This window comes from Gordonia cholesterolivorans (genome assembly GCF_039531975.1).
Lineage (GTDB): Bacteria > Actinomycetota > Actinomycetes > Mycobacteriales > Mycobacteriaceae > Gordonia > Gordonia sihwensis.
In genome coordinates this window covers 57,672-115,342 of the sequence record NZ_BAAARB010000010.1, presented here as the reverse complement: position 1 = coordinate 115,342, position 57,671 = coordinate 57,672, and the positions used below count along the sequence as shown (strand labels likewise).

Annotated in this window: 52 protein-coding genes (2 of these 52 cut by a window edge); 46 read left to right on the top strand and 6 right to left on the bottom strand. The window is 69.0% G+C overall.

The annotated features are described in order from the left end of the window. On the bottom strand, window positions 1-476 hold the beginning of the coding sequence (locus tag ABFX36_RS11085) for an ABC transporter ATP-binding protein (protein WP_346076317.1). The gene continues 1,333 nt to the left of window position 1, outside the view; the window shows 476 of its 1,809 coding nt (coding positions 1-476); its start codon is at window positions 474-476; the stop codon falls past the left edge of the window. A 203-nt stretch (window positions 477-679) separates the two neighbouring features. On the opposite strand from ABFX36_RS11085, the gene ABFX36_RS11080 reads away from it, so the two are divergent. The 11 genes from ABFX36_RS11080 to ABFX36_RS11030 all read left to right on the top strand — a co-directional run bounded on the left by ABFX36_RS11080 (window position 680) and on the right by ABFX36_RS11030 (window position 11,337). Continuing rightward, a complete protein-coding gene (locus ABFX36_RS11080) occupies window positions 680-2,029 on the top strand; it encodes a glycosyltransferase 87 family protein (RefSeq protein ID WP_231650087.1) in 1,350 nt (449 codons plus the stop codon). A 94-nt stretch (window positions 2,030-2,123) separates the two neighbouring features. Next, window positions 2,124-4,142, top strand: coding sequence for a threonine--tRNA ligase (thrS, locus tag ABFX36_RS11075; protein ID WP_428832054.1), 2,019 nt, complete (start codon window positions 2,124-2,126; stop codon window positions 4,140-4,142). Window positions 4,143-4,155: 13 nt separating this feature from the next. Then, complete coding sequence (locus tag ABFX36_RS11070; RefSeq protein WP_006896379.1) at window positions 4,156-4,683, top strand: ATP adenylyltransferase; 528 nt, start codon at window positions 4,156-4,158, stop codon at window positions 4,681-4,683. A gap of 8 nt (window positions 4,684-4,691) precedes the next feature. After that, window positions 4,692-5,390: a phosphatidylinositol phosphate synthase gene (gene pgsA / locus ABFX36_RS11065; RefSeq protein WP_006896380.1), complete on the top strand. Its 699-nt coding sequence runs from the start codon at window positions 4,692-4,694 to the stop codon at window positions 5,388-5,390. Next, complete coding sequence (locus tag ABFX36_RS11060; protein ID WP_006896381.1) at window positions 5,387-6,313, top strand: phosphatidylinositol mannoside acyltransferase; 927 nt, start codon at window positions 5,387-5,389, stop codon at window positions 6,311-6,313. The genes pgsA and ABFX36_RS11060 overlap by 4 nt, the downstream gene beginning before the upstream one ends. Before the next feature lie 4 nt (window positions 6,314-6,317). Then, window positions 6,318-7,442, top strand: a complete 1,125-nt coding sequence (locus ABFX36_RS11055) for a glycosyltransferase family 4 protein (RefSeq protein WP_006896382.1) — start codon at window positions 6,318-6,320, stop codon at window positions 7,440-7,442. Between the two features lie 30 nt (window positions 7,443-7,472). Further along, the gene (locus ABFX36_RS11050; RefSeq protein WP_346076312.1) at window positions 7,473-7,988 is read left to right on the top strand and encodes a LemA family protein; all 516 of its coding nucleotides are present in this window, start codon (window positions 7,473-7,475) and stop codon (window positions 7,986-7,988) included. A gap of 95 nt (window positions 7,989-8,083) precedes the next feature. Continuing rightward, window positions 8,084-8,989: a pyridoxal 5'-phosphate synthase lyase subunit PdxS gene (gene pdxS, locus ABFX36_RS11045; RefSeq protein WP_006896384.1), complete on the top strand. Its 906-nt coding sequence runs from the start codon at window positions 8,084-8,086 to the stop codon at window positions 8,987-8,989. A 205-nt stretch (window positions 8,990-9,194) separates the two neighbouring features. Further along, window positions 9,195-10,022, top strand: a complete 828-nt coding sequence (locus ABFX36_RS11040; RefSeq protein WP_006896385.1) for a PP2C family protein-serine/threonine phosphatase — start codon at window positions 9,195-9,197, stop codon at window positions 10,020-10,022. Next, window positions 10,019-10,753 carry a hypothetical protein gene (locus ABFX36_RS11035; protein WP_197462953.1) on the top strand — a complete coding sequence of 245 codons (735 nt, stop codon included), beginning with the start codon at window positions 10,019-10,021 and terminating at the stop codon, window positions 10,751-10,753. The genes ABFX36_RS11040 and ABFX36_RS11035 overlap by 4 nt, the downstream gene beginning before the upstream one ends. A 104-nt stretch (window positions 10,754-10,857) precedes the next feature. Then, the gene (locus ABFX36_RS11030) at window positions 10,858-11,337 is read left to right on the top strand and encodes a helix-turn-helix transcriptional regulator (RefSeq protein ID WP_346076308.1); all 480 of its coding nucleotides are present in this window, start codon (window positions 10,858-10,860) and stop codon (window positions 11,335-11,337) included. A gap of 33 nt (window positions 11,338-11,370) precedes the next feature. Here ABFX36_RS11030 and ABFX36_RS11025 read toward each other — a convergent pair whose 3' ends face one another. Next, on the bottom strand, window positions 11,371-13,344 hold the full coding sequence (locus ABFX36_RS11025; RefSeq protein ID WP_006898335.1) for an acyl-CoA dehydrogenase family protein: 1,974 nt from the start codon (window positions 13,342-13,344) through the stop codon (window positions 11,371-11,373). A gap of 96 nt (window positions 13,345-13,440) precedes the next feature. On the opposite strand from ABFX36_RS11025, the gene tesB reads away from it, so the two are divergent. The 12 genes from tesB (at window position 13,441) to ABFX36_RS10965 (ending at window position 25,873) form a co-directional block, all read left to right on the top strand. Beyond that, window positions 13,441-14,292 carry an acyl-CoA thioesterase II gene (gene tesB, locus ABFX36_RS11020; protein ID WP_006898334.1) on the top strand — a complete coding sequence of 284 codons (852 nt, stop codon included), beginning with the start codon at window positions 13,441-13,443 and terminating at the stop codon, window positions 14,290-14,292. Beyond that, on the top strand, window positions 14,289-14,900 hold the full coding sequence (gene pdxT / locus ABFX36_RS11015) for a pyridoxal 5'-phosphate synthase glutaminase subunit PdxT (RefSeq protein ID WP_045539201.1): 612 nt from the start codon (window positions 14,289-14,291) through the stop codon (window positions 14,898-14,900). Before tesB ends, pdxT begins: the two co-directional genes overlap by 4 nt. A 54-nt stretch (window positions 14,901-14,954) precedes the next feature. Next, complete coding sequence (locus ABFX36_RS11010; RefSeq protein WP_006898332.1) at window positions 14,955-15,710, top strand: YebC/PmpR family DNA-binding transcriptional regulator; 756 nt, start codon at window positions 14,955-14,957, stop codon at window positions 15,708-15,710. Between the two features lie 102 nt (window positions 15,711-15,812). Beyond that, entirely contained in the window at window positions 15,813-16,406 is a 594-nt protein-coding gene (gene ruvC, locus ABFX36_RS11005; RefSeq protein ID WP_006898331.1) for a crossover junction endodeoxyribonuclease RuvC, read from the top strand. Then, a complete protein-coding gene (gene ruvA / locus ABFX36_RS11000; RefSeq protein WP_006898330.1) occupies window positions 16,403-16,996 on the top strand; it encodes a Holliday junction branch migration protein RuvA in 594 nt (197 codons plus the stop codon). Before ruvC ends, ruvA begins: the two co-directional genes overlap by 4 nt. Further along, the gene (gene ruvB, locus ABFX36_RS10995) at window positions 16,993-18,060 is read left to right on the top strand and encodes a Holliday junction branch migration DNA helicase RuvB (protein ID WP_006898329.1); all 1,068 of its coding nucleotides are present in this window, start codon (window positions 16,993-16,995) and stop codon (window positions 18,058-18,060) included. The genes ruvA and ruvB overlap by 4 nt, the downstream gene beginning before the upstream one ends. Window positions 18,061-18,192: 132 nt before the next feature. Then, window positions 18,193-18,603, top strand: a complete 411-nt coding sequence (gene yajC, locus ABFX36_RS10990) for a preprotein translocase subunit YajC (protein ID WP_045539198.1) — start codon at window positions 18,193-18,195, stop codon at window positions 18,601-18,603. Window positions 18,604-18,612: 9 nt separating this feature from the next. Continuing rightward, complete coding sequence (gene secD / locus ABFX36_RS10985; protein WP_346076300.1) at window positions 18,613-20,232, top strand: protein translocase subunit SecD; 1,620 nt, start codon at window positions 18,613-18,615, stop codon at window positions 20,230-20,232. After that, the gene (secF, locus tag ABFX36_RS10980; protein ID WP_346076298.1) at window positions 20,229-21,302 is read left to right on the top strand and encodes a protein translocase subunit SecF; all 1,074 of its coding nucleotides are present in this window, start codon (window positions 20,229-20,231) and stop codon (window positions 21,300-21,302) included. Before secD ends, secF begins: the two co-directional genes overlap by 4 nt. Beyond that, window positions 21,299-22,999: an ABC transporter substrate-binding protein gene (locus tag ABFX36_RS10975; RefSeq protein WP_006898325.1), complete on the top strand. Its 1,701-nt coding sequence runs from the start codon at window positions 21,299-21,301 to the stop codon at window positions 22,997-22,999. The genes secF and ABFX36_RS10975 overlap by 4 nt, the downstream gene beginning before the upstream one ends. Beyond that, window positions 22,996-23,565, top strand: coding sequence for an adenine phosphoribosyltransferase (locus ABFX36_RS10970; protein ID WP_006898324.1), 570 nt, complete (start codon window positions 22,996-22,998; stop codon window positions 23,563-23,565). Before ABFX36_RS10975 ends, ABFX36_RS10970 begins: the two co-directional genes overlap by 4 nt. Before the next feature lie 13 nt (window positions 23,566-23,578). Next, the gene (locus ABFX36_RS10965) at window positions 23,579-25,873 is read left to right on the top strand and encodes a RelA/SpoT family protein (RefSeq protein ID WP_006898323.1); all 2,295 of its coding nucleotides are present in this window, start codon (window positions 23,579-23,581) and stop codon (window positions 25,871-25,873) included. Window positions 25,874-26,907: 1,034 nt separating this feature from the next. On the opposite strand, the gene ABFX36_RS10960 is transcribed toward ABFX36_RS10965, so the two are convergent. Then, window positions 26,908-27,837, bottom strand: coding sequence for a peptidylprolyl isomerase (locus ABFX36_RS10960; RefSeq protein ID WP_006894782.1), 930 nt, complete (start codon window positions 27,835-27,837; stop codon window positions 26,908-26,910). 151 nt (window positions 27,838-27,988) lie between these two features. On the opposite strand from ABFX36_RS10960, the gene ABFX36_RS10955 reads away from it, so the two are divergent. Together ABFX36_RS10955 and hisS are read left to right on the top strand one after the other, a co-directional pair. Then, window positions 27,989-28,672, top strand: coding sequence for an MBL fold metallo-hydrolase (locus ABFX36_RS10955; protein WP_006894783.1), 684 nt, complete (start codon window positions 27,989-27,991; stop codon window positions 28,670-28,672). Next, entirely contained in the window at window positions 28,669-29,934 is a 1,266-nt protein-coding gene (gene hisS / locus ABFX36_RS10950) for a histidine--tRNA ligase (protein ID WP_006894784.1), read from the top strand. Before ABFX36_RS10955 ends, hisS begins: the two co-directional genes overlap by 4 nt. A gap of 10 nt (window positions 29,935-29,944) precedes the next feature. On the opposite strand, the gene ypfJ is transcribed toward hisS, so the two are convergent. Further along, window positions 29,945-30,817: a KPN_02809 family neutral zinc metallopeptidase gene (ypfJ, locus tag ABFX36_RS10945; RefSeq protein WP_045539259.1), complete on the bottom strand. Its 873-nt coding sequence runs from the start codon at window positions 30,815-30,817 to the stop codon at window positions 29,945-29,947. A 136-nt stretch (window positions 30,818-30,953) separates the two neighbouring features. On the opposite strand from ypfJ, the gene aspS reads away from it, so the two are divergent. The 11 genes from aspS to aroB all read left to right on the top strand — a co-directional run bounded on the left by aspS (window position 30,954) and on the right by aroB (window position 44,653). Next, window positions 30,954-32,789 (top strand): aspartate--tRNA ligase, encoded by a 1,836-nt coding sequence (aspS, locus tag ABFX36_RS10940; protein ID WP_006894786.1) that lies wholly within the window; start codon window positions 30,954-30,956, stop codon window positions 32,787-32,789. A 7-nt stretch (window positions 32,790-32,796) separates the two neighbouring features. After that, window positions 32,797-33,942: a phosphotransferase gene (locus tag ABFX36_RS10935; protein WP_006894787.1), complete on the top strand. Its 1,146-nt coding sequence runs from the start codon at window positions 32,797-32,799 to the stop codon at window positions 33,940-33,942. 9 nt (window positions 33,943-33,951) lie between these two features. After that, the gene (locus ABFX36_RS10930) at window positions 33,952-35,316 is read left to right on the top strand and encodes a replication-associated recombination protein A (protein ID WP_045539258.1); all 1,365 of its coding nucleotides are present in this window, start codon (window positions 33,952-33,954) and stop codon (window positions 35,314-35,316) included. A gap of 66 nt (window positions 35,317-35,382) precedes the next feature. Beyond that, complete coding sequence (alaS, locus tag ABFX36_RS10925) at window positions 35,383-38,064, top strand: alanine--tRNA ligase (RefSeq protein ID WP_045539257.1); 2,682 nt, start codon at window positions 35,383-35,385, stop codon at window positions 38,062-38,064. After that, on the top strand, window positions 38,061-38,489 hold the full coding sequence (ruvX, locus tag ABFX36_RS10920; RefSeq protein WP_006894791.1) for a Holliday junction resolvase RuvX: 429 nt from the start codon (window positions 38,061-38,063) through the stop codon (window positions 38,487-38,489). Before alaS ends, ruvX begins: the two co-directional genes overlap by 4 nt. A gap of 30 nt (window positions 38,490-38,519) precedes the next feature. Then, complete coding sequence (gene mltG / locus ABFX36_RS10915) at window positions 38,520-40,409, top strand: endolytic transglycosylase MltG (protein WP_346076291.1); 1,890 nt, start codon at window positions 38,520-38,522, stop codon at window positions 40,407-40,409. Beyond that, on the top strand, window positions 40,406-41,251 hold the full coding sequence (locus tag ABFX36_RS10910; protein ID WP_006894793.1) for a shikimate dehydrogenase: 846 nt from the start codon (window positions 40,406-40,408) through the stop codon (window positions 41,249-41,251). Before mltG ends, ABFX36_RS10910 begins: the two co-directional genes overlap by 4 nt. A 76-nt stretch (window positions 41,252-41,327) precedes the next feature. Next, window positions 41,328-41,711, top strand: a complete 384-nt coding sequence (locus ABFX36_RS10905) for a prepilin peptidase (protein WP_006894794.1) — start codon at window positions 41,328-41,330, stop codon at window positions 41,709-41,711. A 57-nt stretch (window positions 41,712-41,768) separates the two neighbouring features. Further along, window positions 41,769-42,983 (top strand): chorismate synthase, encoded by a 1,215-nt coding sequence (gene aroC / locus ABFX36_RS10900; RefSeq protein WP_045540472.1) that lies wholly within the window; start codon window positions 41,769-41,771, stop codon window positions 42,981-42,983. Next, window positions 42,980-43,513, top strand: a complete 534-nt coding sequence (locus ABFX36_RS10895; RefSeq protein ID WP_045540469.1) for a shikimate kinase — start codon at window positions 42,980-42,982, stop codon at window positions 43,511-43,513. Before aroC ends, ABFX36_RS10895 begins: the two co-directional genes overlap by 4 nt. Before the next feature lie 30 nt (window positions 43,514-43,543). Continuing rightward, window positions 43,544-44,653 (top strand): 3-dehydroquinate synthase, encoded by a 1,110-nt coding sequence (gene aroB, locus ABFX36_RS10890; protein ID WP_045540468.1) that lies wholly within the window; start codon window positions 43,544-43,546, stop codon window positions 44,651-44,653. Between the two features lie 275 nt (window positions 44,654-44,928). Here aroB and ABFX36_RS10885 read toward each other — a convergent pair whose 3' ends face one another. Next, entirely contained in the window at window positions 44,929-45,420 is a 492-nt protein-coding gene (locus ABFX36_RS10885) for a B-4DMT family transporter (RefSeq protein ID WP_006894800.1), read from the bottom strand. A 24-nt stretch (window positions 45,421-45,444) separates the two neighbouring features. Here ABFX36_RS10885 and ABFX36_RS10880 point away from each other — a divergent pair, with 24 nt between their 5' ends. The 10 genes from ABFX36_RS10880 to pyrF all read left to right on the top strand — a co-directional run bounded on the left by ABFX36_RS10880 (window position 45,445) and on the right by pyrF (window position 56,633). After that, window positions 45,445-46,599 carry an aminopeptidase P family protein gene (locus ABFX36_RS10880; protein ID WP_346076287.1) on the top strand — a complete coding sequence of 385 codons (1,155 nt, stop codon included), beginning with the start codon at window positions 45,445-45,447 and terminating at the stop codon, window positions 46,597-46,599. Between the two features lie 21 nt (window positions 46,600-46,620). Beyond that, complete coding sequence (gene efp, locus ABFX36_RS10875; RefSeq protein WP_006894802.1) at window positions 46,621-47,187, top strand: elongation factor P; 567 nt, start codon at window positions 46,621-46,623, stop codon at window positions 47,185-47,187. A 49-nt stretch (window positions 47,188-47,236) separates the two neighbouring features. Beyond that, window positions 47,237-47,686: a transcription antitermination factor NusB gene (gene nusB, locus ABFX36_RS10870; protein ID WP_006894803.1), complete on the top strand. Its 450-nt coding sequence runs from the start codon at window positions 47,237-47,239 to the stop codon at window positions 47,684-47,686. Between the two features lie 83 nt (window positions 47,687-47,769). Next, a complete protein-coding gene (gene pyrR / locus ABFX36_RS10865) occupies window positions 47,770-48,333 on the top strand; it encodes a bifunctional pyr operon transcriptional regulator/uracil phosphoribosyltransferase PyrR (RefSeq protein ID WP_006894804.1) in 564 nt (187 codons plus the stop codon). Further along, the gene (locus tag ABFX36_RS10860) at window positions 48,330-49,349 is read left to right on the top strand and encodes an aspartate carbamoyltransferase catalytic subunit (RefSeq protein WP_346076285.1); all 1,020 of its coding nucleotides are present in this window, start codon (window positions 48,330-48,332) and stop codon (window positions 49,347-49,349) included. Before pyrR ends, ABFX36_RS10860 begins: the two co-directional genes overlap by 4 nt. Beyond that, on the top strand, window positions 49,349-50,680 hold the full coding sequence (locus tag ABFX36_RS10855) for a dihydroorotase (protein WP_346076283.1): 1,332 nt from the start codon (window positions 49,349-49,351) through the stop codon (window positions 50,678-50,680). Before ABFX36_RS10860 ends, ABFX36_RS10855 begins: the two co-directional genes overlap by 1 nt. Beyond that, window positions 50,677-51,255, top strand: coding sequence for a PH-like domain-containing protein (locus ABFX36_RS10850; protein ID WP_062367534.1), 579 nt, complete (start codon window positions 50,677-50,679; stop codon window positions 51,253-51,255). Before ABFX36_RS10855 ends, ABFX36_RS10850 begins: the two co-directional genes overlap by 4 nt. Then, the gene (gene carA / locus ABFX36_RS10845) at window positions 51,255-52,448 is read left to right on the top strand and encodes a glutamine-hydrolyzing carbamoyl-phosphate synthase small subunit (protein WP_006894808.1); all 1,194 of its coding nucleotides are present in this window, start codon (window positions 51,255-51,257) and stop codon (window positions 52,446-52,448) included. Before ABFX36_RS10850 ends, carA begins: the two co-directional genes overlap by 1 nt. After that, entirely contained in the window at window positions 52,448-55,777 is a 3,330-nt protein-coding gene (carB, locus tag ABFX36_RS10840) for a carbamoyl-phosphate synthase large subunit (protein WP_006894809.1), read from the top strand. The genes carA and carB overlap by 1 nt, the downstream gene beginning before the upstream one ends. A 13-nt stretch (window positions 55,778-55,790) precedes the next feature. Continuing rightward, window positions 55,791-56,633 (top strand): orotidine-5'-phosphate decarboxylase, encoded by an 843-nt coding sequence (gene pyrF, locus ABFX36_RS10835; protein WP_062367512.1) that lies wholly within the window; start codon window positions 55,791-55,793, stop codon window positions 56,631-56,633. Between the two features lie 123 nt (window positions 56,634-56,756). Here the strand turns inward: pyrF and ABFX36_RS10830 are convergent, their stop codons facing one another. After that, window positions 56,757-57,671, bottom strand: partial view of an alpha/beta hydrolase gene (locus ABFX36_RS10830; protein WP_062367511.1) — the 3' portion only. The gene runs 153 nt beyond the window's last position; 915 of the gene's 1,068 nt are visible here — the last part of the coding sequence; its start codon lies beyond the right edge, outside the window; it ends in the stop codon at window positions 56,757-56,759.

Genomic DNA, 57,671 nt, shown 5'->3' with positions numbered 1-57,671 from the left:
GCGATCGCACCCACGGTCACCAGCGGTGCCGCCACCGCGACGCTGGTGGTCAGGAACACCGCCTGTCCGACCACCGAGGTGTCGAGGGAGGTCCGAGTCAGGAGCGTGGGCGTTCCGAGTTCGTGATAGGTGGCTGTGGAGAAGTCGGCGACGTGCCGGTACACCGATCGACGCAGGTCGGCTGACGTGCCCGCCGAGAGCGCCGCGCCGAGCGCGATGGCGGCGAGCGAGGCGACCAGTCCGCCGATCGCGACCGCCAGCATGATCGCGCCCATCCGTTCGATGTACGGAACGTCGCCCGCCACCACTCCGTTGTCGATGATGAGCGCGTTGAAGGTGGGCTGGGCCAGGCTCGCGGCCATCGCCAGGATCTGGGCGAGGATCACTCCGGCGACGATCGCGCGGCGGTTGCGCATCGACGATGCGGCGAGCCGGACGAGATCGGCGCCCGGCCGGGCCGCGTGTGCTCCACTCACCTGGAACGGCTCCCTTCCCGAGCGACGGCCCCGTGCGGGCGCGTGCTCGTGTCTCATGCGTGCCGGACGCCGGCACCGGATGCCAGTATGGCCAGCGTCGCCGGGCGGAGGGGGCGGACGGGTCGAACTCGACAAAGAACCCTGGTCCGACACCCCTGTGCGCCGTACCGCCCCGGCGGACGGACCGGACGTATTATCGCCGAGTGAAAATCAGCGGGGCGGATACACGTCCGGTGACATGGTCGATGGTGGCACTGGCCGCTGTCGGTGCGGCGTTGATCATCGCCTGGAACATCTGGGTGGCGCCGTTCGACCACCCGGTGTTCGGACTCTTCAACATGGGCATCGACACGCGCGTCTACCGCGGAGGGGCCGCGGCGGTGTGGGACGGACGCCCGCTCTACGACCTCCCCGTGTACAAGGTGTGGCAATTCACCTACACCCCGTTCGCCGCGATCATCCTGGTGCCGCTGGCCTGGATCCCCGAGCACTCCGCCCAGTTCCTGTGGAATGTCGGCAACGTCGTGTGCCTGCTGGGTCTGGTCGCGGTCTCGCTGCGTTCGCTGCGGTTCCGGATCGACGGGCGATTCGTCGCCTTCGTCGTTCTGTTCGCGGTGTCGGTGATCGGTCTCGAACCGGTCCACACCACGTTCTGGAACGGTCAGATCAACCTGGTGCTGGCGCTGATCGTGATCGCGGATCAGGTGCGGCGAAGCGAGCGGATGCGCGGAATCGGCGTCGGGCTCGCCGCCGGTATCAAACTGACCCCGATCTTCTTCACCGCGTACCTGCTGATCACCAGGCAATGGCGCGCCGCGGTGACGGCGGTCGTCACCTTCGGCGTCACCATCGCCATCGGTCTGGCGATCCTCGGTTCGGAGGCGTGGGGGTTCTGGACCGACAGCCTCTCGCAGACCGGGCGGATCGGGCCGATGGACCACCCGGCCAATCAGTCGCTCAACGGCTTCTTCGCCCGACTGGTGCCGATGGGACTCGGGCACACGCCGAGCTGGCTGTGGATTCCGGTGGGTGTGGTCGTCGGACTGCTCGGTCTGTGGGCGGCGTACGCGGCCCACCGCGCCGGCCAGGAACTGCTCGCGTTGAGCATCACCGGCATGACCTCGTGCGCGGTCTCGCCCTTCTCCTGGGGACATCACTGGGTGTGGGTGGTGCCCTTGCTGATGGTGGCGGTGGTGCACTGCTTCGACGCGGCCGACCGGCGCCGCCCGGTCACGTGGCTGTGGTGGCTGGCACCGGCCACGGTGGTGGCGCTGACGTTCACCTGGTGGCATCGGGTCACCGTCGTCGGCCCCCACGGGCACGAGGACATCAAACTCTCGTTCGGTGTGTTCCGGTTCCTCCGGGCCCCGATCGGCCCGGCGTGGGAACTGCCGTTCCGTTTGGCGGGCAGCGGGGCGTATGTCCTGTTGCTCCTGATCACGATCGCGGTCACTCTGTGGATGTGCGACGGGATGCGCGCGATACGATTCAACGCGACCGTGCCGCGTGTCCGTGACCGACATGCGGCAGCCGCCCCTCTCGACACCGAATAGAGGAATCACGACCGTGCCCGACAACGTCGCTGCCGAAAGAGCCCGCCTGCCCGAGACCGTCCGGGTTCCGGCGGGCACTACCGCCGGCGCCGCCATGCGGGACGCGGATCTGCCCGACGGTGTCGAACTGCCCAACAAGGGACCGCAGGCGGTGGTCGTCGTCCGCGAGGCCGACGGCACGCTGCGCGACCTGTCGTGGGCGCCGGAGACCGACACGCTGGTCGAGCCGGTCACCGCGGACTCGGAGGACGGACGCGCGGTGATCCGCCACTCCTGCGCGCACGTGCTGGCGCAGGCCGTCCAGGAGCTGAACCCGAAGGCGCATCTGGGCATCGGCCCGCCGATCACCGACGGCTTCTACTACGACTTCCAGGTGGACGATCCCTTCACCCCCGAGGACCTCAAGGCTCTCGAGAAGCAGATGAAGAAGATCATCAAGTCCGGTCAGCGGTTCTCCCGCCGCGTCTACGAGTCGAAGGAGCAGGCACGGGCCGAGCTCGCGGACGAGCCGTTCAAGCTCGAACTGATCGACGACAAGGGCGCGGCCGACGACGCCGAGGTGATGGAGGTCGGCGGCGGCGAGCTCACCGCCTACGACAACCTCAATCCGCGGACCGGGGAGAAGATCTGGGGCGACCTGTGCCGCGGCCCGCACGTGCCGACCACCAAGTACATCGCCGCCTTCAAGCTGACGCGCAGCTCGGCCGCCTACTGGCGCGGCGATCAGTCGCTCGCCGACCTCCAGCGCGTGTACGGCACCGCCTGGGAGTCCCCCGAGGCGATGGACGCCTACCTGGACCGTCTCGCCGAGGCCGAGAAGCGCGACCATCGCCGGCTCGGCGCCGAACTGGACCTGTTCAGCTTCCCCGACGAACTCGGTTCGGGTCTGCCCGTCTTCCACCCCAAGGGCGGCATCATCCGCAAGGAGATGGAGGACTACTCGCGCGAGCAGCACGCTGCCGCCGACTACGAGTTCGTCAACACGCCGCATCTGACCAAGGGACATCTGTTCGAGGTGTCGAAGCACCTCGACTGGTACGCCGACGGCATGTTCCCGCCGATGCACCTCGACGCCGAGTACAACGACGACGGCACCGTCCGCAAGCCCGGCCAGGACTATTACGTCAAGCCGATGAACTGCCCGATGCACAACCTGATCTACCGGTCGCGCGGGCGGTCGTACCGTGAACTCCCGCTGCGGCTGTTCGAGTTCGGTTCGGTGTACCGGTACGAGAAGTCCGGCGTGGTGCACGGCCTCACCCGGGCCCGCGGCTTCACGCAGGACGACGCGCACATCTACTGCACGCAGGAGCAGGTGGTCGAGGAGCTGACCACCACGCTGAACTTCGTGCTGCAACTGCTCAAGGACTACGGTCTCGACGACTTCTACCTGGAGCTCTCCACCAAGGATCCGGAGAAGTACGTCGGATCGGACGAGGTCTGGGACGAGGCGACACAGACGCTGCGTCAGGTCGGCGAGGCCTCCGGTCTGGAGCTGGTTCCCGATCCGGGCGGCGCCGCGTTCTACGGGCCCAAGATCTCCGTGCAGGTCAAGGACGCGCTGGGCCGCACATGGCAGATGTCCACCCTGCAGCTCGACTTCTTCGAGCCCGAGCTCTTCGAACTCGAGTACACCGCCTCCGACGGCACCAAGAAGCGACCGGTGATGATCCACCGCGCGCTGTTCGGCTCCATCGAGCGGTTCTTCGGCGTCCTCACCGAGCACTACGCGGGCGCGTTCCCGGTGTGGCTGTCGCCGGTGCAGGTGGTCGGCATCCCGGTCGCCGACGCCTTCGCCGACCACCTGCAGGGCGTCGTCCGGCGCCTCAAGGGCCGACGGGTGCGCGCCGAGGTGGACTTCTCCGACGACCGGATGCAGAAGAAGATCCGCAACCACACCACCGCCAAGGTGCCGTTCATGCTGCTCGCCGGCGAGCGGGACGTGGAGGCGAACGCCGTGAGCTTCCGGTTCCGCGACGGAACCCAGCTCAACGGGGTGCCCGTCGACGACGCGATCGTGGCGATCGACGAGTGGGAGGAGTCGCGCCGCAACGATTCGCCGACCGCCGCCACCATGCAGGACTTCCTCGATGCCGCACGCAAGCGTCGATGAGGGAGCAGCGGCGATGACCGATCCGGATCACCTGCAGCGGTTGTGGACGCCGCACCGCATGAGCTACATCACCGCGGCCGCGCCCAGGCGGGCGGTCGACGGCGGTGAACTCACCGGGCACCCGTTCCTCGACATCCCGCGGATGTCGGACGAGGACGGGCTGATCGTCGCGCGCGGGGAGTCGGTGTACGTGGTGCTGAACCTGTACCCGTACAACCCCGGCCACGCCATGGTGGTCCCGTACCGTCAGGTGGCCGACCTCGAGGATCTCACTCCCGAGGAGAGCCTCGAGTTGATGGCGTTCACGCAGCGGCTGATCCGAGTCATCAAGTCCGTCTCGAATCCGGATGCGTTCAACGTCGGACTCAACCTGGGGGCGCCGGCCGGCGGCTCGCTGTCGGAACACCTGCACCAGCACGTCGTCCCGCGATGGACGGGCGACTCGAACTTCATCACCGTCGTGGGGGACACGAAGGTGCTTCCGCAACTCCTCCAGCAGACGCGCGCGCTGCTGGCACAGGCGTGGAACGAACTTTCTTAAGGACGGAAATGCTCAGCATCCTCGGACGGGCCTCGGTCTCCAAGGTCACCTTGCCGATCGGCCGTGCGCTCATCCGCACCGGGCTGACCCCGGACGCGATGACTCTCGTCGGCACCGTCATCACGGTCGGGGCCTCGATCGCCCTCTTCTCGCAGGGTTACCTCTTCGCGGGCGCCCTCGTCACGTGGGCTTTCGTGATGTTCGACATGCTCGACGGCGCGATGGCCCGCGCCCGCGGCGGAGGCACCAGATTCGGCTCGGTGCTCGACGCCACCTGCGACCGGATCGCCGACGGTGCGATATTCGGAGCGCTCGCCTGGTGGGCGGCCTTCACCGCGCCGCACCGTCCGCTGTTGATCGCGACGCTGATCTGCCTGGTGACCTCGCAGGTCATCTCCTACGCCAAGGCGCGTGCCGAGGCCGCCGGGCTGTACGGCGACGGCGGCCTCATCGAGCGGCCCGACCGGCTCATCATCGTCCTGGTCGGCGCCGGCTTCACCGATTTCCCCGGCCTGCACTGGTGGTGGGCGATCCACGTCGCGATGTGGGCGCTCGCGGTGCTGTCGGTGATCACCGTGGGTCAGCGGATGTGGTCCATCTACTGCTCGCCGGGCGCCCGCGATCTGATCCCCATCGCCGTTCCGGACGAGGCCGGCACGGATGACGGCCCGGACGAGTCCGGCCGCACCGGCGACGGGGAGGCGTGATCGTGCTCGACAAGCTCGCCGAGTACGCTTCCGACTTCGGTTATCGCGCCGGGTGGGCGGCCGTCCGCTGGGCGCCGGAGTCCGTGGCCCGCAGTGTCTTCGACGCCGTCGGGACCGTCGCCGGCCGGCGCGGCGGGGGGCCGGAGCAGTTGCGCAAGAATCTCGCGCGGGTGGTCGGCACGACGCCGGAGCAGGTGCCCGACGCACTCGTCGAACAGGCGATGCGCTCGTATGCGCGGTACTGGCGAGAGGCCTTCCGCCTGCCGACCACCGATCCCGCCGACATCGTGGCCAGTGTGCGGATGTCCGACCACGACCGCCGCGTGGTCGACGAGGTCTGCACGTCCGGCAAGGGCGTGGTGATGGCGCTGCCGCACTCGGGCAACTGGGACATCTGCGGGGTGTGGCTGGTCGCGCACTACGGACAGTTCGCCACCGTCGCCGAACGGCTCAAGCCGGAGTCGCTGTTCGACCAGTTCGTCGCCTACCGGGAGTCGCTCGGCTTCGAGGTCTTCCCGCTCACCGGCGGCGAGCAGCCGCCCTTCCGGCTCCTCGCCGATCGGCTGCGTGCGGGCGGCATCGTCTGCCTGATGAGCGACCGCGACCTGTCGCACAGCGGGGTGCCCGTCGAACTCTTCGGGGAGCGGACGCGGATGCCCGCGGGGCCGGCGAAACTCGCCATCGAGACCGGCGCGACCCTTCTCGCCGTGCACCACAGCTACCCGGACGCCGACACGTCCCTGATCCGCTGCGGCACCGTCATCGACACCTCCGGTGGCGTGGCCGCCGCCACCCAGGCCCTGGCCGACGCATTCGCCGAAGGCATCGCGAGTGCGCCCGCCGACTGGCACATGCTGCAGCCGCTGTGGGAGAGCGACTGGTCGCAGGCGCGCCGCGACCGGCTCGGGGTGGACGGGGAGTAGCGCGGTGAAGATCGGCATGATCTGCCCCTACTCGTTCGACGTGCCCGGCGGCGTTCAGGCGCACGTGATCGAACTGGCGGAGGTCTTCATCGGGCGCGGGCACGACGTGCGGGTCCTCGCGCCGGCCGGGCCGGACGTCCAGGTGCCGGACTACTTCGACTCCGCCGGCCCGGCGCTCGGGATCCCCTACAACGGGTCGGTCTCGCGTGTGACCTTCTCGCCGAAGGCCTACCACCGACTGCGGCGGTGGATCGAGGTGAACGAGTTCGACGTCCTGCACGTCCACGAACCCAACGCGCCCAGCCTGTCGATGCTGTCGCTGATGGTCGCGACCGGACCGATCGTCACCACCTTCCACACGGCGACCACGAAGTCGCTGTGGCTCACGGCGTTCGACTCGATGCTTCGCCAGTACCGCGAGCGGATCTCGGGCAAGATCGCCGTGTCCGAACTCGCGCGCCGCTGGCAGATGGAGTCGCTGGGCAACGACGCGGTGGAGATCCCCAACGGCATCGACGTCGCGTCGTTCGCCGAGGCGACACCGCTCGAGGGCTTCCCGGCGCCGGGCCGGACCGTGATGTTCCTCGGCCGCTACGACGAGCCACGCAAGGGCATCGACATCCTCATGCGCGCCCTGCCGCACATCGTCGAACGCTTTCCGGACGTGACCGTGCTGGTGGTCGGGGGCGGAGACGAGAAGGCGCTGCGACGGCGCGCCCGGGACCTGTCCGGGCATCTGCAGTTCCTCGGCATGGTCGACGACGAGACGAAGGCGCGGGCCCTGGCGAGCGCCGACGTATACGTGGCGCCCAACCTCGGCGGCGAGAGCTTCGGCATCGTCCTGGTGGAGGCGATGGCGGCCGGGACGGCGGTGGTGGCCAGCGATCTGGTCGCATTCCAACGAGTGCTCGACGGCGGTGACGCCGGCCGGGTGGTGGAGACCGGCTCGCCGATCGCGCTCGCCGAGGCGGTCGTCGGCCTGCTCAGCGACGAGCAGGCACGGCAGGAACTCATCGCCCGCGGGCGGGCGCGGGCGCAGCGGTACGACTGGAGCCATGTGGCCGACGAGATCCAACGGGTGTACGACACCGTCACGCTGGGCGCCGGTCCCGTCGTGGTGTCGGACTAGGGCCGTGCCGGAAGCCGATCGGAGACGACTGTGACGAATGTGACGATCGTGTGGATCGTCGTCGGCGCGATCGCGGGAGCGGCGCTGCTCTGGCTCGCGATCCTGGCGGCCACGCGCGCGACCCGGCTCGACCGGCTCAACGTGCGCGTCGACCTCGCCTACGAGGCGCTCGTCGCGGCGTTGGAGCGCCGCGCCGTCGTCGCACGGGCCATCGCGTCCACGGCCCCGGACGGCGAGGGCGCCCGTGACCTCGCCGCCGCCGCGACCGACGCCGAAGCCGCACCGCGTCAGGAGCGGGAAGCCGCCGAGAACCGGCTGTCGGTGGCACTGGCCGGGGTGGCCGCTACCGACCGGCCACCGGTTCTGGTCGCCGAACTCGCGGATGCCCAGACGCGGGTGACGATGGCGCGGCGCTTCTACAACGACGCAGTCCGCGATGCGCGAGCCCTCGGCGGTCGGCGAATGGTCCGCTGGCTCCGGCTGGGCGGACATTCCCGGCTCCCGGAGTACTTCGAGATCACCGAACGCGTCAGCGGTTCCCGCTGAGGCTCCCTTCCCGCCGGACCCGGCGTTGGTCGGCACCGAGCCGATCGGGTTTACTTGGAGGGACATCCGACACCACTGAACAGGGAGATCAATCAGTGTCCACTGAGGCTCAGAACGCACCGGCGACCGGCACGGCTCGCGTCAAGCGCGGCATGGCCGAAATGCTCAAGGGCGGCGTCATCATGGACGTGGTCACCCCCGAGCAGGCCAAGATCGCCGAGGATGCGGGCGCCGTCGCGGTCATGGCTCTCGAGCGCGTTCCCGCCGACATCCGCGCTCAGGGCGGCGTGTCGCGGATGAGCGACCCGGACATGATCGACGGGATCATCGAGGCCGTGTCGATTCCGGTGATGGCCAAGGCCCGCATCGGTCACTTCGTCGAGGCGCAGATCCTGCAGAGCCTCGGCGTCGACTACATCGACGAGTCCGAGGTGCTGACCCCGGCCGACTACGAGAACCACATCGACAAGTTCGCCTTCACCGTGCCCTTCGTCTGCGGTGCCACCAACCTCGGCGAGGCGCTGCGCCGCATCAACGAGGGCGCCGCGATGATCCGGTCGAAGGGCGAGGCCGGGACCGGCGACGTCTCGAACGCCACCACCCACATGCGCCGGATCCGCCAGGAGATCCGCCGCCTCACCTCGCTGCCCGAGGACGAGCTGTACGTGGCGGCCAAGGAACTGCAGGCCCCGTACGAGCTGGTGGTCGAGGTCGCCAAGGCCGGCAAGCTTCCCGTCACGCTGTTCACCGCGGGCGGCATCGCCACCCCGGCGGACGCGGCGATGATGATGCAATTGGGCGCCGAGGGCGTCTTCGTCGGCTCGGGCATCTTCAAGTCGGGCAATCCGGAGCAGCGTGCCGCCGCGATCGTCAAGGCCACCACCTTCTACGACGACCCGGATCAGCTGGCGAAGGTCTCGCGAGGCCTCGGCGAGGCGATGGTCGGCATCAACGTCGACGACATCCCGCAGCCGCACCGGCTCGCCGAGCGCGGCTGGTGATCCGCCGATAAGACGCAGCATCGAACGAGGTTCCGCGGCGAGTATCGCCGGGAACCTCGTTCGCGTCTCGAGAGCGAGCCGAAGGTCTCGCTCCGGGGTATCGCGGCGTTGACGCTGTGGTAGAAGTACACTCGCGTGGGCGACGTAACCTGCTGCAGCTGTCGCCGGCGCCACGATCGCAGGACTACAGATCGCAGGGGAGACGATGGACGAACCGAGGATTCTGCGCGACGACGCGCTCACCGGCCGGGACGAGGTCGGAGACGTGGTCGTCGACTGGGCGGTCGTCTGCCATGTCGGTCGGGTTCGCGAAGCCAACGAAGACGCCGCGCTGGCCGTTCCCGGACGGTACATCGTCGCCGACGGCATGGGCGGCCATGACAGCGGCGAGCTGGCGAGCGAGGCGGCGCTGCTGACTCTGGCACAGGCACCGGTGGGGGAGAGCTCCGCCGACACGCGGCGGGACATCGCCGAGTTGCTGGAGAAGGCGCAGGAGCGGATCGGTGAGTTCGGCACCGAGACCGGCCGGCGCGCGGGCACCACGGCCACCGGCGTCGTTCTGGCGATCGAGGACGGTGTTCCGAACTGGGTCGCGTTCAACATCGGTGATTCGCGCACCTATCTGTACTCGGCGGGCGAGCTGCGCCAGGTGAGCGTCGATCACTCCCAGGTGCAGGAGCTCGTCGCCGCCGGATATCTGACGTCCGAACAGGCCCGAGTCGACCCGCGCCGGAACGTCATCACTCGTGCGCTCGGTGCGGGCATGACCGTTCCCGTCGCCGACTACTTCGCCTTCGCCGCAGCCGACGGCGACGTGGTGCTGCTGTGCTCGGACGGGCTCGACGGTGAGTTGAGCGACGACGAGATCGCCGTGATCCTGGAGGCCTCGCCCGACAACGAGGTCGCCGCCGCGGCTCTGGTCGAGGCCGCCCTGGAGTCGGGGGCGCACGACAATGTCACGGTGGTGGTCCTGTCGGCGACACTGCCGTCCGCCGCCGCCGAACCGGACCCGAACGCGACTGCGAGCCAGTGACGGTGCGACCGGAAGCGAGCACCACCTTCGTCGAGTACTGCGGCGAGCGGATGCCCGTGCTTCCCGGAGCACCGTTCTACATCGGCCGTGAGGCCACGCTGACCGTCGACGACAACCCCTATCTGCACCGCCGGTTCCTCGTGTTGCACGACGAGAACGGAATGTGGTGGCTGACGAATCTCGGGACGCATCTGTCCGCGACGGTGACCGCCGCCGACCTCGGCTTCACCGCGACGCTCGGTCCGGGCGCGCGGATGCCGCTCGTGTTCGGTCGCACCAGCATCGTCTTCACCGCCGGCCCGACCACCTACGAGGTACAGGTGCAGGCGGGCTCGCCCGACGTCTCCGCACCCACCGTGGAGACCCTGGTGGGCGGTGACACCACGCGCGGGGTGCCGAATTTCACCGAGAGCCAGCGGCTGGCGATCCTGGTGCTGGCCGAGGCGATCCTGAAGCGCGACGGTACCGGTGCCAGTGCCATCCCGAGTTCGGCGCAGGCCGCGGCACGCTTGGGTTGGCCGCTGACGAAGTTCAACCGCAAGCTCGACAATGTGTGCGACAAGCTCGACATGATCGGTGTGAGCGGCATGCGGGCGGGCGGGGGCAAGCTGGCGACCAACCGCAGGTTGCGGCTCGTCGAGTACGCTCTCTCGACCCGGGTCATCAGTCGTGAGGATCTCCCGCTCCTCGACGCGGAGTACGCGCGCAATCAGGCCTCTGACCAGCAGTGATGGCATGGGGAGTTCTCCCCATCGACGGATCTGGCCGAGCCCCATAGCGTTCTCTTCAACAGCCGCGGAACAGTGAGTTCCAGCGCCGAGAAAGGGAATTCGAGATGACCGTCACCGCAATCGCCGCCACTCCTGCCGCCGCCCCCGCCACCCGCGAGGCCGCACGCACCCGCCACTCACGCGGACCGGGTTCGGCGAGCAGCGGCGCCGCGTCGGCCGTCGACCGCCGTCGCCGGGAGGCGCTCGCCCGGCTCAGCGCCCGGGTGATGCCGTTGCCCGGCCGCCCGCTGTACGCCGCGCCTGCTCCCGCCGCTGCGGGCCGGCAGGCCGACGCGGCGGTTCCGGCGGCGCGGCTGCCGCAGCCGACGCTCACCGATCGGGAGGTGGAGGTGCTGCGCACCTGGCTGATGCTCGATTCGAAGCCTGCGGTCGCCGAAGCGCTGTACATCTCGCTCGGCACGGTCAACACCCATCTGACCCGCATCCGGGCCAAGTACGCCGAACTCGGCCGTCCGGCCTCCACCAAGGCCGCGCTCGTCGCCCGTGCGATTCAGGACGACATCGTCGACATCGACGAGCTCTGAGGCCCGGCTGGTCGTCGGTGCACCGGCCGGGGCCTACCGGTGCCGCAGCATCGGCACGTCGAGACCGACCGGCGGCACGCCGAAGGCGTCGACGAGGGTCTGAGCGTGCGGCCGCAGGTCGGCGCAGAGTTCATTGACGCCGCGACGGACGGCCTTGGCGCGTTCCACGCTGACGTGCCGGTGCATGAGGAACCACGACAGGTCCTCTTCGAGGACGGAGTAGACGAACAGGTCGCGGACCCGCTTGAGCAACCGGCGGGTCTCGCGGTCCTGGACTCGTCCGATCACCTCGACGAAGGTCTCGAGAACGATCCGCTCGATGTGCGCCTGCCCGACCTTGATCAGGTGATCCTGGGTGTCGGTGAAGACCGCTACCGGATCGGCGTCGTCCTCGCGGGCGCGTCCCAGCCGTCCCGCGACCGTCCGGGTGAGGTGATCCTCCCGGTTGCGGAGCAGCCTGAGCTGAGTTCCGGGGTGTGTGAGGGCGCTGTTCTCGGGGTCTTCGTCGGAGCCGTCGAGCAGGGTCTGCACCACCTGCCGCGCCGCGGTCTTCTCCAGCGCGACGCTGCCTGCCATGTTGGCGACGAACCTCACCCATCCCACGGGGTCGAGGTCGCGGATGTCATCCGCGTACGAGGTGAGCTGCTGCTTGGCGACGAGTTGCGTGAGTACAAGGTTGTCGCCCTCGAAGGTGGTGAAGACGTCGATGTCGCCGCGGAGCAGGGGCAGCAGGTTCTCCGACAGGTACCCGGCGCCACCGCAGGCTTCGCGCGCCTCGGAGATCGCGCGCTGGGCCAGCGCCGTGTGACCGGCTTTGATGGCGGCGGCCTTGGTCTCCAGCCGGCGCATGTCGGCCGGGTCGACGGTGTCCGGGTCCGCGGTCTGCAAGTCGTGGAGTTCGGCGGTGACCTCGTTCTGTGCGAGTGCGAAGGCGTATGCGCGCGCCACCAGGGGGAGAAGCCGTCGCTGGTGTGTGCGGTAGTCCATCAGCAGCAGTTCGCCGTCGCCGCCGGGCGCCTGAAACTGTCGGCGGACCAGGGCGTAGTTCACCGCGAGGGCCAGGCCGAAGCGTCCCGCGGCACCGGCCGAGGCGCCTACGGTGACGCGGCCGCGGACCAGGGTGCCGAGCATGGTGAAGAACCGGCGGTTGTCGGACTCGATGGGGCTGGAGTACGTGCCGTCGGCGGCCACGTCGCCGTACCGGTTGAGCAGGTTGGCGCGCGGGACACGGACGTGGTCGAAGGAGATCCGGCCGTTGTCGACTCCGGGGAGACCGCCCTTGTAGCCGCAGTCGGAGGTGGTGACGCCGGGGAGGTCGGCGCCGTCGGCGTCCCGGATCGGCACCACGAAGCAGTGGACGCCGCGGCCGACCGGTTCCTCGCCCGGCCCGCCGGTGACGAGCTGTGCGAAGACCGCGGCGTAGCGGGCGTGGGCGGCGGCCCCGCCGATGTAGTCCTTGCGCGAGTTCGGCGTCGGCGAATGGATTTCGAACTCTTCGGTGTCGGGTCGATAGGTGGCGGTGGTCTCCAAGTGCTGGACGTTGGATCCGTGGCCGGTCTCCGTCATCGCGAAACAGCCGAGTACGTCGAGGTCGATGAGGCCGCGGACGTATTCGTCGTGGTGGCGTGCGGTGCCGAGGTTCTCGATGGCTCCGCCGAACAGGCCCCATTGGACGCCGGCCTTGACCATCAGCGAGAGGTCGCCGTAGCCGAGGGTCTCGATGGCGGTGACGGCTGCGCCCACGTCACCGGTGCCGCCGTGCTCGGCCCGGAAGCCGGCAGCGGGGAAACCGAGGGCGACCATCTCCTTCATCTGGCCGAGCACGCGGGCGCGATAGTCGTCGAGGGACAGTCCGGACTGGGGGAGCAGTGCGTGAGTCTGGATGTGGTCGCGCACGGTGTCGCGGGTGGCGGACCACCGCCCGTCGAGGACGGTGCGCAACCGGGCGGCCAGATCCGCTCCGGTGTCGTCGGTGCCGGCGTCTGCAGAACTCGTCTCGGGGCTCATGCCCTGACCCTACCGAGGGGTTGCCGACGCCGGGAGCGGAGCGGAGTGCGTGGAGCGGTGTGCGCGGGTCTCGGCAGCTGGTGCGATAATCGCCGGGTGGCGAGCATTGAAGAGATTCTGGCCGTGGAGCGGATCGACAACGACATCTATCGCGGCGGTTCCTTCCCGAGCCAGCTGCGCAGGACGTTCGGCGGTCAGGTGGCCGGGCAGGCCCTGGTGGCCGCGACCCGGACAGTGGACCGGGAGTTCGCCGTCCACTCGCTGCACGGCTATTTCCTCCGGCCGGGAAGGCCGGACGAGCCCGCGGTGTTCATGGTCGACCGCATCCGCGACGGGCGTTCGTTCGTGACCCGGCGGGTGACCGGTGTGCAGGACGGCGAGGCGATCTTCTCGATGTCGGCGTCGTTCCATGTGACCCACGACGAGGGCATCGAGCACCAGGATCGGATGCCCGAGGTGCCGGACCCGGAGTCGCTGCCGGGCCGCGAGTCGGCGGACGACAGTCAGAGGGCGCTGCTGGAGGAGTGGGCGAACTTCGACATCCGGATCGTCGGTCAGGCGGAGACCTCCAGGTATCCGGGGCTGGCCGCACAACAGCGGGTCTGGTTCAAGTACCGGCTCCCGTTGCCGGACGACCATCTGCTGCACGTGTGCACGCTGGCGTACATGAGTGACATGACGCTGCTGGGGTCGTCGATGACGGTGCACCCGGGGGCGAAGGCGCAGACGGCCTCGCTCGATCACGCGATGTGGTTCCTCCGGCCGTTCCGGGCCGACGACTGGCTGCTGTACGACCAGACCTCGCCGTCGGCGGGCGGCGGGCGGGCCCTGACCCAGGGCCGGATCTTCGACCGCTCCGGCCGGATGGTGGCCGCGGTGACCCAGGAGGGACTGACCAGGTCGGTCGCTACCGACTCGGCCGCGTCGATCATGAGGCAGGACCGGTGAGCGTGCGGATCGGTGTGCTCGCTCTGCAGGGCGATGTCCGCGAGCACGTGGCGGCGCTGGCCGCGTGCGGTGCCGAGGCGGTGCCGGTGCGCCGGGAATCGGAGCTCGACGCGGTGGACGGCCTGGTGATCCCCGGCGGCGAATCGACGGCGATGAGCCGGCTGCTCGGTGTGTTCGAGCTCTACGACCCGCTGGTGAAGCGGTTGCGCGACGGGCTGCCCGCATACGGCTCGTGCGCGGGGATGATCATGCTGGCGTCGAAGATCCTCGACACCCGGCCGGACGCCCGGCATCTCGACGCACTGGATGTGACGGTGCGGCGCAATGCGTTCGGGCGTCAGGTGGAATCGTTCGAGACCGATCTGAGCTTCGCCGGCATCACCGACCGACCGGGGGCGCGTCCGGTGCGCGCCGTGTTCATCCGGGCGCCGTGGGTGGAGGAGACCGGGCCGGGAGTGCAGGTCCTGGCGACGGTGGACCGCGGGCCCGCGGCGGGGCGTGTCGTCGCCGTACGGCAGGGAAATGTGCTGGCCACGTCGTTTCATCCGGAGGTCACCGGCGACGTGCGCGTGCACGAGTTCTTCGTCGATATGGTTGCCACAGCGTAGAATCTGCCCGTGCCCTGACAGGCATCGCTGACTTTTCACGAAGGGAACACCACAATGAGCGGCCACTCCAAATGGGCCACCACCAAGCACAAGAAGGCTGTCATCGACGCCAAGCGCGGCAAGATGTTCGCCAAGCTGATCAAGAACATCGAGGTGGCGGCTCGTACGGGTGGTAGTGATCCGGCAGGCAATCCGACGCTGTACGACGCGATTCAGAAGGCGAAGAAGTCGTCGGTCCCGAACGACAACATCGAGCGAGCACGCAAGCGCGGCGGCGGTGAAGAGGGCGGCGGCGCCGACTGGCAGAACATCACCTACGAGGGCTACGGCCCCAACGGCGTCGCCATCCTGATCGAGTGCCTGACCGACAACCGCAACCGTGCCGCGACCGAGGTCCGGGTGGCGATGACCCGCAACGGCGGCAACATGGCCGACCCGGGCTCGGTGTCGTACCTGTTCACCCGCAAGGGCGTGGTGACGTTGGAGAAGGGCGATCAGACCGAGGACGACGTGCTGATGGCCGTGCTGGACGCGGGTGCCGAGGAGGTCACCGATCTGGGTGATTCCTTCGAGATCGTCAGCGAACCCGGTGATCTGGTCGCCGTGCGCACGGCGCTCCAGGAGGCGGGAATCGACTACGACTCGGCCGAGCCGGACTTCCGCGCGTCGGTCGAGGTGGCCGTCGACGCCGAGGGTGCGCGCAAGGTGATGAAGCTGATCGATGCGCTGGAGGACTCCGACGACGTTCAGAACGTCTACAGCAATGTCGACATCAGCGACGAGGTGCTCGCCGAGCTCGAGAACGACTGATAGAGTCTCGAACAAGTGTTCTTACCGCTGCGAGGCAGCGGAGGATGCCGTCGTCGTGCCGATCGGGTGCGACGACGGCCTTGATCGGGAAGTGAGGCGCGAGTGCGAGTCATGGGCGTCGACCCCGGCCTCACCCGATGCGGAATCGCGTTGGTGGAGGCGGGAACCGGCCGCAGAGTCACCGCGCTCGACGTCGACGTGGTCCGCACCCCGGCCGACATGGAGCTGGCCGAACGGCTGCTTGCGATCCACGTGGGCGCCGTCCACTGGATCGACACGCACGGACCCGACGTCGTGGCGATCGAGCGGGTCTTCGCGCAACGCCAGGTGAGCACGGCGATGGGTACGGCACAGGCGGCGGGCGTGATCGCGCTGGCCGCGGCGCAACGCGGAATCCCGGTGCGGTTCCACACGCCGAGCGAGGTGAAGGCCGCTGTCACCGGCTCCGGCCGGGCGGACAAGGCGCAGGTGACGGCGATGGTCACGCGGATTCTCGGAATGCAGACGCCGCCGAAGCCGGCCGACGCGGCCGACGCGCTCGCGCTGGCCATCTGTCACTGCTGGCGCGGTCCGGTCAACGATCGCATGGAAGAGGCCGCCAAGCGGGCGCGCGAGGCGCAGAACCGTCATCGCGCCCGTCTCAAGGCGGCACAGGAGGAGGCCCGCGCTGTGCTGGGTGGAGAGGCGGCGTCGTGATCGCGTCCGTGTCCGGCGAGGTCATCGACATCGCGCTCGATCACGCTGTGATCGAATGCGCCGGAGTCGGTTATCGCGTCTTGGCGACTCCTCCGACTCTCGGGTCGCTCAAGCGGGGGACCACAGTGCGGCTCCTCACCGCCATGATGGTGCGCGAGGACTCGATGACGCTGTACGGCTTCACCGATCCCGAGGCGCGCGACCTGTTCGGGTTGCTGCAGACGGTGACCGGCGTCGGTCCGCGTCTGGCGATGGCGACGCTGGCGGTCCTCGAGCCGGACACCCTGCGGCGTGCGCTGGCCGATTCGGATGCGAAGGCGCTCACGGCGGTTCCGGGGATCGGCAAGCGGGTGGCTGAACGGCTGGTGGTGGAGCTGCGCGACAAGGTGACCGCCGGACCGGCGTCGTCGCAGGCGGGAGTCTCGGTGCCTGCCGGAGCCGGCGCCCAGGTCACCGAGGCTCTCGTCGGCCTCGGCTTTACCGAGGGCGCCGCGCAGAAGGCCGTCGCCGCGGTACTCGCCGACAACGCCGACGCCGACTCGTCGGCTCTCCTTCGCGCCGCGCTCACCGCCCTCGGGCCGCGTCGATGAATCCGGAGGAAGACTTCCTGGCGGCCGGTCCCATCGCGGGCGACGGTGACCTCGACGCGAGTCTGCGGCCGTCGAGCCTGACCGACTTCATCGGGCAGCCGCGCGTCCGCGAACAGCTCGAACTGGTGCTGCACGCGGCGCGGGCGCGGGGCCGCACGCCCGATCACATCCTGCTGTCGGGGCCTCCCGGGCTGGGCAAGACGTCGCTGGCGATGATCATCGCCGGCGAGATGGGGGCGGCGATCCGCATCACCTCGGGCCCCGCGCTGGAGCGGGCGGGCGATCTGGCGGCGATGCTGTCGAATCTCGTCGAGGGCGATGTGCTGTTCATCGACGAGATCCATCGCATCGCCCGGCCCGCCGAGGAGATGCTGTACCTGGCGATGGAGGACTTCCGCGTCGACGTCGTCGTGGGCAAGGGCCCGGGCGCCACGTCCATCCCGCTGGAGGTGGCGCCGTTCACCCTGGTGGGCGCCACCACGCGATCCGGCGCACTGACCGGCCCGCTGCGCGACCGGTTCGGATTCACCGCGCACATGGAGTTCTACGAGACCGGCGAGCTGGTCCGGGTGCTGCAGCGGTCGGCGGCGATCCTCGGGATCGCCATCGAACCGGAGGCCGCGGCCGAGGTCGCCGGACGCTCGCGCGGAACACCCCGGATCGCGAATCGGCTCCTGCGGAGAGTGCGGGACTACGCGGAGGTGCGCGGCGACGGCCGCGTCGACCTGTCGGCCGCGCGCGCGGCGCTGGCGGTGTACGACGTGGACGAACTGGGACTGGATCGGCTCGATCGCGCGGTCCTCGGCGCTCTCGTGCGCGGCTTCGGCGGGGGGCCGGTGGGCGTCTCGACCCTCGCCGTGGCCGTCGGCGAGGAACCGGCCACGGTGGAAGAGGTGTGCGAGCCGTTCCTGGTGCGCGCCGGAATGATCGCGCGGACTCCGCGAGGCCGTGTCGCCACCGCGGCGGCCTGGCATCACCTGGGTCTTCAGCCGCCGGCGGGTGCGATGGACCGAGTGCTCGGGGTCCGCGTGCGCGAGGACGGCACCGGAACCCTCTTCGACTGACGCACGTCACGCCGTCGGACGGGCGGTCGCGCGGGCGGTCGTGCGACGCGATCGGTCGGAGGGTGAATCAGAATCGCGACGCGAGCGCCACCTGTGAGTCTCGCGCCCGGCGGGCCTGGCACACTGGTCCCCATGGAATCGTTGATCCTCCCGTTGATGCTGGTCTTGATGGCCGGCTTCATGTTCTTCAGCATCCGCAACCAGAAGAAGCGTGCGGCCGCTATGAACGAGATGCAGAACTCCCTCGAGGCCGGTGCGCGCGTGCAGCTGCATTCGGGTCTCTTCGCCACCGTGGTCGACACCGGCGACGGTGACAGCGACGTCGTGAAGCTCGAGCTCGCTCCCGGTGTGGTGACCGAGTGGAACCGGCTGGCCATCCGCGAGGTCGTGACGCCGGAGAGCGAGGCCACCGATGAGGCCCCCGAGGTGGAGACCACAGCGCTTGAGACCACCGCGATCGAGACATCAGAGATCGTTCCGGACGCGCCGGCGGCCGACGAATCGCGCGACGAGAAGAACGAAGCGAAGCCCGAAGAGAAGTAGACGACCCACGTGACTAAACCCAATCGACGCGCCGCCGGCACCAAGCTGCGGCCCGAGGTTGCACCGTGGAAGCCGCTCACGGTGTTCTTCGTCGTCCTCGGCATCATCTATGCGCTGGTGTTCTTCACGGGCGGCGGAAGCCCGAAGCCCAAACTCGGCATCGACCTGCAGGGCGGCACCCGGGTGGTGCTGACCGCTCGCACCGACGACGGCAAGGCGCCCTCGGCCGAACAGCTCGACCAGGCGCGCCAGATCATCGACCAGCGCGTCAACGGCCTCGGCGTCGGCGGCTCGGAGGTCGTCGTCAACGGCAGCACCATCGTCATCACCGTGCCGGGTGACGACGGCAAACAGGCTCGTGCGCTCGGTCAGACCGCGCGGCTTTACATTCGTCCGGTCGTCGAGCAGCAGCCGGCGACCAAGCAGAAACCGGATCCGACGGCCAAGAAGGTCGCCGATATGACGCCGGAGGAGCAGACCGCGGCCATCGACGAGCAGCGCAGCCTGCGGCAGGCCCCGGCGAACGCCGACAAGGCCACCCTCGACAAGCTCCGACAGGAGATGGGCAAGCTCGACTGCTCGGCGTCGGCCAACGACCCGCTGGTGGGCCACGACCGGCCGAACGAGTACCTCGTCACCTGCGGTGACAAGGACGGGATGGTGTACCTGCTCGAGCCGATGCTGATCGACGGCCGCGATATCGCGAGCGCGAAGGCCGGGCAGAACCAGACGGGCGCGTGGACGGTCAACGTCGATTTCAAGGGCGATGGCAAGAAGACGTGGGCCGACTACACGGGCAAGCACGTCGGAACCCAGACCGCGGTCACGCTCGACACCCGGGTGCTGAGTGCGCCGTCGATCAACCAGCAGATTCTCGGCACCACCGAGATCAGCGGCTCCTTCACCCAGGACGAGGCGAACCAGCTGGCCAACGCACTGAAATACGGTTCGCTGCCGCTGTCGTTCGCGATGTCGGACGCACAGACGGTCTCGGCGACCCTCGGACTGCACTCGCTGCAGGCCGGCCTGATCGCCGGCCTGGTCGGCCTGATCCTGGTCCTGATCTACTCGCTGATCTACTACCGCGCGATGGGCTTCCTGTCGGTGCTGTCGCTGATCCTGGCCGGTGCGATGGTGTACGGCATCATCGTGCTGCTGGGCCGCTGGATCGACTTCACGCTCGACCTCGCGGGCATCGCCGGTCTGATCATCGGCATCGGCATGACCGCCGACTCGTTCGTGGTCTACTTCGAGCGCATCAAGGACGAGATGCGTGAGGGCCGGACGGTGCGGTCGGCGGTGTCCCGCGGCTGGCAGAGCGCGCGGCGCACGGTCTGGACCGGCAACGCGGTCAGCTTCATCTGCGCGGCGATCATCTACCTGCTCGCCGTGGGGGCGGTGCGCGGATTCGCGTTCACCCTGGGCTTGACCACGCTGATCGACATCGTCATCGTGTTCCTCGTGACGCACCCGCTGGTGGTGCTCGCGAGCCGGAACGAGTTCCTTTCCCGACCGGCCGTCAACGGCCTCGGCGCGGTATCGGAGGTGGCGCGGGCTCGTCGCAAGGCGAGCGCAGCGGCACGCACCTCCGGCTCCGCCGCTGATCGATCAGAGGGGGAGTCGCAGTGAGCGACAAGACGACCTCAGACACGTCGCGCTCCGGCACGGCGCCCGCGGACTGGGCCGACGCCGACTACGTCGCGGCCAAGGACCAGTCCTTCCTCTCCCGCCTGTACTCCGGCACCGGCGCCTTCGACGTCGTCGGGCGGCGCCGCCGGATGTGGTACGTCATCTCCGGCGTGATGATGCTGATCTGCATCCTGTCGATCGCGATCCGCGGGTTCACCTTCGGCATCGACTTCGAGGGCGGAACCCAGGTGTCGGTGCCCGCACGCGCCGGCGTCACCACGAGCGAGGTGTCGAAGGTATTCAGCGACACCCTCGGCAAGGACCCGCAGTCGGTTCAGCAGGCGGGCAGCGGCAACTCCGCGACCATCCAGCTGCGCACCGAGACGCTCACGACCGAGGAGACCGGCAAGCTCCTGCACGCCCTCGGGACGTCCTTCGAGCCGGAGGTGACCCAGGCCGATGTGAGTTCCTCCGACGTCAGCTCGACGTGGGGCAAGGAGATCACGCGAAAGATGCTGATCGCGCTCGCGGTGTTCCTGGTGGTGGCGTTCATCTACATCGCGATCAGATTCGACAAGGAGATGTCGATCGCGGCGATGGCCTCGCTGATCTTCGACCTCGTCGTCACCGCCGGCATCTATTCGCTCGTCGGTTGGGAGATGACGCCCGCGACGGTGATCGGCCTGCTGACGATCCTCGGCTTCTCCGTCTACGACACGGTGGTGGTCTTCGACAAGGTCGAGGAGAACACCAGATCGGTGCTCGCGACCACGCGTCGCACATACGCCGAGCAGACCAACCTCGCAGTGAACCAGACGCTGATGCGCTCGATCAACACCACGGTGATCTCGATCCTGCCGATCATCGCGCTGATGGTGGTCGCCGTGTGGATGCTCGGTGTCGGCACGCTGAAGGATCTGGCGCTGATCCAGCTCGTCGGCGTGGTCGTCGGCACCTTCTCCTCGGTCTTCCTCGCCTCGCCGCTGCTGGTGACGATGAAGGAACGATCGACCGACATCAAGCGGCACACGGCCAAGGTCCTCGCCCGCCGAGAGAAGGTCTCAGCATGATTCACCCGCGGCTGCGCCGTGCCGCAGCTCTGCTCGCGGTCGGTGCGGCCGCGGGTGGAGCACTCGTCGCTTGCGGCGGCGAGAAGCGGTCGGACGTGGACTACCTCATCGACGCACGGGTGTCGTCGTACAACGTCAACACCGTCGACGCGCACGCCGACGGCGCCCTGATGGCGCTGACCCGCGTGCTCCCGGGCTTCTCCATCGTCGGCCCGGAGGGCCAGATCCTCGCCGATCGGGACGTGGGCACCGTCTCGCAGGAACAGGGCGAGGCCCTGACTCTGCGCTACGACTTCACACCCGCCGCGGTCTACTCCGACGGCACCGCGCTCAGCTGCGACGATCTGTTCCTGGCGGCGACCGCGATGGGCGGTTCGGTACCGGGTTTCGACGCCGCCACCAACGCGGGCTACCGCGACATCGCGCGCGTGGAATGCACACCGGGCGCCCGGACCGCCACCGTGGTCTTCAAACGCGGCAGCGCCTACGGTCAGTGGAACGAGCTCTTCGGTTCCGGAACGCTGCTGCCCGCGCACGTCGTGGCGCGGCTGGCGGGCGTGCCCAACGTGGTCGATCCGATCCGTTCGGGCGACCGGACCGCGATCGCCAAGATCGCGAAGGCGTGGAACACCGGTTTCGACCTTCGGCCGGGAGCCGCGGTCGAGGCCGACCGGTTCCCGTCCGCCGGTCCGTATCGCATCGACTCGTACACCGTCGACGGCGGTCTCAAACTGGTCGCGAACGACAAGTGGTGGGGCGCGCGCCCGGCGGCGCAGACCATCACCGTCTGGCCGCGGGGCACCGACGGCGAAGCCGCCCTCGACGGTTCCCGGTCCACCGTCATCGACACCGCCGACCTCGCGCTCGGCGATCGGGTGTCCGGACGCGCCGCGCCCACCACCCCCGTCGACCGATCGACGTTGCGCGAACCGGCTCCGCTGTCGGTGACGCAGCTGGTGTTCGCCGGCAAGGGGGCCGCGGCCGATCCGCTGGTGCGCAAGGCACTGGCGTCGTGCATGCCGCGCGACGCTCTCGCCCGCCGCTTCGGCACCAACGGCGTGGTCTGGAATCTGCGCACCGCCTCACCCGCGGATCCTCTGGGACCGTCGCTGAACGTCCAGTACGGCCGCCGGTACCCGCGGTCTGACGTGCCGCGAGCCAAGGAACTGCTGGCTCAGCGCGCGATCGGAGAGAACGGGGCGCGCGCGAAACCCCGGATCCGGATCGGATACCTCGCGAAGTCGCAGGAGAACGCCGACGCGGTCCGGATGATCGCCGACGCCTGCACTCCCGCGGGTTTCACCGTGGAGGACGTCGCCTCGCCCGATCTGTCGGTGACCGCGCTCGGCAAGGACGTCGACGCGCTGCTGCTCTCGGACGGGAGCTTCGCCGCGTCGAGCACCGCATCGGGCTTCCCCGAGGCGTACGCCCTCTTCGGCGGCGACCCGCTGAACCTGTCGGGTTTCCGTAACAAGCAGGTCAGCGACGCGATCACCGAGCTGGCGGCGACGCGCAGCGACAGCGCCCGGCTACCGCTGCTGCGGACGATCGAGACGGCGGCGTGGGACGAGCTGCCGACGGTTCCGCTGTTCGGCACCGTCCGCGCACGGGAATCGTCGTCGGTCACGCATGTGGTCCCCGGGCTCGGCGTGTCGGGCACCGGCTGGAACATGGACCGCTGGGGCGTGTCGGGGTGAGCCTCACCGAACGCTCGTCCGACCTGCGGGGCCTGGCGCAGGCCGCGATCGAGCAGCATGCCCGGCTCGTCGCCGACTTCCCTTCGCCCGGTGTCGAATTCAAAGATCTGACGCCCGTGCTCGCCGATGCGGCGGCGTTCGCCGCGGTGACCGGCGCACTCGCCCAGGCCTGCGCGGGGGCCGACCTCATCGCGGGCATCGACGCGCGAGGCTTCCTCGTCGGCGGTGCCGTGGCCCGCGAACTGGGCACAGGTCTCGTCGCGGTCCGTAAGGCGGGCAAGCTGCCGCCGCCGGTCATCGGCGTCGACTACCAGCTCGAATACGGCACGTCGCGGCTCGAGGTGCCGGCCGAGGGGATCGACTTCACGGGGCGCCGTGTCGCCGTGGTCGACGACGTCCTGGCGACCGGGGGGACGGTCGTGGCCGCCACCCGGCTGCTCGAATCCGCCGGTGCGCGGGTCGAGGCGATCGCGGTGATCATGGAACTCGCGGATCTGCCCGGCCGGGCCACGATCGCCGCGGACCTCGGACCCGCTGTTCGAGTGCATAACCTCTGCCGCGGCTGAGTACCATCGCGTTATGAGCGATCCCGACACCAAGCGCCCGGACGACGGTTCACCGCTGAGTTCGCGCCGCGTGCGAGCGCGTTTGGCACGGCGGATGACGGCGCCGCCGCGCAGCGGGGTCGCGCCGGTCCTGGAACCGCTCGTGAGTCTGCACCGCGAGGTGTATCCGAAAGCCGACGTCGCCGTCCTGCAGCAGGCCTATGCGGTGGCGGAGGAGGCCCACTCGGGCCAGTTCCGCAAGTCCGGTGACCCGTACATCACGCATCCACTGGCGGTCGCCACCATCCTCGCCGACCTCGGCATGGACACCACCACGCTGGTGGCGGCGCTGCTGCACGACACGGTCGAGGACACCAGCTACTCCTTGGAGAAGCTCGAGGCGGACTTCGGCGCCGAAGTGGCGCATCTGGTCGACGGCGTCACCAAACTCGACAAGGTGGCGCTCGGCAGTGCGGCGGAGGCCGAGACCATTCGCAAGATGATCATCGCGATGGCGCGTGATCCGCGGGTGCTGGTCATCAAAGTCGCCGACCGTCTCCACAACATGCGCACCATGCGGTTCCTCCCGCCCGAGAAGCAGGCCCGCAAGGCGCGCGAGACCCTCGAGGTGATCGCACCGCTCGCGCACCGGCTGGGCATGGCGACCGTGAAGTGGGAACTGGAGGATCTCGCCTTCGCGATTCTGCATCCGAAGAAGTACGAGGAGATCGTCCGGCTCGTCGCCGACCGCGCACCCAGCCGGGACACCTATCTCGCGCGCGTGCGCTCCGACCTCAACACCGCGCTCGGCGCCTCGCGCATCACCGCCACCGTCGAAGGCCGGCCGAAGCACTACTGGTCGATCTATCAGAAGATGATCGTCAAGGGCAAGGACTTCGACGACATCCACGATCTCGTCGGCATGCGCATCCTGTGCGACGAGGTCCGCGACTGCTACGCCGCGATCGGCGTGGTCCACTCGCTCTGGCAGCCGATGGCCGGTCGCTTCAAGGACTACATCGCGCAACCCAGCTTCGGCGTGTATCAGTCGCTGCACACCACGGTGATCGGCCCCGAGGGCAAGCCGCTCGAGGTGCAGATCCGCACCTTCGAGATGCACCGGACCGCGGAGTTCGGCATCGCCGCGCACTGGCGCTACAAGGAGGGCCGGAAGGGCAAGGGGCGCAAGGCGACCGACATCGCCGAGGTCGACGACATGGCGTGGATGCGGCAGTTGCTCGACTGGCAGCGGGAGGCGGCCGACCCGGGGGAGTTCCTCGAGTCCCTGCGCTACGACCTCGCGGTGAAGGAGATCTTCGTCTTCACCCCGAAGGGCGACGTGATCACGCTCCCCGCGGGGTCGACGCCCATCGACTTCGCCTACGCGGTCCACACCGAGGTCGGCCACCGGTGCATCGGAGCCCGCGTGAACGGGCGACTGGTGGCGCTGGAGCGGGCGCTGGAGAACGGCGAAGTGGTGGAGGTGTTCACGTCCAAGGCCGAGAACGCCGGACCGAGCAAGGACTGGCAGAACTTCGTCGTCTCGCCCCGCGCCAAGGCCAAGATCCGCCAATGGTTCGCCAAGGAGCGCCGCGAGGAGGCACTCGAAGCCGGCAAGGACGCAATCGTCAAGGAGGTCCGCCGCGGCGGTCTGCCCGTGCACCGGCTGGTCTCGGGCGAGTCGATCAACGCGCTGGCCAAGGAGTTCGGCTTCAACGACGTCGATGCGCTGTACACGGCGGTCGGAGAGGGACACGTACCTGCGGGACGGGTGGTGCATCGGCTGGTGGCGATGCTCGGCGGCGTCGACGCGGCCGAAGAGGAGATCGCCAACCGGGCTACTCCGTCGTCGCCGACCCGCAGCAGACAGAGCGGTGACAGCGGCGTCGTGGTCGAGGGCGTCGACAACGTGCTGGTCAAGCTCGCCAAATGCTGCACCCCGGTGCCGGGCGACGAGATCCTGGGCTTCGTGACCCGGGGCGGCGGCGTCAGCGTGCACCGCTCCGACTGCACCAATGCCGACGACCTGCGGTCGCAGCCCGAACGCCTGGTCCCGGTGAGTTGGGCGCCCAACCCGTCCTCAGTGTTCCTGGTCGCGATCCAGGTGGAGGCTCTCGATCGGCACCGGCTGCTCTCCGACGTGACCCGCGTCCTCGCCGACGAGCGCGTCAACATCCTCTCCGCCTCGCTCACCACCAACCGTGATCGTGTCGCGGTCAGCAAGTTCACATTCGAGATGGGCGACCCCAAGCATCTCGGCCACGTGCTGAACGTGGTCCGCAACGTCGAGGGAGTCTACGACGTCTACCGCGTTACGTCCGCCGCCTGACCCGCGCCCCTTGAGGGTTCGGAGGGCGCGACGGGCCTGGGTTCAGGGTTATCGGTCCCATTTAGGGTTATCGAGTAGCGGAGGAGCGCAGCGACGGAGCGTATCGAGATTGCGTGCGTGTGTCTCGATGCGCCGTGTCGCTTCGCTCTCTTGGCTTTCTCGACCGGCCTGGATAACAGGGTTTTCGAGTAGCGGAGGAGCGTAGCGACGGAGCGTGTCGAGATTGCGTGCGTGTGTCTCGATGCGCCGTGTCGCTTCGCTCTCTTGGCTTTCTCGACCGGCCTGGATAACAGGGCTATCGAGTAGCGGAGGAGCGTAGCGACGGAGCGTGTCGAGATTGCGTGCGTGTGTCTCGATGCGCCGTGTCGCTTCGCTCTCTTGGCTTTCTCGACCGGCCTGGATAACAGGGTCATCGAGTAGCGGAGGAGCGTAGCGACGGAGCGTGTCGAGATTGCGTGCGTGTGTCTCGATGCGCCGTGTCGCTTCGCTCTCTTGGCTTTCTCGACCGGCCTGGATAACAGGGTCATCGAGTAGCGGAGGAGCGTAGCGACGGAGCGTGTCGAGATTGCGTGCGTGTGTCTCGATGCGCCGTGTCGCTTCGCTCTCTTGGCTTTCTCGACCGGCCTGGGTAGCAGCGGAGCGACGGAGCGTATCGAGATTGCGTGTGTGTCTCGATGCGCCGTGTCGCTTCGCTCTCTTGGCTTTCTCGACCGGCCTGGGTAGCAGCGGAGCGACGGAGCGTATCGAGGTTGTGCGTGTGTCTCGATGCGCCGTGTCGCTTCGCTCTCTTGGCTTTCTCGACTGGCCTGGGTAGCAGGGCAGCGACGGAGCGTGTCGAGATTGCGGGTGTGTCTCGATGTGCCCGTGTCGCTTTGCTTCCCTCGGCTTTCTCGACGGGCCTGGATAACAGGGTTTTCGAGTAGCGGAGGAGCGCAGCGACGGAGCGTATCGAGATCGCGCGGGTGTGTCTCGATGCGCCGTGCCGCTTCGCTCCCTGGCTCGACGAGCCGGGGAGCAGGGGCACTCTGCTCGGGCTACTCGGTGATCGAGGTCGACTTGATCTGCAGCGGGGTCTTCGGGAAACCGTTGGTGTCGGTGCCGATTGGACCCGGATCGATGCCGCCCGCGACCACCTTGTCGATGATCTTCATGCCGGCGTCGTCGACCTTGCCGACCACGGCGAGGGTCGGGGTGAGCTGGGTGTCCTTGGTCACGATGAAGAACTGGGCGCTGCCGGTGTTGGCGACGCCGTTCTGTTCGTCGTTCCGGTTCGCGATCGCGACGGTGCCGCGCGGGTAGACCACCGGGGGAGTCATGCCCATCTGCAACATCTGCGGGCTGATCTCGCCCTCTTTGAGGTTCGTGGGGTTCTCGTCGGGACTGCTCCAGCCGGGGGCGCCGGCGCCGGTGCGCGTCGGGTCGCCGCACTGCAGGATGTGGAGCTGATCGCTCTGCGCGAGCCGGTGGCAGTCGGTGCCGTCGTAGTAGTGGTTGTCGGAGAGCGAGACGATCGCGTTCACATTGCACGGCGCCTCGGAGCGGTCCAGGGTGATCGGCACCTGTCCGAGGTTGGTGTCCAGCGTCCATCCGACGGTGCCGGTGTTGAGTGTCCGGCTCTCCGGCATCGGGGAGGTGCGCAGCTTGCCTGCACCCTCGCGCATGAATGCGATGTACTGCTCGCCCTTGGCCTTCTGATCGGCCGGCGCGGTCTTGAGCTGCTCTTCGAGCGACTTGAGCTGCTGGTCCAGATCGTTGGGCGTCTTGGTGTACGTGCATTCGGTGTGCCGCTGGTCGTCCCAATGCCGGTAGTAGAAGTAGCCGCCGACGGCGACCGCGGCCAGCACCACCACGCTGCACACTGAGATGATCGTGATCCGCCGCTGCCGTGCGGCACGGCGCTCGCTCTCGAGCCGCTCTTCCAGCTTGCGGCGGGCAGCGTCGCGACGCTCTTCGTTGGACGACACGCTGGTGGAACCTCCTGTGCGGCATGTGGGACTGAGCACTGTCACGGCAGCGCGCCCCATGCTATCGCAGCGGTCTTCGGGGCCGATGAGACAATGGACTCCGACGTGTCGCCCTGCAGATCGCCGGGCGTTGACGAGGAGGTGTGCCACCGTGCTGATCGCCGGATTCCCCGCGGGCATGTTCCAGACCAACTGCTATCTGGTCGCCGAGGACCGGGGCAGCGACGCGGTCATCATCGATCCGGGCCAGGACGCGGCGCCCCAGGTTCGCGCGGCGCTCGCCGAATACGACCTGACGCCGGTGGCCGTCTTCCTGACCCACGGTCATCTCGACCACACCTGGAATGCCGCCGAACTCGCCGACGAGTATTCGATCCCGGTGTACATCCACGCCGACGACCGCCCGATGCTGACCGATCCCGGCATGGGCCTGGGCAGCGCGCTCTCGTCGATGATCGGCGACATGACCTTCGACGAACCGGAGAAGGTCATCGAGTTCGTCGACGGCGAGGACGTGGACGCGGCGGGAATCCGATGGTCGGTGGACCACGCGCCCGGGCACTCGCTGGGCAGTGTGCTGCTGACGCCGGACTCGGGTGAGGTCTGCTTCTCCGGCGACGTACTGTTCAATGGGTCGATCGGCCGGACCGACCTGCCCGGCGGCAGCCACCGCACGCTGCTCGAGTCGATCGCGGACAAGCTGATGGTGCGCGGCGACGACGTCGTGATCCTCCCGGGTCACGGACCCCAGACCACGATCGGAGCCGAGCGGGCCTCCAACCCGTTCCTGCTCGATCTTCCCGATGCGAACAAGAAAGGACGTTTCGGACTGTGAGTGGAGAATTTGCGGCGCCGAAAGGCATCCCCGACTACTTCCCGCCGGCCTCGGCGGACTTCCTCGCGGTACGGAACGCACTGACCGGCGCGGCGCACCGCGCGGGCTACGGGCACATCGAACTGCCGATCTTCGAGGACACCGCGCTCTTCGCCCGCGGCGTCGGCGAGTCGACTGACGTCGTCAGCAAGGAGATGTACACCTTCGCCGATCGCGGCGGCCGCTCGGTGACGCTGCGTCCGGAGGGCACGGCGGGCGTCATGCGCGCGGTGATCCAGCACGGTCTCGATCGCGGCCAGCTCCCGGTCAAGCTCTGCTACGCGGGCCCCTTCTTCCGGTATGAGCGGCCGCAGGCCGGCCGCTACCGCCAGCTCCAGCAGGTCGGGATCGAGGCCATCGGCGTCGACGACCCCGCGCTCGACGCCGAGGTGATCGCGGTGGCCGACGAGGGATACAAGCGTCTCGGTCTGTCCGGCTACCGACTCGAACTCACTTCGCTGGGCGACGACACCTGCCGCCCGCAGTACCGGGAAGCGTTGCAGCAGTTCCTGTTCGGTCTCGACCTCGACGAGGCGACGCGCGCGAGAGCGGAGATCAATCCGTTGCGCGTGCTCGACGACAAGCGGCCGGAGATCAAGGAGGCGACCGCGAGCGCACCGCTGATGCTCGACCACCTGAGCGACTCGGCACGCGATCACTTCGAGCAGGTCCGGGGTCACCTCGACCGGCTGGGCGTCGAGTACGTGATCAATCCGCGCCTGGTGCGCGGGCTGGACTACTACACCAAGACCACCTTCGAGTTCGTCCACGACGGTCTCGGCGCGCAGTCGGGGATCGGCGGCGGTGGGCGCTACGACGGTCTGATGCGTCAGGTGGGAGGCAAGCAGGATCTCTCGGGCATCGGTTTCGGGATCGGCGTGGACCGGACGGTGCTGGCGCTGGAGGCCGAAGGCGTCTCGGTGGCCGGCGAAGGCCGGGTTCAGGTATTCGGCGTTCCCCTCGGAACCGCGGCCAAGAGTGAGCTGGTCTCGCTCGCAGCGCAGTTGCGTGCCGCGGGCGTCAGCGTCGACCTCGCCTACGGTGATCGCGGACTGAAGGGCGCGATGAAGGCGGCCGACCGCTCGGGTGCCCGCCTCGCCCTGGTTCTCGGGGATCGCGAACTCGAGGAGCGCACGATCGAGCTCAAGGATCTGTCGAACGGCGAACAGCGCCGGATCGGCCTGGACGACGCGGTCGCGTCGGTGGTCGCCGCGCTGGCCTGAGCCGGCGCGATCAGAGGTCGTTGGTCGCGAAGGTGTCGCACCGGCGGGCGTCGCCGCCGTCGTAGCCGATCTTGAACCAGCGGACGCGCTGCGCCGCCGAACCGTGCGTCCAGCTCTCCGGGTTGGAGCGCGAGCCCTGGATGGTGTCGTCGCCGATGGCCTTGGCGCTCTGGATCACGGTCTGGATCTGCTCGTCGGACAGCGGTTCCAGCATCGCGTCGGGACCCTTGTCGGCATGATGGGCCCACACGCCCGCGAGGCAGTCGGCCTGGAGTTCGATGCGCACCGAGCCGGCGTTGCCCATGCGCTGCCCCTTCGCCAGCACGCCGGTCAGGTTCTCGACGTGATGGCCGAACTCGTGCGCGACGACGTACTCCTGGGCCAGCGGACCGTCGGACCCGCCCATCCTCTTGAGGTCGGCGAAGAACGACGGATCGAAGTAGGCGGTCTCGTCGCCCGGACAGTAGAACGGCCCCATCGCCGACGACGCGGCGCCGCACGCCGTGTTCACGCTGCCGCTGAAGACCACCGTCTTGGGCTGGGTGTAGCCCCGCATCAGGTTCGACCACACCTTGTCGAGGCTGATCGTCGTGGCTTTGATGCGGCACGCGTCGTCGGTGTTGGCCATCTCGACGGTGCAACTGTCGAGATGGCGCTGCATCTCGGCGTTGTTCGAACCGGCGCCCGAACCGGCGACCTGCTGGTTCGACGACGAGTCCGAGCCTCCGCCGAGAATGTCCCCGGGGTTGATACCGAACAGCAGCGCCACGATCGCCACGACGATGCCGGCCGCGCCCCCGACGACCATGCGCCCGCCGCCTCCTCCCGAGCCGCCGGCGCTCACATTCCCGCCCTCGAGCGGGCCGCTCCCTCGAAACGTCATGGGCTTACAGTAGCCGCGACATCGGCGGCCGGCCGTGACGTCGATGCGACTGTCGCTTTGTCGGTGGGGGTCCGTAGAATCGGCTGGAACAGCGTGAACCCTGGCAGCTCTGTGCTGCGCAGAAGGAAGGAACCCAGTGCTCCGCACTCATTTCGCCGGATCGTTGCGTCGTGAGGACGCCTCGCAGACCGTCACCGTCGTCGGATGGGTGGCGCGCCGGCGCGACCACGGTGGAGTCGTCTTCATCGATCTGCGTGACTCGTCCGGTCTGGTGCAGGTGGTCTTCCGCGACGAACAGGTCGCCGAAGCGGCTCATCGGCTGCGTGCCGAGTACTGCGTCCAGGTCACCGGCGAGGTGGAGGTCCGGCCGGAAGGCAGCGAGAACGCCTCGCTCGCCTCCGGTGCGATCGAGATCAACGCCCGCGAACTCGTGGTCCTCAACGAGTCGGCTCCGCTCCCGTTCCAGCTCGACGAGCAGCCCGGCGAGGAGGCGCGACTGCGCCATCGCTACCTCGATCTGCGCCGCGAGGGACCGGCGAAGGCCATCCGGCTGCGCTCGCAGGTGAGTGCGGCGGCGCGGTCGGTGCTGGGTGCGCACGACTTCGTCGAGATCGAGACGCCGACGCTGACCCGGTCGACACCCGAGGGCGCCCGCGACTTCCTCGTGCCCGCGCGACTGCAGCCGGGATCGTTCTACGCACTGCCGCAGAGCCCGCAGCTGTTCAAGCAGTTGCTGATGGTCGCGGGCATGGAGCGGTACTACCAGATCGCACGCTGCTACCGGGACGAGGACTTCCGCGCCGACCGGCAGCCGGAGTTCACCCAGCTCGACATCGAGATGAGCTTCGTCGACGAGGACGACGTGATCGCCCTCGCCGAGGAGATCCTCGCGGCGCTGTGGAAGCTGATCGGCGTCGAGATCACCACGCCGATCCCGCGGATGACGTACGCGGACGCCATGCGGCGCTTCGGCAGCGACAAGCCCGATCTGCGCTTCGACATCGAACTCGTCGAGTGCACCGAGTTCTTCGCCGACACCCCGTTCCGCGTCTTCCAGGCGCCGTACGTCGGCGCCGTGGTGATGCCCGGCGGCGCGTCGCAGCCGCGCAGGCAGCTCGACGCCTGGCAGGAGTGGGCCAAGCAGCGCGGCGCCCGCGGCCTGGCGTACGTGCTGGTCCAGGAGGACGGCAGCCTCACGGGGCCGGTCTCGAAGAACATCTCCGACGCCGAGCGCGAAGGTCTGGCGGCTCACGTCGGAGCCCAGCCGGGCGACTGCGTCTTCTTCGCCGCCGGTGCGGTCAAGAGCTCGCGGGCGCTGCTGGGCGCGGCCCGCGGTGAGATCGCCGAGAAGCTCGGACTCATCAAGGACGGCGACTGGGCGTTCACCTGGGTCGTCGACGCCCCGCTGTTCGAGCCGGCCGACGACGCCACGGCCGCCGGCGACGTCGCGGTGGGGACGGGCGCGTGGACTGCCGTCCACCACGCCTTCACCTCGCCGAAGCCCGAGTCGATGGATCTGCTCGAATCGAACCCCGGCGAGGCGCTGGCCTACGCCTACGACATCGTCTGCAACGGCAACGAGATCGGCGGCGGTTCGATCCGCATCCATCGTCGCGATGTGCAGGAGCGTGTCTTCAAGATCATGGGCATCAGCGAGGAGGACGCGCAGGAGAAGTTCGGCTTCCTGCTCGACGCCTTCTCGTACGGTGCGCCGCCGCACGGCGGCATCGCCTTCGGCTGGGACCGGATCACCGCACTGCTCGCCGGCGAGCCGTCGATCCGCGAGGTGATCGCCTTCCCGAAGTCGGGAGGCGGCATCGACCCGCTGACCGACGCTCCGGCGCCGATCACTCCCGAGCAGCGCAAGGAGACCGGCATCGACGCGAAGCCGCAGAAGCCGGAGAACAACTCGGACAAGAAGAAGGTGGACGAGGCCGGTGCGGCCGCCGGAACGAAGGCGTCCGAAGCCTGAGGAAGCCATGACTGTAATCGCTGACGAACGGATCACGTCAGTTCTGGAGGCCGCCGAAGGCGTCCTCGCCAAGCGCGCGGGCACCGCGGTGCGGCTCGACGGACCCGAGGACCTCGGCGGGACCGGGCGGTCCACCGTCATCCGGGCCCGCGTGCTCGACAACCCGGTGTCGCTGGACCGAACCGTCGTCGTCAAGGCCTTCGACCAGCAGACTCCCGCGTCGCAGGTGCTCCGCGAGATCGCGTCCTACCGTTATGCCACGGCGCTGCCCACCCGTTCGCGGCCCGGGCCCCAGCTCCTCGCCTCCGAACTGGAGGCGCGCATTCTGGTGCTCACCGACCTCGGCCACGGCCGGCCGATGGTGGAACTGCTCGGCTCCAACGACGCCGACGAGGTGGAACGGGGTGTGAGCGCGTGGGGGCAGGCGCTCGGCCGGATGCACGCCGCCACTCTCGGGGGCGAAGAGGACTTCCGCACCCTGATGCACATCAGCGGCAAGGACCGCGGCGGCACCGCCTCGCGCATCTTCGCCTCCGACGGCGGCATCGTCGACGAGGCCGCGGCCTCGGTGGACGCGTATGAGCAGATTCTCGAACGCATCGACGTCGAGTTGCCGGCAGGCGCCCGCGAGACGCTCGAGAACAGCCTGCGGCTGTTCGACGAAGGGGACTTCCGGGCGTTCAGCCCGGCCGACGTCGGCCCGGAGAACATTCTCATCAACGGTGACGGCGTCCAGTTCATGGATTACGAGTGGGGCGAGTTCCGCGATGCGGCACTCGATGTGGCGTACGCGCTCGCGACCTTCCCGGCCCGGCTCGCCGTCGATGTGGTGCCCGAGCGGCTCGAGTTGGAGAAGTCCCTCGCGGACGCCTGGCGCGGCGAGGTGAAGCCGCTGTGGCCGTCGATCAGCGATCGCGGCCTCGCCGAACGGATCTTCCACGCGCGTGCGCTGTGGGTGTGGCTGTCCACCTACTGGCTCATCCGCGGCGACTCCAGCGGACACGACTGGGCGTTGCACACCACGGACGCGCGCGTGGTGCTGTCCCGGTGGGCCGACCTCGCCGATTCGGGGGACTCGTACGACGTCGGCGGCGAGTTCATCGACGCCGCGGACCGGATGCAAGAGGCCCTGCGGATCTACTGGTTCGGGTGATCGGGAGCTGTGGACGAGGGCCTGTTCGGGACACCGGACGATTCCGGTGACGCGATCGAGTCCGGTGCGGCCGGTCGGCCCGCGCCGCCGCTCGCCGTCCGGATGCGCCCGGCGTCGCTCGATGAGATCGTCGGCCAGGACCATCTGCTCGGCGGGCGTTCGCCGCTGCGCCGGCTGATCGCCGGTTCGGGTGCCGCGTCGGTACTGCTCTACGGTCCGCCCGGCACCGGCAAGACCACGATGGCCTCACTCATCAGCCAGGCCACCGGCGGTCGTTTCGAGGCGCTCTCGGCACTCTCGTCGGGCGTCAAGGAAGTCCGTGCCGTCATCGACATGGCCCGGCGACGGCTGGCGCACGGACAGCAGACGGTGCTGTTCATCGACGAGGTCCACCGGTTCTCGAAGACTCAGCAGGACGCGCTCCTGGACGCCGTGGAGAACCGGATCGTGCTGCTGGTGGCGGCGACCACGGAGAATCCGTCGTTCTCGGTGGTCGCGCCGCTGCTGTCGCGGTCGCTGGTGCTCCAGTTGCGATCGCTGACCGACGACGACGTCAAGACCGTGCTGCGCCGGGCCGTCGCCGATCCGCGCGGCCTCGACGGCTCGGTGGAACTGTCTGACGAGGCGCTCGACCACCTGGTCGCGGTGGCGGGCGGTGACGCGCGGCGCGCGCTGACCGCACTGGAGGCGAGCGCGGACGCGGCCGAGGCCGGCGATGTGATCGAGGTCGCCGACGTGGAGGCCGCCATCGACCGGGCCGCGGTCCGCTACGACCGCGACGGCGATCAGCACTACGACGTCACGAGTGCCTTCATCAAGTCGATCCGCGGATCGGATGTCGACGCCGCGCTGCACTATCTGGCGAGGATGATCACCGCGGGGGAGGATCCCCGGTTCATCGCGAGGCGATTGATGATCCACGCCAGTGAGGACATCGGCATGGCCGACCCGACGGCGCTGCAGGCGGCGGTCGCCGCCGCGCAGGTGGTGCAGATGGTCGGGATGCCCGAGGCGCAGCTCGCGTTGGCCCAGGCCACCATCCATCTGGCGACCGCGCCGAAGTCCGGTGCGGTGACTTCGGCGCTGGGGAAGGCGATGACCGATGTGGCGGCGGGCAAGGCCGGCGCCGTCCCGCCGCATCTGCGCGACGGTCATTACGCGGGAGCCAAGAAGTTGGGCAACGCGATCGGATACCGGTTCCCGCACGACGACCCCGACGGGGTGCTGGCGCAGCAGTACGCACCGGACGCGCTCGTCGGCGTCGACTACTACGAGCCGACCGACCACGGATTCGAACGGGAACTCGCCCCGCGCGTGGGTCGTCTGCGCTCCATCGTGCGCGGGCTCACTTCCCGGGGGCGCTCCCGCAGGTGACGCGCCGGTGGGGCGTAAACTCGACTGTTGATTCTCTGCCCGACTTCTACGAAGGACACCGCCGCAGTGCAGACGCATGAAATCCGGAAGCGATTCCTGGATCACTTCATCCGCGCCGGACACACCGAGGTGCCGAGCGCCTCGCTGATCCTGGACGATCCGAACCTTCTGTTCGTCAACGCCGGCATGGTGCCTTTCAAGCCCTTCTTCCTCGGCGACCAGACACCGCCGTACACCCGCGCGACGAGCGTGCAGAAGTGCGTGCGCACCCTCGACATCGAAGAGGTCGGGATCACCACCCGCCACAACACCTTCTTCCAGATGGCGGGCAACTTCTCCTTCGGCGACTACTTCAAGCGCGAGGCGATCCGGTTCGCTTGGGAACTGCTGACCAATTCGGTCGAGGACGGCGGATACGGCATCGACCCGACGAGGCTGTGGCCGACGGTGTACCTCGACGACGACGAGGCCGAGAGCATCTGGCGCGACGAGATCGGCGTGCCGTCCGAACGGATCCAGCGGCGCGGCATGGCCGACAACTACTGGTCGATGGGCGTGCCCGGACCGTGCGGTCCGTGTTCGGAGATCTTCTACGACCGCGGCCCCGAGTACGGCGTCGAAGGCGGTCCCGAGGCCGACGAGGACCGGTACATCGAGATCTGGAATCTCGTCTTCATGCAGAACGAACGCGGTGAGGGCACCAGCAAGGACGACTACGAGATCCTCGGCCCGCTGCCGAAGAAGAACATCGACACCGGCATGGGCATCGAGCGGGTCGCCTGCCTGCTGCAGGGCGTCGACAACGTTTACGAGACCGACCTGCTCAAGCCGATCATCGACCTCGCGTCCCGCCTCACCGGCCGCGAGTACGGAGCGGGCAAGCACGAGGACGACGTCCGCTTCCGCGTGGTCGCCGACCACGCCCGCACCGCGGCGATGCTGATCGGCGACGGTGTGGTTCCCGCGAACGACGGTCGCGGGTACGTGCTGCGCCGACTGCTGCGCCGCATCGTGCGGTCCATGCGGCTGCTGGGGTCGGGCACCACCGGCGCCGGCGAGGCCACGATGGAGCGGATCATCGCCGAAGTGATCGATGTGATGAGCCCGTCGTACCCCGAATTGGAGCAGCAGCGGGCCCACATCCTGTCGGTCGCGGTGGCCGAGGAGACCACCTTCGCCCGGACGCTGGCAGCGGGCTCCAAGCTGTTCTCGGAGGCGGCCGACGCCACCAAGAGGGCCGGAAGCACCTCGATCAGCGGCAGCGACGCCTTCACCCTCCACGACACCTACGGCTTCCCGATCGACCTGACCCTGGAGATGGCGGCCGAAGCGGGTCTGGAGGTGGACCGCGAGGGCTTCTCCGAGCTGATGGGCGAGCAGCGCCGCCGCGCGAAGGCCGATGCGAGTGCGCGCAAGTCGTCGCACGCCGACCAGTCGGTGTACCGCGAGTTCCTCGACCGCGGACCCACCGAGTTCACCGGTTTCGACGAACTGGTGTCGGAGGCTCGCGTGCTGGGCCTGGTGGCCGACGGACAGCGTGTCCGGTCCGCCGCCCCCGGCACCGAACTGGAACTGATCCTCGACCGCAGCCCCCTCTACGCCGAGTCGGGCGGCCAGATGGCCGACCGGGGAACGATCACCACCGGAGACGGTGTGCGGCTGGCCGTCCGAGACGTCCAGAAGGTCGGCAAGAAGGTGTGGCTGCACCGGGTGGTGGTCGACGAGGGCGAGATCGTCGAGGGCGACGAGGTGCTCGCCGCGGTGGACGCGGGCTGGCGTCACGGCGCCACTCAGGGGCATTCGGGGACGCACATGGTGCACGCCGCGCTGCGGGAGGTCCTCGGCCCCACCGCCACCCAGGCCGGTTCGCTGAACCGTCCGGGTTACCTGCGTTTCGACTTCCATGCAGGCAGTGGGCTCACGGACGCTCAGCGCGAGGAGATCGAGCGGATCGCCAACCAAGCGGTGGAAGCCAACTACGCGGTGAACACCTTCGAGACCGATCTGGCGAAGGCCAAGGCGATGGGTGCCATGGCGCTGTTCGGCGAGAACTACGGTGACCGCGTCCGGGTGGTCGAGATCGGCGGACCGTTCTCGATGGAACTCTGCGGCGGCACCCATGTGGCGAGCTCGGCGCAGATCGGTCCGATCACGGTGATCGGCGAGTCGTCGGTCGGGTCGGGCACCCGCCGCGTCGAGGCATACGTCGGCATGGACTCCTTCCGCTACCTCTCGCGGGAGCGTGCCCTGATGGCCGGCCTGGCCGCGTCCCTCAAGGTGCCCTCCGAGGAGGTGCCCGATCGGGTCGAGCAGTTGGTCCTGAAGCTCAAGGAGGCCGAGAAGACCGTCGCGGCACTGCGGGCGGAGCAGTCCCGGGCAGCGGTCGCGGGCCTGATCGACGAGGCCGTCACCGTCGGTGACACGCTGCTCGTGGCGGCCCGCGTCGCGGACGGTGTGGACGCGAACGGCCTGCGCGGACTGGTGACCGACCTCCGTGGCCGCGTCGCCGACCGCAATGCGGTTGTCGCACTCTTCTCGTCGGCCGACGGCAAGGTCCCGTTCGCGATCGGCACCACCGACGCCGCGCGCGCGGCCGGTGTCAAGGCGGGCGACCTCGTGAAGGAACTGGCACCGCTGGTGTCGGGCCGGGGCGGCGGCAAGCCGGACCTGGCACAGGGCTCGGGCACCGACGCCGCGGGCATCGACGCCGCTCTGGCGCGGCTGCGCGAGGTCGTCGGCGGCCGGTGATCTCACCTCGCGGACGCCGCATCGCCATCGACGTGGGAAGCGTGCGCGTCGGGGTCGCGGTGTGCGACCCCGACGGAATCCTGGCGACCCCGGTCGAGACGGTCCGGCGCGCCAAGGACGGTTCCGACGTGGCGCGGATCGTGGAGATCATCGCCGAGTACGAGGCGATCGGCGTGGTGATCGGCCTGCCGCGGACACTGCGCGGCGAAGAGGGACCGGCGGTCCGTGCCGCGCGGTATTTCGGACGTCAACTGGCGGCCGAAGCCGACGGAGTCGCGATCGAGTTCTACGACGAGAGGCTCACCACAGTCACTGCGACTGCTGCGCTGCGTGCGTCGGGAGTGAAAGCGAAAGACGCGCGTGCCGTCGTGGATCAGGCTGCGGCTGTCGCTATCCTTCAGGGATGGCTCGACGCGCAACGATGAGCCGCCAGCCGACGAGGAGGAATCTCTCAAGTGTCTGACCAGGACGACCCGCGCAGCGAAGGATCCGGCGGACGATTGCCGTCTGACGGAGACCGGCGCCGCTACTTCGCGGAGTCGATGGGCGCCGGACAGTCGGGCAACCGGCATCGCCGCCGGCGTGCGCCCGGTGATCCGACGACGACGGGCAGCATTCCGATCGTCCGGGTGGGGGATTCACTGCCGGATCCGACGATCGAGTACCGGACCCCGGAGCCGCCTGCCGGCGAGCCGTCGTCGTACTTCCAGGTCCAGTACCGCCCGACCGAGGTGGAGGGGCTGAGCTTCACCGAACCGCGGACCTCGCCGCACTCGACGGAACCGCCGACGATCGTGAACCCGCCGGCACGTCACGCGCAGGAGCAGCAGACTCAGGTCCCGCAGACTCAGGTGCCCCAGACCGAGGTCCCACAGACTCAGGTCCCACAGGCTCAGCCGGTGCAACAACCCGAGCCGACCGGTCTCTTCGACATCCTGGATGTCACGCAGGACGACGTCACCCCGGGCGAGACCACCGGATCGCACGCCCGGTACGACGCGCCGCCGGCGGAGTACGCCGCCACCGACTATGCGCCGACCGACTATTCATCGGCTGAGTATGCGCCGGCCGACCATGCACCTGCCGAGTACGCGTCCGCGGACCCTCGAGCCGCGGGCACCGTGGGCCAGGACGTCGCGGCGGCGGGCTATGCGCCGGCCGGCGGCGCCGATGAGGACGCCGATCTCGTCGATCGTCCGATGCCCGCCCGCAAGCGCAACCGCAAGGTGGTCGTCGCCGTTCTGGCGATCCTCCTCGTGGTCATCCTGGTCCTGGCGGGCATCGCGCTGAAGGCGCTCGGCGTCTTCGACTCCAGCACCGACTACGACAGCAGCACCGGGCACGGCTCGGCGCTGGTGGAGATCCAGAGCGATGCGACGGTGCGTGACATCGGCGACACCCTCACCGACGCCGGGGTGGTCGGCAGCCGCAAGGCCTTCGTCAACGCCACCGGCAACGACACCGTCGCCGCGGGCTTCTACAAACTGCCCAAGGGCATCTCGGCCGAGGCGGCGGTGCAGAAGATGCAGGGCAGCGACAATCGCGTCGGTTTCATGGTGGTGCCCGAAGGTCTGCAACTCGACACCAAGAAGGGCGTCGACGGCAAGACGACGCCGGGCATCTTCCAGCGGATCGCCGACGCGACGACGGTGAAGACCGACGATCAGACGTACGGGGTCACCGTCGATCAGCTGATGGAGGCCGCCGCGACCGCCAGCGCCACCGAACTCGGCATCCCGTCGTGGGCGCTCGAGGCGTTCAACCGGCTCGGCAACGACCATCGCCGGATCGAGGGGCTCATCGCCTCGGGTGCGTGGGAGGATCTCGACCCGCGGATGTCCGCCGTGGAGATACTGCGCACCCTGATCACCAACTCCGACAAGCGCTTCACGGCATGGGGCCTGCAGTCCGACAACAACACCGGACTCACGCCCTACCAGAACCTGGTGACGGCGTCGATCGTCGAACGCGAGGCGAACAAGGACGAGGACTTCCCCAAGGTCGCCCGCGTGATCTTGAACCGGCTCAAGGCCGGACAGCGGCTGGAGATGGATTCGACGATCAACTACACCGCGGCCGTCACGGACGTCGACGTGCGCGGCGACGTCTACAAGGACGAGAACGCCTGGAACACCTACCAGCACGAGGGCTTGCCGATCACACCGATCGGTGCGGTCGGTGAGCGTGCGCTGCACGCCACGCTGAATCCCGCCAGCGGCGACTGGCTGTACTTCGTCACCGTCGACAAGCAGGGCACCACGCTGTTCTCGAAGACCTTCGACCAGCACAAGAAGAACCGTCAGGTGGCGTGCAAGAACAAGCTCCTGACCACCGGCTGCGAATGACGGGCGAGAATCCCGTGGACCCCGTACCACGCAAGGCCGCGGTGCTCGGCTCGCCGGTGGCGCACTCCAAGTCCCCGGCGCTGCACCGTGCGGCCTACCGGGCGCTGGGTCTGCGAGGCTGGACGTACGAGGCCATCGACACCACGGCGGAGCAGCTTCCCGACCGTGTCTCCCGCGCGGGTGCCGAATGGATCGGTTTCTCGGTGACCATGCCCGGCAAGCTCGCGGCGCTGGCCTTCGCCGACGAGCGGACGCGCCGAGCCGAATTGATCGGATCGGCCAACACCCTGGTGCGCACCGACGCCGGGTGGCGGGCCGACTGCACCGACGTGGACGGGATGACCGGCGCGCTGGCAGCGGCCGGACTCCCCGCCGGGGCATCGCGAGCCGTGGTGATAGGCGCGGGCGGAACCGCGCTGCCGACGCTCGCGGCGCTGGCCGACGCCGGCGTCTCAGCGGTGTCGATCGTCGCACGCAGTGCCCAGCGGGCGCGCGGCGCGTGCGACCTCGCCGAGCAACTCGGCCTGTCGGTGGAGGTGGTGCCCTTCGACGGCGGCGCGACGGTGCGTCAGGCGTGCGCGGCCGCCGACGTCACCGTGTCGACGGTGCCGGCGCCGGCCGCCGAGGCGCTGATTCCGGCGGTGACCGCCACGCCGCGCCTGATCGACGTGATCTACGACCCGTGGCCGACGCCGCTCGCCGCCGCGACGGCCGCCGCCGGAGGCACCGTGGTCGGGGGACTGGTGATGTTGTTGAACCAGGCCTACAGCCAGGTGGAGCAGTTCACCGGCAGACCTGCCCCGAAGGCCGCCATGGCTGCGGCGGTCGGTCTGGCGCTCTGAGTCGACCCCCGTCGGGCGCCGGGGCCTGTGGATCGGGTGATTGTCGCGGTCCACAGGGGACGGGGACGCTCGAGCGATGGTCCCCGAACTCCTGGCAGCCGCCTGGCTTCTGCTCGTCGCCGCGATCGACCGCCGGACCGGGCGCATCCCGAACTCCCTGGTCGTTCCTGCGATGGTGGGCACCGCCGCCGTGGCGGTGTGTCTGCCCGTCGTCGGAGCATCGGCGGCGGTCGCCGTCGTGCCGTATGTGCTGGCCTTCGCGCGCGGACACTGCGGTGGCGGCGACGTCAAGCTCGCCGTGCCGTGCGGCGCGTTGGTCGGTGAACCGATCGTGAGCGGCCTCGTCGTGGTGGCGGCGGCGGTGATCTCCCTCGTGACCTGCGGTGTCGCCAGAAAGACCAGCCTGCCGCACGGGCCCGCCCTCGCGGCGTCGACCATCCTCTTCCTGCTGCTGACATGACCGGTGCGCGGCGGCGGAACCGTCCGGAGTGCCTGCCTGTGCCGCCGGTGGACCCTTCTGGAACAATTGACCATTGTGTTGCGCTGGATAACTGCCGGAGAATCCCATGGCCCGGCCCTGGTGGCCCTCGTCGAGGGGATGGTCGCCGGAGTGGAGATCACCTCGTCCGACATCGCCGAACAACTGGCCCGCCGCCGGCTGGGCTACGGCCGCGGCGCCCGTATGAAGTTCGAGGCCGACAAGGTCACGATGATCGGCGGAGTCCGCCACGGGCTGACGATGGGCGGCCCGGTGGCCGTCGAGATCGGCAACACCGAGTGGCCCAAGTGGGAACAGGTGATGTCGGCCGATCCGGTCGACGCCGACGAACTCGAGGGCAGCGCGCGCAATGCGGCGCTGACCCGTCCGCGACCCGGGCACGCCGACTACTCCGGCATGCTGAAGTACGGCTTCGACGACGCCCGCCCGGTGCTGGAGCGGGCGAGCGCACGGGAGACGGCGGCGCGCGTCACCGCGGGCACGGTGGCCCGGAACTTCCTGCGGCAGGTCTTCGGCATCGAGATCGTCTCGCACGTCGTCTCGATCGGTGCGAGTACGCCGTACGACGGTCCCGCGCCGACCGCCGCCGATCTGTCGGCGATCGACGAGAGCCCGGTCCGCGCCTTCGGCAAGGACGCCGAGCAGTCGATGATCGGCGAGATCGAGGCCGCCAAGCGCGACGGCGACACGCTCGGCGGCGTCGTCGAGGTGATCGCCACCGGTGTCCCGATCGGACTCGGCTCGCACGTCAGCGGCGAGACCAGGCTCGATGCTCGGCTGGCCGCGGCCCTGATGGGCATCCAGGCCATCAAGGGCGTCGAGGTCGGTGACGGCTTCGAGACGGCGCGGCGTCGCGGCAGCCAGGCCCACGACGAGATGGTCCCCGGAGCCGATGGGGTGCTTCGCTCCACCAATCGTGCGGGCGGGCTGGAAGGCGGGATGACCAACGGCGAGTCGGTCCGTGTCCGGGCCGCGATGAAGCCGATCTCGACGGTCCCTCGGGCGCTGTCGACCGTCGACATGACCACGGGCGAGCCCGCCACCGCCATCCACCAGCGCAGCGACGTGTGCGCCGTGCCCGCCGCGGGTGTGGTCGCCGAGGCGATGGTCGCGCTGGTGCTGGCACAGGCGGCGCTGGAGAAGTTCGGCGGCGACTCGGTCTCCGAGACCGCCGCCAACCTGCGCAGCTACCTCGACGTGATCGAGAGCCGTCCGCCGCACCCGCAGTCGTGACGGCACAGGCCACCGGCCGTCCGGCCGCGGTTCTCGTCGGCCCGATGGGAGCGGGCAAGTCGACCGTCGGCCGCGCACTGGCCCACGCTCTCGGCGTCGCCTTCTGCGACACCGACGACGAACTCGAACGCCGCTCCGGCAGAAGCATCCCGGACATCTTCGCCGCCGACGGCGAACCGGCCTTCCGCCGGCTGGAGTCCGAGGTCGTCACCGACGTTCTGGGCCGGTTCGACGGTGTGGTCTCGCTGGGCGGAGGAGCGGTGATGACCGACACGATCCGCGAGGCGCTCGCCGGCCACGCCGTGGTGTATCTCAGGGTCGGCGCCGACACCGGGTTCGCGCGCGTCGCTGCGTCCGACCGACCGTTGCTCGCCGACCCCGACCCACGTCGGCGCTATGCGGACCTGCTGTCGCGCCGAGAACCGACCTATCGCGCCGTCGCGGCCGTCGAGGTGGACGCGGCCCGGAACCCGCAGACTGTCGTCGACGACATCCGGGCCCGACTGCAGGCGGTGCGGGCCGACCAATGAACGCCGACCAATGAACATGGGAGATCAGGCATGACCGAACCGGTGAAGGTCGCCGTCCGCGCGGCGAGTCCCTACGACGTGACGATCGGCCGGGGTCTGCTCTCCGACGTCGCCGAAGCGGCGCAGGGCGCCGATCGCGTGACGATCGTCTATCAGCCGACCCTCAAGGCCACCGCCGAGCAGATCCGCGAGTATCTGGCCGAACAGGGCTTCGATGCGCATCGCGTCGAGATCCCGGACGCCGAGGATGGCAAGGACCTCTCCGTCGCCTCCTTCTGCTGGGAGGTCTTCGGACGCATCGGCATGATGCGCAACGACAAGGTCATCAGCCTGGGCGGCGGTGCCGCCACCGACCTCGCCGGTTTCGTGGCCGCGACGTGGATGCGGGGCATCGGCGTCATCCACGTGCCGACCACGCTGCTGGCGATGGTCGACGCCGCGGTGGGCGGCAAGACCGGCATCAACACCGATGCCGGAAAGAACCTCGTCGGGTCGTTCCACGAGCCCGACGCCGTGCTCATCGATCTCGCGACGCTGGAGACGGTCCCGCACAACGAGGTCGTCGCCGGGCTCGCCGAGGTCATCAAGACCGGATTCATCGCCGATCCGGTGATCCTCGACATGATCGAAGCCGACCCCGGTGCCGCCCTCGACCCGAAGGGGACGGTCCTGCCGGAGCTGATCCGCCGGTCGGTCCAGGTGAAGGCAGACGTCGTGTCCGCGGATCTGAAGGAGTCCTCACTGCGGGAGATCCTCAACTACGGTCACACGCTCGGCCACGCGATCGAACGCCGTGAACGCTACAAGTGGCGTCACGGGGCCGCGATCTCCGTCGGCATGGTCTTCGCCGCCGAACTCGGGCGGCTCGCGGGCCGGCTCGACGACGAGACCGCCGACCGCCATCGCCGGATCCTCGAACTCGTGGGTCTGCCCACGACCTACGACGAGGACGCGCTCGGCGAACTCCTCAAGACGATGGCCGGCGACAAGAAGAACCGGTCGGGCATGCTCCGATTCGTGGTGCTCGACGGTCTGGCGAAGCCCGGCCGTCTGGAGGCCCCGGACCCGTCGCTGATCGCGGCCGCCTACTCGGCCGTCGCCTCCGGCGGAGCCTCGGGCCCCGCCCCGATCATGCTGTGAGCGGTTCGAGGGTGGGATGATTTCGACTCGCTCCGCTCGCTCAACCACCCTGGATGTGAAGTGCCCACCGGCAGGCCGGCTGAGCTGGCTGCCCGGCAGGCTGGTTGAGCGGGCCGCCCGGCAGGCTGGTTGAGCGGGCCGCCCGGCAGGCTGATTGCGCGCGCTGCTCCTCAGGCTTGTTGAGCGAGCGAAGCGAGTCGAAACCCCCTCACAGCACAAACAACAGCGGGCCGGGAACCTCGAAGGTTCCCGGCCCGCCGTCGTGGAGACGATGCTCAGGCAGTGGTCGCCAGCTGAGCGGTCTGCGCTTCGGCTGCTTCCTGCGCCTTCAACTCGGCCTTCCGTTGGTCGCGGCGGACGAAGAAGCGCCCGAGGCTGACGCCGAAGAACGCGGGCAGGTAGACGATGAGGGTGATGAACGAGACGCCGGCGGTCATCTCGATCCAGAAGGAGGCCTGGCCGATACCGTTCAGCCAGAAGGTTCCGAGGATCCAGCACACGAGGCACGACACGACGGCGGCCACGAGGCCGACCTTGAGCCAGCGCATCGTGAGATCCTCATAGTCGTCGGGGTCGCTGTGCGCGCGGGCGTCCCTGATGCCGTCGTATCCGCCCCAGATCACCGCGATCAGCACCACGGCGATCACCGCGAGCCAGCGTCCGAGTGGCGAGGACAGAGGTGCCGTGATGACGACGACACCGAGAATGATTCGGGCGGCGATGTGCACAATCGACATCACGGCGCCACGCAGTAGCCACGAACTCATGGATGCACCATACCGGGGAGGAACATGTTCAACAACGCTGACATGCGGAAAGAACCGGCGCACGCCGAGGCCGGCGCGACGATCGCGGCCAGGCGCGCTCGATTGTCCCGGGCATTGGGAGACGACGCGGCGGGGGACCAGGTGGACGCGATCGTCGTGTCGAACCTGGTCAACGTGCGTTACCTCACAGGTTTCACCGGCAGCAACGCGGCGGTCCTCGTCTGGGCCGAGCGGCCGGAGCGGCCCGAGGACACGATCTCGACGGACGGCAGATATGTGTCGCAGGTGGCCGCACAGGTACCCGACCTGCCGGCGCTGATCGCCCGCGACTGCCCGCGCGCCCTCGTCGAGCACGCCGTCGGCCTGCGCCCGCGCGTTCGGATCGGCATCGAGGCGGACGCGATGTCGGTGGCGGCGTTCACCGACCTGTCGCAGCACGCCGGCGCGGAACTGGTCCCGCTGCGCGGAACGGTGGAAGCGCTGCGCGCGGTCAAGGACGCCGGTGAAGTGGAATTGATCACGTCGGCGTGCCGGATCGGCGACGAGGCCCTCGCCGCTCTGATCGAACGCGACGCGATCGTCCCGGGCCGCACCGAGCGTGCCGTGGCGCGCGACCTCGAGTGGGAGATGTACGTGCGCGGCGCCGACGCCATCGCCTTCGAGACGATCGTCGCCGCCGGGCCGAACTCGGCGATCCCGCACCATCGCCCGACCGATGCGGTGCTCGCCGACGGCGACCTGGTCAAGATGGATTTCGGCGCGGTCGCCGGCGGCTATCACTCGGATATGACCCGCACCTATGTGCTGGGGGCCGCGGCGGCGTGGCAACGCGAGATCTACGAGATCGTCGAGGCCGCGCAGCTCGCCGGCCGCGAGGCCCTCGTTCCCGGCGCCGACCTGGCGGGGGTCGACGCCGTCGCCCGCGAGGTGATCGCGGACGCGGGGTACGGCGAGTACTACGTGCACGGTCTGGGGCACGGGGTGGGGTTGGAGATCCACGAAGGTCCGGGAATCGGGGCCGCCGCGAGCGGTACACTGCCTGTCGGCGCAACGGTCACCGTTGAACCCGGGATCTACCTGCCCGGGCGCGGCGGCGTGCGGATCGAAGACACCCTGGTGGTCACCGATGCCGGACCGCGATTGCTGACGACCACCCCGAGGGCGCTCCGCGCCCTGTGACTTTCCGAGGAGACAACACATATGGCGTCGACCGCCGACTTCAAGAACGGCCTCGTCCTCAAGATGGAGGGCGACCAGCTCTGGCAGATTCTGGAGTTCCAGCATGTGAAGCCGGGCAAGGGCCCCGCGTTCGTGCGCACCAAGATCAAGAACGTCCTGTCGGGAAAGATCGTCGACAAGACCTTCAACGCCGGAGTCAAGGTGGAGACGGCGACCGTCGACCGTCGCGACATGACCTACCTGTACAACGACGGCACCGACTACGTGTTCATGGACGGCGAGACCTTCGACCAGATCACCATCGCCCCCGAGGTCATCGGCGACGGTGCGCGCTTCCTGCTGGAGAACATGACCGTCCAGGTCTCGACCCATGAGGGCGCGCCGCTGTCGGTGGAGCTCCCGGTCACCGTCGAACTCGAGGTCCAGCACACCGACCCGGGTCTGCAGGGCGATCGATCGACCGGCGGCTCCAAGCCCGCCACGCTGGAGACCGGCGCCGAGGTCCAGGTGCCGCTGTTCATCAACACCGGCGACAAGCTGAAGATCGATTCCCGCGACGGCAGCTACCTCGGCCGCGTCAACAGCTGACACACCGCACCACCGACGTTCCCCGAGCAAGACAGGCACTGCGACTCACGTGAAGAAACCCGGTACCCGCCACAAGGCGCGCAAGCGCGCGGTGGACCTTCTGTTCGAGGCGGAAGCCAAGGGCGTGAAGGCCACCCAGCTGATCGCTGAGCGGCGCGAGATCTACCCCACCGACGACAGCGTCGGAACGATGTACGAGTACACCGTGCGCGTCGTCGAGGGTGTCACCACGGACGCCTCCCAGGTGGACGCCGTGATCGAGTCGCATCTGGAGAACTGGAAGCTGCACCGGCTCCCGGCGGTCGACCGCGCCATTCTGCGGCTGGCCGTCTGGGAGCTGCTGTACGCGACCGACGTCGACATCGACGTCGTGCTCGACGAGGCCGTCGAGCTCGCCAAGGAGCTCTCGACCGACGATTCCCCGTCGTTCGTCAACGGCGTCCTCGGCAAGGTCGCCGAACTGGCCCCTCAGGTCAGGGCGGCGGCCTCGGCGGAGTAGACTGGCTCCTCGAGAGCAAGTTCTGGCTCGACAAGAGAATTTCCTTTAACGACCCGTCCAGTGAGGCGGAGAAGGAGGTCGACTTGGCTCCGCCGGTCGATCGTGCGCGCCCTCAGCGTGTGTTACTCGACGCTTCTGACGTCGGGCGCACGGTGGCACGCATGGCACATCAAGTGATCGAGAAGACCGCTCTGGACGCTCCCGACGCCCGTCGGGTCCTGCTCATCGGTATCCCCACGCGGGGCACCTCGCTGGCAGTGCGGCTGGCCGAGCGGATCGCCGAGTTCTCCGGCGTCCGGGTGCCGACCGGCTACCTCGACATCACGCTCTACCGCGACGACCTTCGCGACAAGCCCCATCGCCCGCTCGAACGGACGCTCGTCCCCGAGGGCGGCGTCGACGGCGCGCTGGTGATCCTCGTCGACGACGTCCTCTTCTCCGGCCGCACCGTGCGAGCTGCGCTCGACGCGCTGCGCGATCTCGGCCGTCCGTCCGCGGTGCAACTCGCGGTGCTGGTCGATCGCGGCCACCGGGAGTTGCCCCTGCGCGCCGACTACGTCGGCAAGAACGTCCCGACCTCCCGGGACGAGGACGTCGAAGTCCACCTGGTGGAGCACGACGGGATCGACGAGGTGGTGCTCCGATGAAGCACCTGCTCTCCGCCGCCGACCTGTCCCGCGACGACGCGCTCGACATCCTCGACGAGGCCCAGCGGTTCGAGCAGGCGCTCGCCGGCCGTGAGGTCCGCAAACTCCCCACCTTGCGTGGCCGGACGGTGATGACCGTCTTCTACGAGAACTCGACGCGTACCCGCGTCTCGTTCGAGGTCGCCGCCAAGTGGATGAGCGCCGATGCGATCAACGTCAGCGCATCGAGTTCGTCGGTCAACAAGGGCGAGTCGCTGCGCGACACCGCCAAGACACTGCGCGCTCTCGGCGCGGACGCCCTGGTGGTGCGGCACCCGGCATCCGGCGCCGCCGCCCAGGTGGCGCGGTGGACCAACGACGGCAGCGACGTCACCGGCCTGCCGACCACCGGCCCGTCGGTCATCAACGCCGGCGACGGCACGCATGAACACCCCACGCAGGCGCTCCTCGACGCCTACACGATTCGCCAGCGTCTGGGCGGTTTCGAAGGTCGTCGCGTGGCGATCGTCGGCGACATCCTGCACTCGCGCGTGGCGCGGTCGAACGCCCGGCTGCTCGCGACCCTCGGTGCCGAGGTGGTCCTCGTGGCACCGCCGACCCTGCTGCCGACGGGCGTGCAGACGTGGCCGGTCCGGGTCGCCACCGATCTGGACGCCGAGCTTCCGGCCGCGGACGCGGTGATGATGCTCCGGGTCCAGGCCGAACGCATGAACGGCGGATTCTTCCCGAGCGCGCGCGAGTACGCGGTGCGCTACGGGCTCTCGGACACCCGCATGGCCATGCTGCGCGACGACGCCGTGGTGCTGCATCCCGGCCCGATGCTGCGCGGCATGGAGATCGGCTTCAACGTCGCCGACACCCCGCAGGCCACCGTCCTCGAACAGGTCCGCAACGGCGTCCACGTCCGCATGGCGGTGCTGTTCCGCCTCATCGCGGGAGCCGAGGAGTCCATCGGCGGACCCGACAGCAGAACACCCGACAGCAGCGCCCCCGACGATTCCCGAGGAGTGAAGTAGTGTCCGTCACCGGTTCGGTCCTGATCACCAACGTCCGGCCCTACGGTGACGGCGACCCGGTGGATGTCGCCGTCGTCGACGGCGAGATCACCGCGATCGGCGCCGGCCTGCCGGCTCCCGAGGGGGCGGACACGATCGACGGCGGAGGCGGCGTACTGCTTCCCGGCTTCGTCGATCTGCACACACATCTGCGCCAGCCCGGCCGTGAGGACACCGAGACCGTCGAATCGGGCTCGCGAGCGGCGGCGCGCGGCGGCTACACGGCGGTCTTCGCGATGGCGAACACGGACCCGGTGGCCGACAACGCCTCGATCACCGATCACGTGTGGCGCCTCGGCCGGGAGATCGGTCTGGTGGACGTGCACCCGGTGGGTGCGGTCACGGTCGGACTCGCCGGCGAGCAACTCGCCGAGATGGGCATGATGGCCGACGGCGACGCTGCGGTGAAGCTGTTCAGCGACGACGGGAAGTGCGTGCACGATCCGGTCATCATGAAGAGGGCGCTCGAGTACTCGAAGGGGCTCGGAGTGTTGATCTCGCAGCACTCCGAGGATCCGCGGCTGACTGTGGGAGCCGTCGCGCACGACGGTCCGACCGCCGCGCGGCTGGGTCTGACCGGCTGGCCGCGTGCCGCCGAGGAGTCGATCGTCGCGCGCGACGCGCTGTTGGCGCGCGATGCCGGGGCCCGGGTGCACATCGCGCACGCGTCCACGGCGGGCACGGTCGAGCTGATCCGCTGGGCCCGCGGCCAGGGGATCGAGATCACCGCGGAGGTCACTCCGCACCACCTGCTGCTGGACGACTCGCGGCTGGAGACCTACGACGGCGTCAACCGTGTCAACCCGCCGCTGCGCGAGGAGACCGACAAGACGGCGTTGCGGGCGGCACTTGCCGACGGGGTCATCGACTGCGTCGCCACCGACCACGCACCGCATGCGGCGCAGGAGAAGTGCTGCGAGTTCTCGCAGGCGCGACCGGGGATGCTGGGTCTGGAGACGGCGCTGTCGATCGTGGTGGAGACGATGGTCCGGCCCGGACTGCTCGACTGGCGCGGCGTCGCGCGAGTGATGAGCGAACGGCCGGCGCAGATCGTCGGCCTCGACGACCAGGGGCGGCCGATCGCCGTCGGTGAGCCGGCGAATCTGACGATCATCGATCCGGACGGTTCGTGGGAGGTCCGCGGCCAGACACTGGCCAGCAAGTCCGGCAACACCCCCTACGAGTCGATGCGGCTGCCGGGCGTCGTGCAGGCGACGGTCCTGCGCGGTCGGGTCACGGCGGCGCGGGGACCCGCGGCGGAGCTCGGCGAGACGGCGGGTGAGTGGCGGTGAACGAGGTCCTGTACTACGTGGTGGTCACCGTCGTCGCCCTCGCGGTGTGGCTGACACTGGTGGCGATGGTGGTGCGCGGCTGGCGTAACCGGGGCCGCAGGCAGGCGGAGACCGTCGGAGAACTGCCGGTGGCGCCCGCCGACCCGGGAGAGCTCATCCGCGGCCCGCACACCGGCCTGTACCTCGGCAGCACGATGGCGCCGAGCTGGCAGAACCGCATCGCGGTCGGCGACTTCGGAGACCGCGCCAACGCTCAGTTGTCGGCGTTCCCGGCCGGATTGCTCATCGAGCGCTCGGGCGCCTCGCAGATCTGGATCCCCGAGGAGTCGATCGTGGCGGTCCGCACCGAACGTGGGCTCGCGGGCAAGGCGATGAGCCGCGACGGTGTGCTGGTGATCCGCTGGGCGCTGCCGACGGGGATCCAGGTGGACTCCGGGCTGCGCGCCGACGACAAGTCGGTCTATCCGGAGTGGGTGGCGGCCTACGAGGAGATCACCGAGAAGGCTTTCCGCGAGCTCGAACTCACGGACGAACATGAATCTGGCACCAAGAAGACGAAGAAGAGAGACAAGTGATGAACAAAGCGGTGATGGTGCTGGAGAACGGCCAGGTTTTCACCGGTCAGGCGTTCGGCGCCACGGGACGCACTCTGGGCGAAGCGGTCTTCTGCACCGCGATGACCGGATACCAGGAGACGTTGACCGACCCGAGTTACCACCGGCAGATCGTCGTCGCGACGGCGCCGCAGATCGGTAACACCGGCTGGAACACCGAGGACAGTGAGAGCCTGCTCGGCAAGCGTTCGTCGGTCCGGTGGTCGGCGGACTTCATCGACCACCAGGATCCGGGGAAGATCTGGGTGGCCGGATACGCGGTCCGCAACCCCACGCGACGCGTCTCCAACTGGCGAGCCGGCTCGTCGCTCGAAGACGAGCTGATCGGTCAGGGGGTGGTCGGCATCGCGGGCATCGACACCCGCGCACTGGTGCGCGTGCTCCGGGACAGCGGATCGATGCGCGCCGGGATCTTCTCCGGCGATGCGATCGGCAGCACCGAGGAGATGCTCGACGCGGTCCGCGCCCAGCCGTCGATGGCCGGTGCCGATCTCGCGGCGCAGGTCAGCACGTCCGAGCCGTACATCGTCGAGGCGGCCGGCGGGGAGGCGAAGTTCACCGTCGCCGCACTCGACATGGGCATCAAGGCCAACACCCCGCGCATGCTCGCCGCCCGCGGAGTGGAGGTGCACGTGCTCCCGTCAGACGCCACCTACGCCGACATCCGCGCTCTGAACCCGGACGGTTTCTTCCTCTCGAACGGGCCGGGCGACCCGGCGACCGCCGACGCGGCCGTCGCGCTGACCAGCGAGGTGATCGACGCGGGACTGCCGACGTTCGGCATCTGCTTCGGCAACCAGATCCTGGGACGGGCCTTCGGCCGCAGTACCTACAAGCTCAAGTTCGGTCACCGGGGCATCAACATCCCGGTCCTCGACACCACCACCGGCCGGGTCGCCATCACCTCGCAGAACCACGGCTTCGCCCTCGAGGGCGAAGCGGGCGAGGAGTTCGACACCGACCTCGGCCGTGCCCGCGTCTCCCACGTCTGCGCCAACGACGGCGTCGTGGAGGGTGTGGAGTTGCTGTCCGGCCAGGCGTTCTCCGTGCAGTACCACCCGGAGGCCGCGTCCGGACCGCACGACGCCGCCAACCTCTTCGACAAGTTCGTCAACGTGATGGAGAACTCCGCCATGAAAGGAACCCGCGCGTAATGCCTCGCCGTACAGACATCTCCCACGTTCTGGTGATCGGGTCCGGCCCGATCGTCATCGGCCAGGCCTGCGAGTTCGACTACTCGGGCACCCAGGCCTGCCGGGTGCTCAAGGCCGAGGGCCTGCGCGTGTCGCTGGTCAACTCCAATCCGGCCACGATCATGACCGATCCCGAGTTCGCCGACGCCACGTACGTGGAGCCGATCACTCCGGAGTACATCGAGAAGGTCATCGAGACCGAAGCCGCCGGCGGCCACCCGATCGACGCCGTGCTCGCGACCCTGGGCGGTCAGACCGCGCTCAACGCGGCGGTCGGCCTGCATGAGAAGGGCATTCTCGCCAAGCACGACATCGAGCTGATCGGCGCCGACTTCGACGCCATCCAGCGCGGCGAGGACCGCCAGATGTTCAAGGACATCGTCACCGAGATCGGTGGCGAGAGCGCCCGCTCGCGGGTCTGCCACACCATGGAGGAGGTGCACGCGACCGTCGAGGAGCTCGGCTACCCGGTGGTGGTGCGGCCGTCGTTCACCATGGGCGGACTCGGCTCCGGCATGGCCTACGACGAAGCCGATCTGGACCGGATCGCCGGCGGCGGCCTGGCGGCCTCGCCCACGGCGAACGTCCTGATCGAGGAGTCCATCCTCGGCTGGAAGGAGTACGAGCTCGAGCTGATGCGCGACAACAAGGACAACGTCGTCGTGATCTGCTCGATCGAGAACGTCGATCCGGTCGGTGTGCACACCGGAGACTCGATCACCGTCGCACCCGCGATGACGCTGACCGACCGCGAGTACCAGATCATGCGCGATCAGTCGATCGCCATCCTCCGCAAGGTGGGCGTCGACACCGGCGGTTGCAACATCCAGTTCGCCCAGAACCCGCGCGACGGCCGACTGGTGGTCATCGAGATGAACCCGCGAGTGTCGCGCTCGTCGGCGCTGGCGTCGAAGGCGACCGGCTACCCGATCGCCAAGATGGCGGCCAAGCTGGCCATCGGCTACTCGCTCGACGAGATCATGAACGACATCACCCGGGTCACGCCCGCGTGCTTCGAGCCGGCGCTCGACTACGTGGTCGTCAAGGCTCCGCGTTTCGCGTTCGAGAAGTTCCCGGGCGCCGACGACACGCTGACCACCACGATGAAGTCGGTGGGCGAGGCGATGAGCCTGGGCCGCAGTTTCGCCGAGGCCTTCGGCAAGGTGATGCGATCACTGGAGACCAAGGCGGCGGGCTTCTGGACCGAGGCCGACCGGCCCGACCCGGCGACCATCGACACCGAGGCGCTGCTGTCGGAGGTGTCGGTCGGCAGGGACGGCCGCATGTACAAGATCATGCTGCTGCTGGAGGCGGGCGTCGGCATCGACCGGATCTACGAGGCGACCTCGATCGACCCGTGGTTCCTGGCCGAGATCGACGGCATCCGACAGATCGGTCACGAGGTCCGCGACGCCGAGAGCCTCGACGAGTTCACCCTGCGGGTCGCCAAGAGCAACGGACTCTCGGACCGCCAGATCGCAGTCCTCCGCGGTACCGACGAGGACGCGATCCGCGAACTGCGGACGGGCATGGGCGTGCGCCCGGTCTACAAGACGGTCGACACCTGCGCCGCCGAGTTCGAAGCGAAGACCCCGTACCACTACAGCTCCTACGAACTCGATCCGGCGGCGACCACCGAGATCGCCGCGCAGACCGAGCGGCCCAAGGTGCTGATCCTGGGCTCGGGACCCAACCGAATCGGCCAGGGCATCGAGTTCGACTACTCCTGCGTCCACGCCGCGCTCACGCTGTCGGAGGCCGGCTACGAGACGGTCATGGTGAACTGCAACCCGGAGACGGTCTCCACCGACTACGACACCGCCGACCGCCTGTACTTCGAGCCGCTGACCTTCGAGGACGTCCTGGAGGTGTACCACGCCGAATCGCAGTCGGGCACCGTCGCGGGCGTCATCGTCCAACTCGGCGGGCAGACTCCGCTGGGGCTCGCCGCACGGCTCGAGGCCGCGGGCGTGCCGATCGTCGGCACCAGCCCGGCCGCGATCGATCTGGCGGAGGACCGCGGCGAGTTCGGCAAGGTACTCGTCGAGGCGGGCCTGCCCGCACCGCAGTTCGGGACCGCCACCACCTTCGAGGGCGCCAAGGACATCGCGGCCGGAATCGGCTACCCGGTGCTGGTCCGCCCGTCGTACGTGCTCGGCGGCCGCGGCATGCAGATCGTCTACGACGAGCAGGGGCTGGCCGACTACATCGCGAACGCCACCGAGATCTCCGACGACCGCCCGGTGCTGGTCGACCGGTTCCTGGAGGGCGCCGTCGAGATCGACGTCGACGCGCTGTGCGACGGCGACGAGGTCTACATCGGCGGCATCATGGAGCACATCGAGGAGGCGGGCATCCACTCCGGCGACTCGGCGTGCGCGCTGCCCCCGATCACGCTCGGCGCCGATGTGGTGGAGCGGGTGCGGACCTCGACCGCGGCGCTGGCCAGGGGTCTGGGCGTGCGCGGCCTGATGAACGTTCAGTACGCGCTCGCCGGCGACGTGCTGTACGTGCTCGAGGCCAACCCGCGGGCGAGCCGCACGGTGCCCTTCGTCTCGAAGGCCACCGCGGTGCCGCTGGCGAAGGCGTGCGCGCGAGTCATGCTGGGCATGTCGATCGCCGAACTGCGCACCCAGGGCATCCTGCCCGCGGAGGGCGACGGTTCGGTCACCCCGGCGAACGCCCCGGTGGCGGTCAAGGAGGCCGTGCTGCCGTTCAACCGCTTCCGGCGGGAGGACGGGACCGGCGTCGACTCGCTGCTGAGTCCCGAGATGAAGTCGACCGGTGAGGTCATGGGACTCGACGACGATTTCGGCCGCGCCTTCGCCAAGTCGCAGGAGGCGGCCGGGGGAGCGCTCCCTCGCTCGGGCACGGTCTTCGTGTCGGTGGCCGATCGCGACAAGGCCTCGATCATCTCCCCGATGAAGCGCCTCGCCGACCTGGGCTTCACCGTTCTCGCCACCGGCGGTACCGCGGACGTGCTGCGCCGCAACGGTATCCAGGTGGAGACCGTGCGCAAGTACTTCGAGGCCAAGGAGGGTGAGCGGACCGTCATCGACGCCATCAGAGAGCGCAAGGTGGACCTCATCATCAACACGCCGTTCGGCACCGCCGGACCGCGCGTCGACGGGTACGAGATCCGTGCCGCCGCGATCGCCGCGACGGTGCCGTTCATCACCACCGTGCAGGGTGCGGGCGCTGCGGTGCTCGGCATCGAGGCGACGCTGAACGCCACGATGAGCGTGCGATCACTGCAGCGCCGCCACGCGGAGATGCAGGCGGGCAAGTGATAGAGGCCGGAAAGTGATAGAAGCGACGGCACGATCGTCCGGTTTCGCGGCGCGATACCGGGCGGTCGTCGCCGAGCGCGGACGGCTGTGCGCGGGAATCGACCCGCACGGGGCGCTGCTCGAGCAGTGGGGTCTGCCGGTGACCGTCGACGGGCTGCGCGCCTTCGCCGACGCCTGCGTCGAGGGCCTCGGTCCCACCGCCGCCGTCATCAAACCGCAGGTCGCCTTCTTCGAGGTCTTCGGCGCCGCGGGCTTCGCGGTCCTGGAGGATGTGATCGCCGGCTGCCGAGAGGCGGGGGCGGTGGTCCTCGCCGACGCCAAGCGCGGCGACATCGGCTCCACCATGGCGGCGTACACCGCGGCATGGCTCGACGACGCGTCGCCCCTGTGCTCCGATGCGGTGACCCTCTCACCGTACCTGGGTTTCGGATCGCTCGAACCGGCTGTTCACAAGGCGCGGACCACCGCGCGCGGCGTCTTCGCCCTCGCCCGCACCTCCAATCCCGAGGGCGGCTCGGTGCAGACGGCCGACGCCGGCGGTCGGACCGTCGGACAGTCGATCGTCGACGCCGCCGCGGAGGTGAACGCCGATGGCTCCGGAACGGTCGGCGTGGTGGTCGGCGCGACACGCGAACACGGATTGGATCTGAGCCGCCTGGCCGGTCCCGTGCTGTCGCCGGGATTGGGCGCCCAGGGCGCCACCGCGGCCGATCTGGCCCGGATCTTCGACGGTTCGGATCCGTCGTGGCTGCTGCCGGCGGCCAGCCGCAGCATCCTGCGCGCGGGACCCGATCCGGCGGCCCTCGCGGCCGCGGCGTCCGCGACCAGAGACGAGGTCGAGGCGGCGCTGCGGTAGCCGCTCACCACTGACGCGACACTCGACGACGGAACCCCCGTCCCGGACGGGGGTTCCGTCGTCGAACGTCGCGGCTGTGCGGGGTCTGCGGGTTTCGCGGATGGCGCGGAGCCACGGGGCCGTTCAGTAGCGGCCGATCTCCTCGCGGAAAGCGGCGATCGCGGGCCAGGTCTCCTGTTCGGCGACGGCCCCGGTCAGCAGTCCGAGGTGGCTGGTCTCGACGGTGTGGAACTCGGCGTGGACGGAGTCGGTGAACAGGCTCAGTCCGTGCTCGGCCGCCGCGTGGCTGACGATCGCGTCACGGTGCGAGCCGGCCATGAAGACCGGCGCCGTGATGGACGTGAGATCGACGGTGACCGATCCGAAGTGCAGTTCGCCGCGTGCGATCTCATCGCGCAGGATGAGATTCACCAGCATCTGCTCGCTGACCTTTCCCGGGTAGCCGGGCAGCGAGTTCTGGAAGCGGTCGATCACCTGCATGCCGACCAGCGCGTCGGTGTCTCGGAGGTTCGCCAGAATGTACTGCGGCTTGCGCAGTTCGCGATCCCACGAGCTCGCTCGGTAGGCGAGTTGTACGGCGATCGACGGGATGCCGCCCAGCGCGCGGAGCAGATAGGTGACCGGCTTGCCCTGCGTGGGGCCGAGCAACCTCCGGAGCAGGGGATAGGGCTCGATCTTCTGGTAGTTGAGCGGTGTGCCGACGGTGATGACCGAGCGGATCGGCAGGTCGCGCTGTGCGGCCGCGGTCATCAGCGACAGGGTGCCGCCGAGGCTCCAGCCCATGAGGTCGACCGCGTCCGGCCCGGCCCGGAAATCGTCGATCACCTCGCCGATCGCGCGGGGGATGAAGGTGCCGAAGTAGTCCTCGAAACCGAGCCGGCGGTCGGCGTAGCCCACGTCGCCGAAGTCGATGACGTACGGAACGGTACCGGTGCCGAGCAGGAACTCGACCACCGAGTTGCCCGGCTGGGCGCCGGGTGCCAGGTCGTAGCAATGGGCGGGCACCGCCAGCGGCGGGACCAGCAGCACCGGGACCTG

What these genes read in the sequence shown, in the direction of transcription:
- ABFX36_RS11025 (WP_006898335.1), bottom strand. Translation starts at nt 13,344, where the DNA reads ATGAGCCCCGAGACGAGTTCTGCAGACGCCGGCACCGACGACACCGGA.
- ABFX36_RS10885 (WP_006894800.1), bottom strand. Translation starts at nt 45,420, where the DNA reads ATGAGTTCGTGGCTACTGCGTGGCGCCGTGATGTCGATTGTGCACATC.
- carA (WP_006894808.1), top strand. Translation starts at nt 51,255, where the DNA reads ATGAACAAAGCGGTGATGGTGCTGGAGAACGGCCAGGTTTTCACCGGT.
- ABFX36_RS10905 (WP_006894794.1), top strand. Translation starts at nt 41,328, where the DNA reads ATGGTCCCCGAACTCCTGGCAGCCGCCTGGCTTCTGCTCGTCGCCGCG.
- ypfJ (WP_045539259.1), bottom strand. Translation starts at nt 30,817, where the DNA reads ATGACGTTTCGAGGGAGCGGCCCGCTCGAGGGCGGGAATGTGAGCGCC.
- ABFX36_RS10860 (WP_346076285.1), top strand. Translation starts at nt 48,330, where the DNA reads ATGAAGCACCTGCTCTCCGCCGCCGACCTGTCCCGCGACGACGCGCTC.
- efp (WP_006894802.1), top strand. Translation starts at nt 46,621, where the DNA reads ATGGCGTCGACCGCCGACTTCAAGAACGGCCTCGTCCTCAAGATGGAG.
- yajC (WP_045539198.1), top strand. Translation starts at nt 18,193, where the DNA reads ATGGAATCGTTGATCCTCCCGTTGATGCTGGTCTTGATGGCCGGCTTC.
- ABFX36_RS11030 (WP_346076308.1), top strand. Translation starts at nt 10,858, where the DNA reads ATGACCGTCACCGCAATCGCCGCCACTCCTGCCGCCGCCCCCGCCACC.
- ruvB (WP_006898329.1), top strand. Translation starts at nt 16,993, where the DNA reads ATGAATCCGGAGGAAGACTTCCTGGCGGCCGGTCCCATCGCGGGCGAC.
- pgsA (WP_006896380.1), top strand. Translation starts at nt 4,692, where the DNA reads ATGCTCAGCATCCTCGGACGGGCCTCGGTCTCCAAGGTCACCTTGCCG.
- carB (WP_006894809.1), top strand. Translation starts at nt 52,448, where the DNA reads ATGCCTCGCCGTACAGACATCTCCCACGTTCTGGTGATCGGGTCCGGC.
- ABFX36_RS10910 (WP_006894793.1), top strand. Translation starts at nt 40,406, where the DNA reads ATGACGGGCGAGAATCCCGTGGACCCCGTACCACGCAAGGCCGCGGTG.
- ABFX36_RS11070 (WP_006896379.1), top strand. Translation starts at nt 4,156, where the DNA reads ATGACCGATCCGGATCACCTGCAGCGGTTGTGGACGCCGCACCGCATG.
- ABFX36_RS11040 (WP_006896385.1), top strand. Translation starts at nt 9,195, where the DNA reads ATGGACGAACCGAGGATTCTGCGCGACGACGCGCTCACCGGCCGGGAC.
- aroB (WP_045540468.1), top strand. Translation starts at nt 43,544, where the DNA reads ATGACCGAACCGGTGAAGGTCGCCGTCCGCGCGGCGAGTCCCTACGAC.
- ABFX36_RS10975 (WP_006898325.1), top strand. Translation starts at nt 21,299, where the DNA reads ATGATTCACCCGCGGCTGCGCCGTGCCGCAGCTCTGCTCGCGGTCGGT.
- thrS (WP_428832054.1), top strand. Translation starts at nt 2,124, where the DNA reads ATGCGGGACGCGGATCTGCCCGACGGTGTCGAACTGCCCAACAAGGGA.
- ABFX36_RS10965 (WP_006898323.1), top strand. Translation starts at nt 23,579, where the DNA reads ATGAGCGATCCCGACACCAAGCGCCCGGACGACGGTTCACCGCTGAGT.
- ABFX36_RS10880 (WP_346076287.1), top strand. Translation starts at nt 45,445, where the DNA reads ATGTTCAACAACGCTGACATGCGGAAAGAACCGGCGCACGCCGAGGCC.
- ABFX36_RS10935 (WP_006894787.1), top strand. Translation starts at nt 32,797, where the DNA reads ATGACTGTAATCGCTGACGAACGGATCACGTCAGTTCTGGAGGCCGCC.
- ABFX36_RS11010 (WP_006898332.1), top strand. Translation starts at nt 14,955, where the DNA reads ATGAGCGGCCACTCCAAATGGGCCACCACCAAGCACAAGAAGGCTGTC.